This window comes from Mycobacterium sp. E1386, from assembly GCF_001672745.1.
Classification (GTDB): Bacteria; Actinomycetota; Actinomycetes; order Mycobacteriales; family Mycobacteriaceae; genus Mycobacterium.
Window position 1 is genome coordinate 1 of the sequence record NZ_LZKH01000024.1, and the last position, 57,671, is coordinate 57,671.

The window sequence follows — 57,671 nt, forward strand, 5'->3', positions numbered from 1 at the left end:
CTTTCTGGGGCCGCTCCAGCAGATCGAGTCCGTGATGGCCACCACCTACTGGTCGAAGGTACTCGAGCGGGTGAGCGGGGGGTCGAGGAGCCGGACGCGCAGCTTGCCCGGGCGGACCGGCGGGCTGACCGGTGCGGAATACCAGCCGCGGGCCCCGCTGTGGATCGCCGATGCTGATCGCCTGACCGTCGCGAATGTTCGCCGTCGACGCTCGTGCACCGTCGACGAAGATGCCGTTGTGGCTCAGGTCAATGGCCACCCAGTGGGTACCGGCGAAACGCAATATCACTTCAGGGCGGGGCGGTGGCGGCGGCGCGGCCGGATTCAGGAACCGCTCGAGGGCGATGTCGCTGCCCGGACCGTAACCGACGATCACGTCTCGGCCCGGGGCGAAGTCGAACCTCATCGACCCGACCCACACGGTCAACGGGGAGGCTCTGTACGCGGAAGCCTCGGGCCGCATGGCCGCCACCTTTCCTCACGCCGGTCAGCTCGAATTAGTGTCTACCCGCGGGCCGCCGGCTATCCACCGGGGTCCTGCGATCACAGCGTGTTACGCCGGCCCGCCACCGATGCATTGTCGAGAAGCCGGCGCAATACCTTGACCGCGTCCGTCAGCACCTGGCGCTCCACCGGCTCCAGCAACGCGAGTTGCGGTTCGATCGCGGCGGCGCGGTCGGCGCGAACCGCGTTGAGCGTGCGCTTTCCTTGGGGAGTGATGCGGATCCGGACGGCGCGCGCGTCGCCTGGGTCCACGGTCCGGGTGACCAGGCCGGCGTCCTCGAGCCGGCGGACCTGGGTGGTCATGGTCGGTTGCGAGCAGTGATCGACGCCGGCGAGGTCGCCGATCCGGGCCTCGCCGTGCGCTTCGATCGTGGCAAGCAGCCTGGCCTGCGCCGCGGGCAAGGGCATCTGGATCCGCTGGGTGGCCAGCCGGTTGAGCCGCGCCACCACGGCGAGCAAATCCGCGCCCAGCTGTTGGGCCTCGATGTTTGCGGTCTCGACAACTCTGTCCATGTACCCATAGTTCCATAGCTTTGCTAAGCGAGACGAGTGGCGGCCGGCCGAACCGGGTCGGAAGTTACTCAGTGTGATGAAGCGACTTGGCGCCGCGCCCTGGCACAATCAGTGAAGTGAATGCCCGTCGCCCCGTCCGTTCGCGTCGTCGGGGTGGACCTTTACAACCGGCCGAGTTGGCACAGGCATCGGTCATGGGGGCGCTCTGCGCGGTGATCGCGATCATCGCCGGGGTGATTCCGTTTGCCCAGGGGTTGGCACTGCTGGGCACCGTGCCGATGGGGCTGCTGGCCTACCGTTACCGGCTGCGAGTGCTGCTCGCCGCGACGTTTGCTGCCGGGATGATCGCCTTCCTCATCTCTGGACTGGGCGGTTTCCTGACCGTCGTCAACTGTGCGTATATCGGTGGGTTGACCGGATTCGTCAAACGCAGGGGCCGGGGCACCCCGACGGTGCTCGCCTCGTCCCTTGTTGCCGGAGTCGCCGTCGCGGCCGCCACGGTCGGCATGTTGACGGTGCTGAATCGGCTGCGGCATCTGATCTTTCAGGTGATGACGGCCAACGTCGACGGTGTTGTCGCATTCCTCACCCGGGTGGACCTGCAATGGCTCGGCGCCGACGTGAAGCGGTGCTTCGAATTCGGGCTGCATTACTGGCCGTGGCTGATGCTCGGCTACGTCACCTACGGGGTGATGTTCTCGTCGTTGATCGGTTGGTGGGCGCTTTCGCGCCTGCTGGACCGGATGGGCAACGTTCCGGACGTGCACAAACTCGACGCTCCGGACGAGGCGCCCGACGCCCCGATCGGGCCGGTACCGGTGCGACTGGACAGGGTGCGGTTCCGCTACCCGCACGCGAAGCAAGACGCGCTCCGCGAAATCAGCCTGGAACTCCAAGTCGGCGAACACATTGCCGTCATCGGCGCCAACGGTTCGGGAAAGACGACGTTGACGCTGATTTTGGCGGGTCGGCAACCGACGTCGGGTACCGTGCAGCGCCCGGGCGCGGTGGGGTTGGGCATGTTGGGCGGCACGGCGCTTGTCCTGCAGCACCCGAAGAGCCAGGTCTTGGGAACCCGGGTCGCCGATGACGTGGTCTGGGGGCTGCCGCCGGGCACCGAGGTCGATGTCGACCACTTGCTCCGCGAAGTGGGTCTCGAGGGTTTTGCCGAGCGCGATACCGGCAGCCTGTCCGGCGGGGAACTGCAGCGCCTCGCTCTGGCCGCGGCGCTCGCCCGGGAACCGGCGCTGCTGATCGCTGACGAGTTCACCAGCATGGTCGATCAGCAGGGCCGTAACGTCCTGTTGAACGTGCTGTCAGGCCTTCCCCAACGGCATCGGACGGCGTTGGTGCACATCACGCATTTCGACAATGAGGCCGCGTCGGCGGACCGGACCATCAACCTCAGCGATTCCGCTGACAACGCCGGCACGGTCGAGACGGCCCCGCCCCCGGCCCCGGCCCTCAAGCGGGCCTTCAACAAGCCGGTACTCGAAATCGTCGACGTCCGACACGAATACAACAGCGGCACGCCCTGGCAGAAGACCGCGCTGCGCGGTATCAGCTTCGTAGTCGAACAGGGCGACGGAATTCTGATCCACGGCGGCAACGGGTCGGGTAAGTCGACGCTGGCGTGGATCATGGCCGGGCTGACCGCTCCCACCAGCGGTGCCTGTTTGCTCGACGGTCAACCCATCCGTGAGCACGTCGGCGCGGTGGGGTTGTCGTTTCAGACTTCGAGGCTGCAACTGATGCGCAGCCACGTTGGCCTGGAAATCGCTTCCGTGGCAGGGTTTTCGGAGCGCGACGTGAACCGCGTGGCGGCTGCCCTTGGCGCGGTAGGTCTGGAGCCCGCGATGGGCAATCGCCGCATCGACCAGCTCAGCGGTGGCGAAATGCGACGAGTGGTGCTGGCCGGACTGCTGGCGTGTTCGCCACGCGTGTTGATCCTCGACGAGCCGTTAGCCGGACTGGACATTTCCAGCCAGCGGGGCCTGCTGCGCCTGCTGGCCGACCTGCGACGTCACCGAGGCCTGACAGTGGTGGTCATCTCACACGACTTCGTCGGTTTGGAAGAGGTGTGCCCACGCGTTTTGCATCTGCAGAATGGCGCGCTGGAGTCTATGCCGGCCACCGCCACGGCCGGGGGTGTGGCGTGACGGCAACCTCATCCTCGTCCACGGCATCCGGGCGGAGCAGGCGCGGTTCTCGTCCGGTGGTGCTGCTGGTTCCGGTGCCCGGAAGGTCGGCCATTCACAACTTATGGGCCGGCACCAAACTGCTGGTGGTATTCGGTGTTTCGGTGTTGCTGACCCTCTATCCGGGTTGGGTGACGATCGGGGCGGTGGCAGTGCTCGTGGCGGCGGCGATCTGGATCGCACACATCCCCCGGGGTGCGGTTCCGTCGATTCCGCGGTGGCTGTGGGTCCTCCTGGCATTGGGATTCGTGACCGCGGCGTTGGCCGGCGGCAGTCCAGTGGTCTCGATTCACGGTGTTGGCATCGGCCTCGGTGGAGCGTTGAACTTCCTGCGGATCACCGCGCTATCGATCGTTCTGCTCGGGTTGGGGGCCATGGTGTCCTGGACCACCAACGTCGCCGAAATCGCGCCGGCGCTGGCCATTTTGGGTCGCCCGTTCAGGTGGCTGCGGATTCCGGTCGACGAGTGGGCGGTGGCCTTGGCCCTGGCGCTACGCGCCTTCCCGCTGTTGATCGAGGAATTTCAGGTGCTCTACGCAGCTCGTCGATTGCGGCCCAACCACATGCCCCAGGGTCGCAAGGCTCGGGTCCGCCAAACGACGGGCAACTCGATCGACCTGGTGGCCGCCGCCATCGTGGTGACCCTGCGGCGCGCCGATGAGATGGGCGACGCGATCACCGCTCGGGGCGGCACCGGTCAGCTCTCGGCCGACCCGGCGCGGCCGAGATTGGGTGATTGGGCGACGCTCGCGGTCACCCTCGCGGTCAGCGGTGCCGCGGTGGCGATCGAGACGATATTCCACCTGACTCACTAGTCGTTCGCGTAGCGTGAGCGCGTGGCCGACATCCACCGGACTCGCACGATCGCGGCTCGCATCGGTGACATCTGGGAGACGCTGGCGGACTTCGGGGCGATCAGTTCGTGGGCCGGCAACGTCGACCACTCGTGCATCTTGTCCTCCGGCCCCGGCGGAGCTCCCGTCGGGACCGCCCGGCGGGTGCAGGTCAACCGCGACGCCCTCGTCGAGCGCATCACCGAGTTCGACCCGCCCCGCGCGCTCGGCTACGACATCGAAGGCCTGCCCAGACGCCTGCGCAGGGTGTCCAACCGCTGGACGCTGGCATCCACCGGTGATTCGGCCGCCGCGACGGCGGTGACCCTCACCAGCACCGTCGAAATCGGTCCGCACGCAATGCAAAAGCTGGCCGAACGGGTCCTGTGCCGCGTACTCGCGCGACAGTCCGAGGCGATGCTCGCCGGGCTTGCGAATCGATTGGAGCGTGCTGGTGTCTGATCGCCCCGACGTCATCGTCATCATGACGGACGAGGAACGTGCGGTGCCCCCGTACGAGGCTCCCGACGTGCTCGCGTGGCGCGACCGGACACTCACCGGCCGCAAGTGGTTTGCCGACCACGGGGTCAGCTTCACTCGGCACTACACCGGCTCGCTGGCCTGCGTGCCAAGCCGCCCAACGATTTTCACCGGTCACTATCCTGACTTGCACGGCGTCACCCAGACCGACGGCATCGGAAAGACCGCCGGCGATTCGCGCATGCGCTGGCTGCGTGCGGGCGAGGTCCCCACGCTCGGCAATTGGTTCCGGGCGGCCGGATACGACACCCATTACGACGGCAAGTGGCACATCTCGCACGCCGACCTCACCGACCCGAGGACCGGTGGGCCGCTGGCGACCAACGACGAGAACGGTGTCGTCGACGCCGCCGCGGTGCGGCGCTACCTGGAGGCGGATCGGTTGGGGCCGTTCGGATTCTCGGGGTGGGTCGGCCCGGAGCCGCACGGGGCGGCGCTGGCCGACGCCGGTATCCGCCGCGACCCGCTGATCGCCGCTCGGGTGGTCGCGTGGCTCGCCGACCGCTATGCCCGTCGCCGCGACGGCGACCCGGCCGCGCTGCGCCCGTTCCTCCTGGTCGCCAGCTTCGTCAATCCCCATGACATCGTGCTGTTCCCGACCTGGTCCCGGCGCAGCCCGGTCAAGCCGTCGCCACTCGACCCGCCCGCGGTGCCCGCCGCGCCCACCGCGGACGAAGACCTGTCCACGAAACCGGCGGCGCAGATCGCCTTTCGCGAGGCTTACTACTCCGGCTACGGCCCCGCGCCCGCGATCGAGCGGACCTACGAGCGCAACGCGCAGCGCTACCGCGACCTGTATTACCGGCTGCACGCCGAGGTGGACGGGCCGATCGACCGCGTCAGGCGGGCCGTCACCGAAGGCGGCTCGCGCAATGCTGTTTTGGTGCGCACGGCCGATCACGGCGATCTGCTGGGCGCCCACGGCGGTCTGCACCAGAAATGGTTCAACCTCTACGACGAGGCCACCCGCGTCCCCTTCGTCATCGCGCGCATCGGCGAGCGCTCGACGCGGCCACGGCTTGTCGCCGCACCCACCTCCCACGTCGACCTGGTCCCCACGCTGCTGGCGGCGGCGGGCATCGATGTCGCGGCGTCCTCCGCCACGCTGGCCCAGTCGTTCTCGGAAGTGCATCGGCTGCCCGGCCGGAACCTCATGCCCGTCGTGGACGGCGCCGCGGCCGACGAGACTCGTGCCGTCTACCTGATGACCCGCGACAACATGCTCGAAGGGGATAGCGGCGCGTCGGGATTGGCTCGCCGCCTGAAGCGGACCGTCAATCCGCCTGCGCCGCTGCGCATCCGCGTCCCGGCCCACACCGCCTCCAACTTCGAGGGTCTGGTGGTCCGCGTCGACGACGCGACGGTTCCCGGTGGCGCAGGCCATCTCTGGAAGCTGGTGCGCACCTTCGACGACCCGGGCACCTGGACGGAGCCAGGAGTGCGGCACTTGGCGGCCAATGGGCTCGGGGGAGAGGCTTACCGGACCTCCCCGCTCGACGATCAGTGGGAGCTATACGACCTCACCGTGGACCCGATCGAAGCGATCAACCGTTGGACCGATCCGGATCTGCACAGCGTGCGTCAGCACCTGCGGATGGAGCTCAAGCAGGCCAGGGCCAGTTCCGTCCCGGAGCGAAACCGCCCGTGGCCCTATGCATCTCGCCGGCCGCCGACGGCGGGGCCGTCGAGGCTGAGGCGCCTGATTGCGGCTGCGTTCGATCGCTGAATCACGTGTGCCACATGAGACCCATCCTGTGGGCATTACATGGTCGGCGAATTTGATATCGCGGGCGATAGCACATTCGAAGGTCGCCAGATGGCCGGAAGCGCAACGCCGCTAAGTTCGCATGCGGTCGATGAGGTTCGACAACACCACGATGCTTTCGCTGCGCTCGATGTCCGCGCTCGAGCGGATGCGTTCGAGGGCCGCCTCTAGATGCCGCATGTCGCGGGCCAGTACGTGCAGGATCGCATCCGACGTGCCGGTGACCGTCGCCGCGCTGACCACCTCGGGCATGTCCACCCACGCCGCGCGGAGCCGATCGGGCTCGATCGTGCCGTGGCAGAACACCTGCACGTAGGCCTCTGTCTTCCAGCCGAGCGCGTTGGGGTCGACGACCGTCGTGAAGCCCCTGATCACCCCGTCGTCGACCATCCGGTCGACGCGGCGCTTGACCGCCGGCGCCGAGAGGTTCACCGTCTGGCCGATTTCCGCGAAGGTGGCCCGTGCGTTTCTGGTCAACTCGGCGAGGATGCGCTCGTCCGTCCCATCCAGGCGGTCCATCCGGTACCCCTTAATAAATCGCCGCGACGCGCGGCTTGGTGCAATAAATCAACTATAGACGCGCAAGAAACGTCGTTTGCTTGTTTGAGCTGCCGGAAATACCGTTGATCTATGACGGATTCGTACGTTGCGCCACGCGCGACCGGCAAGCTCGTCCGCACGCCGCGGGCCCGCCGGTACGCGATGACGCCGCCGGAGTTCTTCGCGGTGGAGTACGCGATCAACCCGTGGATGGACATCGCCACCCCCGTCGACGTGGGCGTCGCGATGGCCCAATGGAACTCCCTGCGCGCGGCCTACCTACGGCTGGGGCACCGGGTGGAGGTGATCAAGCCCGTGCCCGGCCTCCCGGACATGGTGTACGCCGCAAACGGCGGATTCATCGCGGGCGACGTCGCGATCGTCGCGAGATTTCGATTCGCCGAGCGGGCGGGCGAATCACGCGCCTACGCCGAATGGATGTCCTCGTTCGGGTACCGGCCGGTGTCCACCCGTCATGTCAACGAGGGGCAGGGCGACTTGCTGATGGTCGGGGAGACGGTGTTGGCGGGCTATGGCTTTCGCACCGACCGGCGTGCACACGCGGAAATCTCCGCGGCGCTGCGGGCGCCGGTCGTCTCACTCGAGTTGGTGGATCCACGCTTTTATCACCTCGACACCGCGCTGGCGGTTCTCGACGACCAGACCATCGCGTTCTACCCGCCGGCGTTCAGCGCGCCCGCGCGGGACCAACTGCAGGCTCTGTTTCCCGGCGCGATCGTGGTCGCAAGCGCCGACGCGTTCGTGCTCGGCCTCAACGTCGTCTCCGATGGCCTGCACGTCGTCCTCCCTGCCGCGGCAACGGGTTTCGCCGCACAGCTGCGTGCGGCCGGTTTCGAGCCGATCGGCGTCGAGCTGTCCGAACTCCTCAAGGGCGGCGGTTCGGTCAAGTGCTGCACATTGGAGGTGTTTCCATGACGATCCTCGACGCCCGGACCTCGACCCGGACCGAATCGGCGATCGGCTTGGTCAAACGCTTTGCGGCACACAACTATTCGCCGTTGCCCGTGGTGGCGGCCAGCGCCGAGGGTGCGTGGATCACCGACGTGGAGGGCCGGCGCTATTTGGACTGCCTGGCCGCCTATTCGGCGGTCAACTTCGGCCATCGCAACCCGGAGATCACCGCGGCGGCCCATGCCCAGCTCGACACCGTTACGTTGGTGAGCCGCGCGTTCCATTCCGACACCCTCGGTCCGTTCTGCGCCGCCCTTGCCCGGCTGTGCGGCAAAGACCTGGTGTTGCCGATGAACTCGGGCGCAGAAGCCGTGGAGAGCGGTCTCAAGGTCGCGCGCAAGTGGGGTGCGGAGGTCAAGGGCGTGCCCGATGGCCGGGCCAATATCATCGTCGCGGACAACAACTTCCACGGCCGCACGATCAGCATCGTCAGCTTCTCCTCGGATCCGGCGGCGCGGGATGGATTCGGACCATTCACCCCGGGTTTCCGCTCCGTGCCCTTCGGGGATGCCGCCGCGCTGGCCCGCGCGATCGACGACGACACCGTCGCGGTCCTGCTCGAGCCGATCCAGGGCGAGGCCGGCATCGTCGTCCCGCCCGACGACTACCTGCCGACCGTGCGCGCCCTGTGCAGCGAGCACCACGTGCTTATGATCGCCGACGAGATTCAGTCTGGCCTGGCGCGCACGGGGCGCACCTTCGCCTGCGACCACTGGGGCGTGGTGCCGGACGTCTACCTGCTCGGCAAGGCGCTGGGCGGCGGTGTGGTTCCCTTGTCGGCGGTGGTTGCCGACGACGAGGTGCTGGGTGTGCTGCATCCCGGCGAACACGGCTCGACCTTCGGTGGTAATCCGTTGGCGGCCGCTATCGGCACCACCGTGGTTTCCATGCTGGGCCGCGGAGAGTTTCAAGCCCGCTCGGCGAAATTGGGCGCACACCTGCACGGGCGCCTGCGAGGCCTGCTTGGCCACGGTGTCGTGGCGGTGCGCGGCCTGGGACTGTGGGCCGGCGTCGACGTCGACCCCGCGCTCGGGACGGGCAAGCAGCTGAGTCTTCGGCTGGCCGATCGTGGTGTGTTGGTGAAGGACACGCACGGGTCGACGTTGCGGTTCGCGCCACCGCTGGTGATCGGCGAGCAGGAGATCGACTGGGCGATTGAGCAGTTCGCTATGGCGTTGCGGGGGGCTGGCCCATAATCAGCTGATCGAGCAAGGAGGGGTAATTGCCACCCACGTCGATCAGCTTGAAAGAGCAGATGCTGCGGCGCCGCCCGGTTGTGGGTACGCCCGTCGCTTACGGGGCCGCGGACCACCTCAAGCGGACCATCGGCACTTTCCAGCTGACCATGTTCGGGGTCGGCTCGACGGTCGGGACGGGCATCTTCTTCGTCATGTCTCAAGCCGTGCCCGAAGCCGGCCCCGGAGTGATTCTGTCGTTCCTCATCGCCGGGCTCGCCGCTGGGCTCGCGGCCATCTGCTACGCCGAATTGGCCTCCGCGGTGCCGGTTTCCGGGTCGTCGTACTCCTACGCGTACACCACCCTGGGTGAGGTCGTCGCGATGGGGGTGGCGGCGTGCCTGCTGCTGGAGTACGGGGTGTCGACCGCCGCGGTCGCGGTGAACTGGAGCGGCTACCTCAACAAGTTGCTCAGCAATGTGTTCGGAATCCAATTTCCGCACGCGGTGTCCGCCGCGCCATGGGATGCGCGTCCCGGCTTCGTGAACCTGCCGGCGATCATCTTGCTCGCTATGTGCGCGCTGCTGCTCATCCGCGGCGCCAGCGAGTCGGCCCGGGTCAACACGATCATGGTGCTGGTCAAGCTGGGCGTGCTGGTCATCTTCGTGATCATCGGCTTCACCGCGTTCGACGCGACCCATCTCCGCGACTTTGCGCCGTTCGGTGCGGCGGGCATCGGCTCGGCCGCGGGCACCATCTTCTTCTCCTATATCGGTCTCGATGCCGTGTCGACCGCCGGCGACGAAGTGAAGAACCCGCAGAAGACCATGCCCCGCGCGTTGATCGCGGCGCTGGTAACGGTCACTAGCGTGTATGTGCTCGTCGCGCTCGCCGCGCTGGGCACTCAGCCGTGGCAGGACTTCGCCGGGCAACAGGAGGCCGGCCTGGCCACCATCCTCGACAAGGTCACGCGCGGCAGCTGGGCAAGCACGATCCTGGCCGCCGGCGCCGTTATCTCGATCTTCTCCGTCACTTTGGTCACCATGTACGGACAGACGCGCATCCTCTTCGCCATGGGCCGCGACGGGTTATTGCCGTCGCGATTCGCGCGCGTGAACACGAGCACCATGACCCCGGTGAGCAACACGGTGATCGTGGCGATCGCCGCCTCGGCGTTGGCCGCCTTCATACCGCTGGAGAAGTTGGCGGACATGGTGTCCATCGGGACGCTCACCGCGTTCGTGGTCGTTTCCGCCGGAGTGATCATCTTGCGGGTGCGTGAACCCGACCTGCCCCGGGGATTCAAGGTCCCCGGTTACCCCGTCACGCCCGTCCTTTCGGTGTTGGCGTGCGGGTACATCCTCGCCAGCCTGCACTGGTACACCTGGATCGCGTTCAGCGGCTGGGTCACGCTCGCGCTAATCTTCTACTTCGTGTGGGGCCGCCATCACAGCGCGCTCAACAGCGAAACGCTCGAGCGAGACGCGCTATGAGCGTCGTCGTCGGCTACCGGGCCGGCAAGGTTGGGCTCTCGGGATTGCATTTGGGCGTGCGTATCGCGCGCACCCGCGGCACCTCGCTCACCGTGGTGACGATCGTGCCCAAGCCCTGGCTGACTCCGTCGCGCGCCCGCGTCGACGCCGAATACGAGATGTGGGCCGACGCGCTGGCCGCGGAGTCGGCGAACGAGGCCGCCCGCTTTTTGGACAAGGTGGCCGACGACATCGAGGTCACCTACGTGCACCGCGCACACGGCTCGGTGTCGGGGGGACTCCTCGAGGTCACCCACGAGATCGACGCCGACGTGCTCGTGCTGGGCTCGTTGCCCAGCGGCGGGCGCGGCCAGGTGCTGATCGGCTCCACCGCCGACTGGCTGCTGCACGCGTCGCACGTGCCGGTGGCCATCAGCCCGCGCAATTACCGTGCGCACCAAGGTAAGTTGACCCGCCTCAGCTGTGCCTACTCGGCCACCCCCGATGCGGTCGACGTGGTGAGACGCTGCTTCGAGTTCGGGCAGCGGTTCGGTGTACCGGTGCGGGTGATCACGTTCGCGGTCCGCGGCAAGACGATGTATCCGCCGGAGGTCGGGCTTGAGGTCGAGGATGAAGTGTTGCAGGCCTGGGCGTCACAAGTGCGCGGCATCCTCGAAGAGCTGAAGACAAACAGGATCGTCAGTGAAGACGTTGCGCTGCAGGTGGTTACCGGCCGCAGTTGGAAAGACGCGCTGGCGAAGGCGAATTGGCAGGAGGGTGAGATCCTGGCATTGGGCACCCGGCCGCGCGGCGACATCCGGCGGGTCTTCCTCGGTTCCCGCAGCGCCAAAATCATCCGGGAAAGCCCCGTGCCGGTGCTGGTGTTGCCGGGCTAGCGCTGCGCAGCCGCGTTGGCGGCCGCTTGCGCCCGTTTCAGGGCTACCGCGACATCGCCGCGGCCCAAGAACATTTCGTCGAAATAGGGCTGCAGGGCGTCGTTGCCGGCCGCGAAGCCTGCCCCGCCGGGGGCCGCGATGCGCGGGCCGTCGAGCACCGCGAAGAAGGGCGTGACGTCGACGCCTCTGGCGGACCAGTAATGGAAGTAAACCGGCTGAGCCGACAGGACCGCCGGGATGGCCGCGCCCTCGCGCCCCAGGAACTCGTTGCCCGCCTTGCTGCCCATCCACGCCAGGACCTGACGGACGGCCTCGGGGTGTTTCGTCGCGGCGTTGCCCGCCGCCGCAATGCCGTTCGTGACGCTCACCCGGCCGACCGGGCCCACCGGCATCATCGCCACTCCCCAGCGGAAGCGGGCATCGCGGGCCACCGGCGCCAGGTTGTAGGTGCCGGACTGGAACAGCGCCATCCTGCCGGCCAGGAACTGGTTGCGGGAGAAGTCACCGTTGTCGTTGGTGTCCGAGGCGGGCGGCGCGACGTGGTCGTCGTTGATCAGGCGGACCAGATAGCGGAAGGCTTGCACGGCGCCGGGATTGTCGAACGCGAACGTGTCGCCGCGCTGGAAGATGCCGCCGGCCGAGCCGATGTAGTTGAGGTAGATACCCTGTGGGTCGTTGGCGGCGTTGTAGCCCCACTGTCGTACTCGGCCGGCATCGAAACCCGCCGTGTTTCCGCGACGCCCGTCGGCGTCCAAAGTGAGCCGGGCGAGCATGGGCCGCAGCGTGTCACCGTCGCCGGGGCTCCACCGCAACCCGTTCAGCTGGGCGGGGTCGACGCCGGCCGCGGCGAGCAGGTCCGCGTTGTAATACAGCGCGATCCCGGCATCGGTCAGCTGCGGCACCCCCCACAGCGCGCCTCCGCGGGTGAACTGGTCGACGACCGCCGAGTCCCACGCCGAGGCGGACCCCGGCTCGAGTGTCGTGCCGATGTTCATCAGCCGGCCGCTGTCGGCGTAGGCGGCCAGATAGGCGTTGGAAAGCCAGAAGATGTCGTCGGCACTCCCGCCGGCGATATCGGTGCGTAGCGTGTCGAAATACGTCGAATACGCAACCACGCTGGTGTGCACCGCGATATCGGGATGCGTGCGATTGAACGCCTCGAACGACTGCCGATAAGCCGTGGCGATTTGTTCGGCCCAGACCCGCACCGTCACGACGATCTTGCCGCCGGGGGGTTGGCCGGAGTAGTCCAGCAGCACCGCGGTCGCACCCAACAGCACCGCGACCAGCGCGAGCGCCCCGGCCATCAGCGTCGAAAAGCGCGGGCGTCTCATGCCGCACGCCGAGATTGCCGCAGTGGTCGTGGATCGCCCGGAATCGCAGCCGTGACGGCAATCTCGGTGTGCGGGCGGCTCACTTGAGCCCCGAGACGACGATCGATGCGACGATGTGGCGCTGGAAAACCACGAACAGTGCGATCAGCGGGACGATCGCGACCGTCGTCGCCGCCATGACCAGCGTCCACTGGGAGTTGAACCGCGACTGCAGATCGGCCGTCGCCACCGTGAGCACCCGCCACTTGTGCCCGCTGGTGATCACCAACGGCCACATGAAGTTATTCCACTGCGAGACCACCGTGATCAGCGTCAAGGCCGCCAGCACCGGCCGGCTGGACGGAATCACCACGTGCACTATCACGTCCAAGGTGTTGGCCCCGTCCAGGTGGGCGGCGTTGACCAAGTCGTTCGGGATGATGCGAAAGTGCTCCCGCAGCAAGAAGATCGCATACGGCGAGCCGAACATGAACGGCAATACCAGCGCCCAGAACGTGTTGCGCAGGCCGAGCTGGGCCATCATCAAATACAGCGGCACTACGGTCACGGTTCCCGGCACCATCAACGTCGCGATGTAGACCCAGAACAGGGCGTCGCGTCCCGGAAAACGCAAGCGGGCGAACGCGTAGGCGGCCAGCACCGAAAAGGTCAACTGGCCCACCAGGATCACCGCGGTCATCAAGGCCGTCACCGCCGCCGCGCGGCCGAATCCGGCTCCACCGAGGTCGGCGTAGTTGGACAAGGTGAACGGCCGCGGCAGTTGTAGCGGCGTACCGGTGGCGAACTGATGTGCCGAGGTGAACGAGGTCAACAGACCAAGTAGAAAGGGGACCAACGTGATCAGCGCACCGAGGATGAGTCCGCCGTAAATTGCGAGCCGGCTAAGTGAGGTCATAGCTGATCCGCCGCCGGAAGTAGAGGTGCTGCACCATGGTGACGCCGATCAGGATGACGAACAGCACCACCGCCATCACCGACGCGCGCCCGATGGCAGCCGCGCCGAAAGCCTCGGCGTAGATGCGGTGAGCCACCAGGTCGGTGCTGCCCCCCGGTCCGCCGCCGGTCAGCGCATAGACCATATCGAAAACCTGTGCCGTGCTGACGATCCCGGTCACCAGGACGAAGAATGTCGTTGGCCGCAGCATGGGCAGGGTGATGCGCCAGAACCGTTGCCATGCGGTGGCGCCATCGGTGCTCGCGGCGGCGTGAACGTCGTCGGGGATCGCCAGCAGGCCCGCCAGGAACGACAGCGAGACGTAGCCGACGTTGGTCCACACGACGACTGCCGAGACGAGCGGCAGGGCGAAGCTGGGGTCCGACAGCCATTCGATGCTGTGTCCCAGCACGGTGCTCACGGCCCCGTCCGTGGGGGCCAGAATCCAGCGCCACAACACGGCGATCGCGAGCGGCGCGCAGATCCACGGCAGCACGTAGAGGGTGCGGAACAGCCCGGTGCCGGGAAGCTGACGCGCCAGCATGGAAGCGGCCAGCAGGCCCAGCACCGTCTGCGCCGGCACCACGATCGCCACGAAGAGGGCCGTGACGATCAGCGAGTTGGCGAAGTTGCGATCCGTCAGCACCGACCGCCAGTTGGCAACGCCCACATAGTGCAGCGGGCCCAGCAGGTCCCAGCGGTAGAGGCTGAGCCAAATCACCACGAGGATGGGCAGCAGCAAGAAGGCCACGACCCCGAACAAGCTCGGCGCCAGCAGGGCATAGCCCAGCGCGGTGGAGCGAGGCTGTGTCCTCAGGGCGCCGCTGGCCATGGAGGTAATTAAAGCGGGCGGGGCCGGGGTTTGGGGCGAACGGCCGTTACGGTGGATCCGTGACACCGAACCGGGGGATCGATGCCGACTTCCTGAATCTGCCGCGCCACCAGTTGGCCGAGGCCGCGCTTTCGTCGGCCAGCGCGGCCGGTGCAAGCTACGCCGACCTGCGGGTTCACCGCATCGTGACCGAGATCATCCAGCTGCGGGACGGCGAGCTGGAGACGGCGGTCGTTGATCGCGAGGTCGGTTTGGCGGTGCGGGTGATCGTCGATGGCACGTGGGGATTCGCCTCGCACGCGGAACTGGCGCCCTCGGTTGCCGCCGAGACGGCGCGTCGAGCCGTGCAAGTGGCCACCACCCTGGCGACGTTGAACAGCGAGCGCGTCGAGTTGGCGCCCGAGCCGGTCTACGCCGACGCCACCTGGGTGTCCGACTACCGGATCGACCCGTTCAGCGTGCCGGCGGCCGACAAGATCGGCGTGCTGGAGGAATACTCCGGCCGGCTGCTCAGTGCCGACGGCGTCGACCACGTGTCGGCCGTGCTCACCGCCGTCAAGGAGCAGACCTCCTACGCCGATACCTTCGGATCGTCGATCACCCAGCAGCGGGTGCGGGTGCAGCCGTCGCTGGAGGCGGTCACCGTCGACGCCGCGGCGGGCAGCTTCGACTCGATGCGCACGCTGGCCCCGCCGATGGGGCGCGGCTGGGAAGTGCTGGCCGGCGACGAGGTGTGGAACTGGACGGACGAGCTGGCGCAGTTGCCGTCGCTGCTCGCCGCAAAGGTCAAGGCGCCCAGCGTGGCGGCGGGGCGCAAAGACCTGGTGATCGACCCCACCAACCTGTGGCTGACCATTCACGAATCCATTGGGCACGCAACCGAATACGACCGGGCCATCGGCTACGAAGCCGCCTACGCGGGAACCTCTTTCGCCACCCCTGACAAACTCGGCACCATGCGGTACGGCTCCCCGGTGATGAACGTAACCGCCGACCGCACCGTCGACCACGGCCTGGCCACCATCGGTTACGACGACGAGGGCGTGGCCGCGCAAAGCTGGGATCTGGTGCGCGACGGGGTGTTTGTCGGCTATCAGCTCGACCGGGTGTTCGCTCCTCGTCTGGGGCAGCCGCGGTCCAACGGGTGCTCGTACGCCGACTCGCCGCATCACGTGCCGATTCAGCGGATGGCCAACGTGTCGCTGCAGCCGGCGCGCGAGGACGTCAGCACCGCCGACCTGATCAGCCGTGTCGAGGACGGCATCTACATCATCGGCGACAAGTCGTGGTCAATCGACATGCAGCGCTACAACTTTCAGTTCACCGGTCAGCGATTCTTTCGCATCCGCGACGGTCGGCTGGACGGTCAATTGCGAGACGTCGCCTACCAGGCCACCACCACCGATTTCTGGAACTCCATGGAAGCCGTGGGCGGCCCGTCGACTTGGCGGTTGGGGGGCGCGTTCAACTGTGGCAAGGCGCAGCCCGGCCAGATCGCCCCGGTCAGCCACGGCTGCCCGTCGGCCTTGTTCCGCGGCGTCAACGTGCTCAACACCCGAACCGAGGGCGGCCGATGATCACCCCGCAGCATGTCGTCAACCTCGTTTTGGAGGAGGCCGCCAAACTCGGCGGCGCGAGCGAGACCATGGTGCTCGTCACCGACAAGGTCGGGGCGACGCTGCGCTGGGCGGGCAATTCGATGACGACCAACGGTGTTTCGGTGAACCGCAGCATCACGGTGATCTCCGTCATCCGCGAAGGGTCCAGCGCGCGGATCGGCACGATGGTCTCCGCCGAGGTGGACCCGCGGGTGATCCCCGAGTTGGTGGCGGCGTCCCAGGAGGCGGCCCGCTCGGCGCCCGAGGCCGGTGACGCCGCGCCGCTGTTGACCGATACCGGGGTGCCCGTCGATTGGGACGCGCCGGCGCCCGGCACCGGACCGTTGGTGTTCGCCGAGGTCGCCGACTCCTTGAGCCGCGGCTTCCGCGGCACCGACCGGCTGTATGGCTTTGCGCACCATAGCGTTTCGACGACTTTCCTGGCATCGTCGACCGGAGTGCGCCGGCGCTACACCCAGCCCGCCGGGGCGGTGGAGATCAACGGCAAGCGCGGCGACGCGAGCGCGTGGGCTGGTATTGGGACGCCCGACTTCGTCGACGTGCCAATGGATTCGCTGCTCGAAGAGCTGTCGATGCGGCTCGGCTGGGCCGAGCGCCGCGTGGAACTGCCTGCGGGACGCTACGAGACGATCATGCCGCCCTCCACGGTGGCCGACATGATGCTTTACCTCGCCTGGTCGATGGCCGGCCGGGGTGCCAGGGAGGGCCGCACCGCGTTCTCGGCGCCCGGCGGCGGGACGCGGGTGGGGGAGCGGCTCACCGAATTGCCGCTGACCCTGTTCTCCGATCCGATGGCGCCGGGCCTGGCATGCACGCCGTTCGTCGCGGTGAGCAGCTCGTCGGAGACGGCGTCGGTGTTCGACAACGGCATGGAGATCGGTCAAGTGGACTGGATCCGCAACGGGGTGATCAATGCGCTGGCCTACCCGCGTGCGACGGCGACCAAATTCGATGCCGACGTCGCGGTGGCCGCCGACAACCTGGTGATGACCGGTGGGTCGGCCGAGCTTGCCGACATGATCGCGGCCACCGAACGCGGCCTGCTGCTGACCACACTGTGGTACATCCGCGAGGTGGACCCCACCACGCTGCTGCTCACGGGATTGACCCGCGACGGCGTCTACCTCATCGAAGATGGCGAGGTGACCGCCGCCGTCAACAACTTCCGGTTCAACGAGAGTCCGCTGGACCTGCTGCGGCGGGTCACCGAGGCCGGGGCGAGCGAGAAGACCCTGCCCCGGGAGTGGGCGGACTGGGCCACCCGCGCGGCCATGCCGTCGCTGCGGATACCGGACTTCTACATGTCTTCGGTGAGCCAGGCGCAATAGGCGATTGCCGCTGGGCCGGTCGCGTTCTAGCGTGTGACGAATGGCGGCTCCGGTTTCGGTCCAAGAAGATCAGCTCACACGGTTGGTGGCACTGTCTCCGGGATCGCCGCCGGACGCGCGCATCGCAGCCCTGGTTCGGCGGACGTGCGCCCAGACGCTGTCGCTCCCGCCACTGCCGAGTCGTATCGAGGTCGGCACGCCCGAGTCGGAGGCCGAAGTCGCCACCATCGAGTTCGCCGAGCAGTTCAGCGCCGACGTTTCCGCGATCACCGACGGGCATCGGTCCCGGCTGATTAAACACCTGGGCGACAAGGCGTTTGGCGTAGTGGTCCTGATGTATATCGCCGACTTCGTTCCCCGGGTACGGGCCGGGCTCGAAGCGCTCGGCGTCGGCTCGGAGTATTTGGGCTGGGTCGACGGCGCCATCGAATGGGATCGCACCACCGAGCCGTCGGGAGCGGTGTTCAACGATTTCTTGCCTTCGGTGGCCCGGATGCGGGCGCTGGACCCCGTCACCTCCGAGCTGGTCCGACTGCGCGGGGCGGCTCAGCACAACTGCCGGTTGTGCAAGTCGCTGCGGGAGGGCACCGCGCTGGATGCCGGCGGTTCGGAAGCGCTCTACGACGAGATCGACCGCTTCGAGTCGTCGGATCTGCTCGACGACCGCGCGAAAGCGGCCCTGCGCTACGCCGATGCGTTAATTTGGACCCCTGCGCACCTCGCCGCCGACGATGCCGCCGAGGTGCGCTCCCGGTTCTCCGATGCCGAGGCCGTGGAGCTCACCTTTGACATCATGCGGAATGCAAGCAACAAAGTCGCCGTCGCGTTAGGCGCTGACGCCCCTCGGGTCGAGCACGGTACCGAGCGATATCTGCTCGGAGCCGACGGCAAGACCGTCTTCAACTGATCCTTTCCGCGGCCGGCGTGGCGTCGGGTGCGGGGCGATTAGCCGCTGGTCAAGAGGCTTTCGACCCTGGATGTGATGCCTCAGCCGAAGTGGATCGGACGACGGCCCGATGCCCGGGGCGAAGTAGCAAATGTTAACCATCCGTACACGGTCACGCAAACTAAAGTTCGCCGCTCGGGCCGCGGGTACTGGCTAAATTTATGTCCCGACACCAAAACTCATATGTGAACTCATATGTGCCGGTGATCTGAGATGGCAGCGGCGCCTGAGTTGACGACCATACACCGCGTGACTGTTAGCCGTTGCCCGGATCGCTGTCGGTTAGCAGTTACCACACAAGGCTTGGCTTGCGTCGGAGAGCAAATCGCTCCCACGCAGAGGGAGGACCGGAGATGACAACCACCCGTTCGCGTTCGCGCATGCGCGGGTCATCGGTTTGGGTTGCCGGCGTCGCGCTGGGTGCCTCGATGCTCGGTGGCGCGGTGCTCTCGGCACCGCAAGCTTCGGCGTCCTGCAACTTGAGTCCCAAGGACGACCAGTACATTCAGCTGCTCGCGCAGAACAAGATGGTCCACAACGCCGACTTCAGCGATTGCACTGAGGCCGCCGAGGGACGGTGGTTCGCCGACCAGGTCCGGAACCACCCGAATCCGTTCGGAGAGGCCCAGGAGCTGGTCAACATGATCACCAACACCACGTCGATGAGCCAGGCGCAGGCCGAGTGGGAGGTCGAGTCGGCGATCTACGTCTACGCGCCGGACGTGATCCCCAAGATCAAGGATCAGGCCGCTCACGCTGACTGGCCGACGGCGTAACGACGCGGCTCTGCCAGCTAACTCACGCAAGGCGCCGGCGCGGCTGGGCGCCGGCGAGTGCCCGATCGCCAGTTTACGGCGGCCGTTCGTCGCGTGAGTGCCAACCGCCTTTCGTTATATGCATTGTCGTGCAAGCTTTTTGGCTAACCGCTGTTCATTCAATGTTCGACGAGCCGGTCGTTTGACCTGCTCGTCGACGGTGGTACCCGAGCGTTAGCGCGAAGGGCACAGTAGCAAATTTCCATAATGAGGGGGTCTGGAGAAGTGACGATTTCACGATCGCGCGCGCAGTTGGCGGCGGGGGCCGCCGTTGTGGTGGGGGCCGCGATGTTCGGTGGTGCCGTGCTGACAGCGCCGCACGCCTCGGCGTCGTGCAACATGAGCCCCGCCGACGATCAGTACATCAAGCTGCTGGCGCAGAACAAGATGGTTCACAACGCCGATTTCAACGACTGCAGCGAGGCCGCCGAGGGGCGCTGGTTCGCCTCTCAGGTCCGGTCCAACCCGAATCCGTTCGGAGAGGGTCAGGAGCTGATCAACATGATCACCAGAACCACGCCGATGAGCCAAGCCCAGGCCGAGTGGGAAGTTGAATCTGCGGTCTATGTCTACGCACCGGACATGATTCCCAAGATGAAGGATGAGGCCGCGCGACAGGTCCCCGGGCAACCGGCGCCCATGTGATGCCCTGAAAGCCCGCCGTCGCCTTTCTGGGTGGCGGGCTTCGAGCATCCCGCTTGGCGGACGAAGACCGGAATTGGGCTACCGTTTCCTACGGAACATCGCTAGGGGCGGTAGCTCAGTTGGTTAGAGCCGCGGACTCATAATCCGTTGGTCGCGGGTTCGAGCCCCGCCCGCCCTACTCGTTTTCGCTGGTAGGGCTCATATTGGTCGGCGATGGCAGCGCCGGACCCCCACCCGCCCCGGCCTCACCCCGGCCGCTGGGCGGGCAACCCGCTCGGTGACACGGCTCCGCGACAAGCCGGGGATTCGTCGGTGGTCGGTCATAAGCTGGAGCCATGCCAGCTCTCGATCCCCGCGACCGCCTCCAGCGGTTTGTTCTGCGCGCCCGCAAGGTGATTGCGCATTCGCTCGTGCGTGAACATCCCGGACTTCTAAGGGCAGCGGCGCAGGGCAACATCACGTTGCAGGTCCAGTGGAATCGAAAGACGGGCGAGGGGAAGCACCGCTTGCAGATGACGCTGCCGCCGGAAGAGCAATTTGAGTCGTTCGCCGCGAGGATCAGGCCGTTCACCACCGGCAAGGAGCCCGTGTATTGGTCGGCGGTTCTGGATGCGCTCGAAAAGCTGTTGAGCAAGGAGACCCTGGAGGAGCTTGTTGATATCGAAGGTCTCCGCACCTATTGGCGGGAAAGGGTTGAAGGCTCAACGGTCGCCCATGCCTACTACGCGATGACCGAGAACGGCACCATCACAGACGTCAAGTTGGCCGACATGTGGCTGAATTCTGATGCGCTTCACACACAGCTAATTCAGTCGGCCATCGGTAAGGACATGAGCTTGACCGAGCGATACAAGGCTGCAGCAGGCGTCTACACGCGCATTGGCGTGTGCGTGGAGGACACCTTGTGGTTGATTTCGTACTTGGTCGGGGAGGGCCTTCTCGACATCGACAAGTCGGTGTTCAACGACGCCATCTTTGCCGACACCGAAATCGACTTCGAGCTTTTCGGAGCGTATTGCGCTCCAGTGGGTTCGGAGCCGATGCCGACCGATATGGCCGATCTGGCTGATTTGACCAATCCAGCTGCGCTTGACACGAGTAAGTGGACGCCCATCCACCTGGACCCTGAATTGATGGGCATCGTGCAAGGGAGGGCAAAGGCCGCCGAGGACGAAACGCCCAAGGCGTCGTAGCCCTACGGCTAGCGCTCGCGCTTCCGCTTCGGCGCGGCGTTGCTCTTGGCGCGCCGCCCGACCTTGGTATTGCCCTTAGCGCGCGCAGCCCTTCGCGAACTTGGCGCGGGCAGCTGCTTGTTTCTTGGTGGCCATCGTCGGTCCTTTCTGTAATGGGTGCCGAGGCGGGGAGTTAACGGCAACCCCGCCAGGGCGCGCAGGAAGGGCGACCACGCCCCCCGGCCGCAGAAACGCCTACCGGGCCATTGTGGCCGAACTGCGCACTCGGCGGGGCGCGACGCCGGGGATGTCGGGCGGTTGCGCCGCTGGACTTCTCGAGCCAGTTGACGCAAGCGCGTTCTACAAGAATTTGCTGCGCCCCGCCTTGGAGGCGGTTGGTCTCCCCGGCAAGCCGACCGGCGACAAAGGACGCCCCAGCGGTGCGCGGGGTAAGACTCCACGACCTTCGCCATACGGCGGCGACCCTGTGGCTTTCGAATGACGTTCACTTCATGCAGGCATCAAAGTGGTTGGGACACAGCACTTTTATGCTCACCTTGGACGTGTACGGCGATTACATCCCCGAGACGGAAGGCGGCATGGTCAACCCGCTGCCCGAACCAACCGCCCCGGCTACGGCACGCAACGTGGTGCGGCTATTCGGCTGATTCTGCCTTCTTTGCGGCCTTCGTCGCAGATGTCTTTTTCGCAGCCTTCTTGGCCGGCGCTTTCTTCGTGGCCTTCGTGGTCTTCTTGGCGGTCGTCTCCACTGGTGCCTCGTCTTCGGCAGCCTTGGTGACTACCTTGAGTGCCGCTAGCTTCTCTTGGCCGAGGGTGGTGAGGCGTAGGTACTTGTTAGTGTCGCTCGGAACGCGTTTCTTAGTCCCAGACTCGATAATGCCCAGCGTTCGGAAGTGGACGAGTACTGTCTCAAAGTCCTTCTTCTGCACCATAAGCCGTAGGGCCGGTGTCTTGCGAGCCAGGGACCGGTCCTGGGCGCTCATCTTCCCCTGAAACAGGCACAGCTCGAACTTGTCCTCAACCTCCTCTTCTGTAGCCTCATCGATCATGGATGGACCCAATGTCGCGAGGACGTCATTCCAAGTGACCGTGCTCCATACCCACTCGTCGGTGTCGTTGTTGTAAGCCTTCGAGTAGATGCGAAGCGGAAATTCAACTGAATCCTCGCCTTGCGCAAGCTTTGTCGGATCTACCCCGATAGCTTGGGTCTTCTCCGCTACCAGTGTCTGAGACTTCTCTCGCGCTTCAGCCAATTGAGCTCGCAGCTTCAGGATTTCACGCTCGGCGTCCTCGCTGAGCACGGTGTCGCCTCGGACCCAGCCGACGGCGGGTTGGGAGTCAACCAAATTGACAAGGCTCATGGCAACCTGCCCTCCCAGTTCAGCCGCACTGGTGAAGTATTTGACTGGCAGCCCCTCGACTTTCTTCCGAAAGGCAGCAAGCATCTTGCGGGCTTCATCGTTCTGGTCTGTCTTACCAGCAGGAATATTCTCGGGCTCTTTGTGCAGGAAGCCGAGAACGGGAGTGCCTGTCTTGATCGCGTAGTCATACTCGCGCTCCGTGTAGCTGATACCAGATGCTTCATCTGTGTCCCCGTAGCGGCCGCCGACAACAACGATGTAGTAGTCACTCTCGTCAATCACGCGCTGAATCAGCCTCCACTGATCCTCGTTCGCGGCTGGGAACATCTCCATGCCAGCTGGGAAGTGGTTCAGATTGAGAACCATTTGGATGACAGTCGCGCGCTCTTCTCTGAGGTCCTTGTAGGTCGAACTCACGAAAACCTGGTAGCGCTTTTTCACGGTGTCATGGTCTCACTAGGTGACGACACATCGGAGTCAGCGCGCCGTCGGAGCGCGAGCTAGCTCCTCACCCCGGCGTCACCCCGGCGAGCGGGGGCATTCTGGGCCGTACCGGAGGCGTACCGTGCCCGTACTGGCAAGGCCCAAAAATCGTATCTAGCAGGTGACCTATGGCCCTGAGCACACCCGTCTGCGCTGGTCGCCGCAACGCTGGCTAAGGACTCATAATCCGTTGGTCGCGGGTTCGAGCCCCGCCCGCCCTACCGAATTTGCGGCTGCTGGGGGTAGTGCCGAGGCGGTTAGCCACAGACCTGGCCTATTTGTCCGTGATTTGGGCTTGCCTCGCACTGGCCGAGTTCGCGTCTGTAGATCTCGCGCATGTAATTGTCGATGCACGCCTGGTGGGCAGCGGGATCGGTGATGTCGACACAGGGATCGCCGACGCGTGCCGGTGCTACGGGAACAGAGATTGGTACGAGTGCTATGACCGCTGCCGCAGACACCCCCAATATTGCTCTCTTCATCAGTCTGCCTTTGTCGTAGCCGTATGCGCAGCGTGGTGAGTTGCGTGTTCGCAGTTAATCGCAGCCGGGTGCCACCGGCTAGTGGCGAAAGTCCCGGAAGCGAGCTGTTGCCGGCCCCGCTGCCCTCCTGCTTCGCGGCTCTCGCGTCCACACCGCAGACGACGCGATAAGGCGCGCAGTGGTTCCAGCGCTCGGGAATGCGTCGGGCGTAGTAATCAGAGCCGAGCCCGCGCTGGCAAGCGCTGTCTCACAGCACGTTTCAGGCGCCGAGGAAGGATCTGACGTTCGATGGCGACGAGGGGGCCGGTGCTTCGTCGCGACTGCACCGGTGATGGGTGACTCCCACACTCAGGGCGAACGGAGCGCGTCATCCGATCCGGGCCCGCCCGACGTCACATTCGCGGGCGGGGCCCGGCCGAAGATGGGGACTCAGCCCTGGTGCACGACGTTCTGGTTGCCGGTGTTGTTGACCGCCGGTGTGCCGGAGTGGTACGTGATGTCGTTCGAATTGCCGGACACCATGATGGAGTTGGCCGAGTCGACGGTGACCTTGTGGCCGACCCCGGAAACGTTCAGTACGTCGCAGTTCCCGGTGACGGTGACTACATGGTTGCCGCCGCTGACGTACAACGTGCCGTTGTCGCAGGCCACGGTCTTGTCACCACCCCATCCGTCGACGCTGTTGATAGGGCCCGCCAACGGGGGCGGGGACGGGAGCGGATTGGCCGCGGCGATGGCGTTGGTCGTGGCAGCGCCAAGGAGCGCAAGGCCGACCGACGCAATGATCTTGGTGCTCAAACTGTTTGACATGAGGTCCTCCTCGGAACTCGATAATGACGTGTTTCTTCCAGCGATTTGGATTGAGTTATGCGACAACTCTTTTTCATCCGACCAATGTGCACGACTACGGGAGTAGGGTCTTAGGGCCCATGTCCTGCGGGACTTCCGTCGCGTTATGACCGAGAAAGCGCCACTCCACCCGGGCCTCGGACACGGACCACGCATTGAGGAGTGTTCCGTCCATCATTTGGGATCGTCTTCCGTTCGGTAATTACACCTTGCGGATTTGCCTCCCGGGTGTCGAGGGCGACGTGCTCGAAGCTATGCGTGCAGTATCGATCCTCGGTTACAGCCCTGTCAGCAAACTCAATTGATCCTCACCTCATATTCTCTCGGGTAAAGTCCTCGCCGGATCGGGGCGAATCCCTCTTGTTCGAGACGCCCAAGTCGCCTGCGAACTAGCCGCACATCCGAGTTTGCAAGGCGGGGCAGCATGGTTGGCAGATTGTTCATAACGGCCCTCACCAGGTTCCGCTATCATGGCAGCTCAAATGCTTTTCGACGCGACCTGGGGCCTGATGGGATGCTGTCGAGAGGCTGCCGCCCCGACAGTTGCCATCCAGTGCGAACCGAGGGCCGAGAGGGAGATGGCACGCGTCCAGTCTCGCCAGTTGCCGGACCGACCAAAAATTTCGAGATGCGACCATTTCATGGATTCCCCGCCGATAGCAAACTCCTACGGTGCTATTGGTCCGGTCCCATTCCTGGATTCCGGGATAACTACACGCTGATGATTCCGATTGGCTATCTGGCATGCGGTACGGCCGCGGACGGCCCCAAGCTGCTGGTCTCGGACAACGACGAGCGTCTTCTCGTCCTTGCCTTGGGGGTAGGCCTTGAAGACTTAATGGATTGGCCCGAGATGGAGCGCAGAGATTGACGCAAGCCACAAATGCATAGGTTCGCGAGAGCGAGTCGGCACCCTCGTTCATTTCGCCATAACGGACCTGTGTCCGGACGTCCTCAATTCGACGGAAATCTATCGGTCCTGCGATGAGGACACGCGAACCCCCGCTTCTGCCGCCAGACCCTGCCGGTGCCGAGCCACGCAGGCGGCGCAAGTCATAGATTGGGTTGAATGAGCCGACGCCATGAGGATGAAGCGCCCAACGACGCCGCCGACGACTCTCAGTCCAAGCCCAAGCGGGACCCTGAGCCGGTGGTGCCCGAGGAGGGCGAGGGCCCGTTTCCTCCCGTGGCCGGCGAACCCCGGCCACCCATCGGCAATTGACCGTGTCCGAAAGTAGTTCCCATCGTCGTTTCCAGGCAAGGGCTCGGGAGCAGTCGCGTCGCACGAGGTCGGCCCCACGTGTGGGAATTCGGGACCGGGGTATCCCCCCGGGCGTATGACTACAGCCAGGACACAACCGGATCAGCACGAAATCGACGACGTCCGGGGGATCGTTGACGCCATCTCCTCGGCCTTCGCGGCCAAGATCGTCGGGCAGCACGACTTGCGCGAGTCGCTACTCATCGGCCTGTTGGCGGGCGGTCACATCCTGTTGGAAAGCGTGCCGGGCCTGGCCAAGACCACCGCAGCCAAGGTGCTCGCCGAGTCGATTCACGGCCGCTTTCAACGCATCCAATGCACGCCCGACCTGCTGCCCAGCGACATCATCGGCACACAGATTTATGACTCGGCAACCAACTCCTTCGTCACCCAACTAGGTCCGGTGCACGCCAACATCGTGCTGCTCGACGAGATCAACCGGTCCAGCGCGAAGACGCAGAGCGCCATGCTCGAGGCGATGGAGGAGCGTCAGACCACGATCGCCGGGCAGGTGCACCCGCTCGCGGACCCGTTTCTGGTCGTCGCCACCCAGAACCCCGTCGACCAGGAAGGCACTTATCCGCTCTCCGAGGCGCAGACCGACCGCTTCCTGCTCAAGGAGATCGTGCGCTACCCCTCCCCGCAGGAGGAGGTGGAAGTGATGTCGCGGATCGACGCCGGCATCTACGACAAGGGACGGCCCGCGTCGCCGGTGGCCACTCTCGATGACGTGCTCCGCGTCCAGGACGTGGTCCGCCACGTCCACATGGACCGCGCGCTGATGCTCTATGCCAGCCAGCTGGTCGACGTGACCCGTCATCCCGCGCGGGCGCTGCCCAAGCAGCTCGCGCGTCTGGTCGAATACGGCGCCAGCCCCCGCGCCACGATCGCGTTCTGCAAGGCGGCCCGGGCGCAGGCCGTGCTGTCCGGGCGTGCGCACGTATTGCCCGAGGACATCGCGAAGCTCGCGCACCGGGTGCTGCGGCACCGGCTCATCCTTGGATTCGAAGCGGCCAGCGCCGATATCACCCCCGAGGTCGTCATCGACGCCGCGCTGCGGGCCGTCCGCGTCCCCTGAGGTCGTCTTGGGTAAGCACCTCAACCGTGCCAAGGCGCACTTCGGCACCGACACCCGCGGCATGCTCGAAGGCGGCCGCTATGCGTTATTGCATACGCGCAGCATGGAATTCGACGACCTGCGCCCGTACGTGCCCGGCGACGACGTCCGGGACATCGACTGGAAGGCCTCTGCGCGATCGGGCAGCGTGCTCATCAAGCGGTTCGTCTCCGAGAAGCACCACAAGATTCTGCTCGTCGCCGATGCGGGTCGCAACATGTCCGCGCTCGCCCCGAGTGGGGAGGTCAAACGCGACGTAGCCGCGCACATCATGGGCGCGGTGGGGTTGATCGGTCTCCGGCGCTCGGATCAGATCGGCATGGTCTACGGCGACCGTCGCGGCAGTGTGAACATTGCGCAGCGGCGGGGCGAGGCACACATCGAGGGACTACTGCACCGCTGGTACCAGCACACTACGACCAACCCCGGCCACAGTGACGTCACAACCCAACTTGACTACGTGGCGACGCATTACCGGCACACCATGCTGATCATCGTGGTATCCGATGAGCCTGAGGTCGACGACAGACTCGGCGCGGTGCTCGCCAGACTGGGCGGACGCCACGACATGATGTGGGCGATGGTGTCGGACATGCCGGCGGTGGGTCCCGACAACGCCGACGGATACGACGTCGCCACCGGTCGTTTCGTCCTCAATGGAGCCGACCTCGGCCCGCGGGTCGTCACTGCTTATCGCCGTGCCGAGCAGTCCCGTCGGAACCGCCTCGACGCGTTCCTCACCGGTCACGCGATTCCCCACGCGACCATCGCGGGCAGCGATCACATCCGGCGCGAACTCGTTCGCCTGACCGAGGTGGCCGCCCGTGCCGGATGATCTGCTGCGCCATGTATTCGGTCCGCAGCCCTACTCGTCGTGGTGGCTGTGGCTCGGCCTGCTGTTGATGCTTGCCATAATCACCTGGTATGCGGCGCTTTTCGTGTGGACGCTCCCATCGCACCAACTGCGGCGCATCCCCGTTCTGCGGCGAGCGCACGCCTGGCTGATCCGTAACCGCTTCGCCCGCCGCGTGCAGGACATCGCCGACGAGCACGATGCCGGAAGGATTTCGGCACCCGCGGCGTGTTCGGCGATCAGCCGAACAGTGCGCAGCTTTCTCCATCAAGCGACAGGTGCCCTGGCGCAGTATTTACACGTCGGGGCGCTGGCCGATGCGAACCTGGCGGCTGTCGCGCCGCTGCTGACGCGGCTCGGTGACGGGCAGTTCAATGCTGAGGCGCGCGTCAACGTCGCCGACGTGAGTGCCCGTGCGCGGGAGTTGATCCGCTCGTGGACCTGAAGTGGTGGCCGGTAGGGGCCATTGGACTGGCCTGCTTCGCCGCGGTGGTGGCGTTGGCGATATGGCTGCCCATGACGGCCGCCCGTCGGCGACTTCGCCCGCTGGCCAACGTCGCACGGCTGACCCGATTGCCCGAGTACGCGAAGGTGGCCCGGCTGCGATCACTGTCAACGATTGTCACTTTGGTGGTGCTGACGGCCATGTTCGGCGCCGCCTCGTGGGCGGCGGCCCGCCCGGCCGTGCCCAGCAACGATTTCGACGCCGCTCACCCCGAGGACATCATGCTGTGTGTCGGGCAGTCGGTGACCGATCCGGCGACGGCTGAACTGCTCGACTACTTCACGCGCCAAGCCGGCACGTCTCCGCCGCGCCAGCGCATCGGCTTGACCTCGGTCAACCGCCGTCTGGTGCCGCTGACGCGCGATCATCAGTACGCCGCGGCGCGATTCGGCGAGTACACCGGCGCACATGCGGCGCAGCCCGCGTCGTTCGCCCCCGCGGTGCCCTATACGGACTATGCGACGAGCGTGAACGACGTTCTGGCGCTCTGTATGTCGGGATTCCCTCCCGTCGAGGAGGGCGGCACGCATCGGCGGTCAGTGATCTATCTCGGCCCCTCGGATCTCCGTGCCGCCGGGGACTCGCGTGCCGGACTGTTCACCGACGCCGGTGTGCGGGACGTGGTCCAGCGCGCGGGAACACAACTCAATGTCATCGACACGGCCCCCTCGTCCGCCCGCTCATCGCTGGTCGCCCTCGTCGAGCGGACCGGCGGTCGGTACCTCGCACCTGGACGCGGATCGGTGATCAAGGCAGTCAACGAAATTCGTGCACATGCCCCACCCGCACGCCTGGCCGACGGCACCGTCGTGGCCGCGGACGTCCGGGATGAGCCGGCGGTACCGCTGGTAATCGCGTTGTTGTCGGCGGCCGTGCTGTCGGTGGCCCTATTGGTGTTACGCCGATGACGTTCGATCCCTTGCTGCCCTGGGCGATCTTCGCGGTCGTCGCCGGCGCGCTACTCCTGGCGCGACTGGTGGCGCTGCGCCAGGTGCTCCTGTCGGCGGGGCGCCGGCGTGGCCGCGCGGCGCTGCGGTGGACCGGCGTGACGTTCGCGGTGCTGCTGCTTATCGCCGCCACCACCCGCCCCGGGCTTCGCAGCGACGCTAATCGCCGCGAAGCAACGCGAGCGCCCGGCGCTAACCTCAACGTGTTCCTCGTCGTCGATCGGTCGGCCGACTCGGGCGTCCACGACTACGGCGCCGGTGAACCACGGATCGCAGGGATGCGCGACGACATCGGCGCGGTGATCAAGGAGTATCCGGAGGCACGGTACGCGCTCGTCGGCTTCGCGTCGCGCGCCTCGCTGGACTGGCCGCTGTCCGAGGACGTCTGGAGCCTGCGCCCGACCGTCGCCGCACTCGGCTCCGAAAACGCGCGTCCCGACCTGAACGGTGCCTCGGCGGACAACGTGCTGCGGTACCAGTTGATCCAGGCGGCGCAGCAGTATCCGGGATCGCGAAATGTGGTGCTCTACTTCGGCTCCGGTGCGCCCGGATCGCGTGTACCCCAGGGCGACTTCAGCCTCGCGCAGAGCGCGGTGACCGGCGGAGCGGTGCTGGGCTACGGCCGTACCGACGCGATCAATGAGGTCGAATTGCGAAGAATCGCAGCACAACTCGACGTGCCATACGTACATCGGGACCCGGGGCAGTCGTTTCGGCCGGACTTGCCCCGCGCGCCGGATTTCCGGGTGGAGGTCGGTGGACGGACCGAGCTGTACTGGCTGCCTGCGCTGCTCGCCGCGGGGCTGCTGCTCGCCGAGATCTACCTATCGGTTCGCGAATTCCGGCGTGGCCGTATCGCCCGGCGGGATCTGACATCGTGACCTCGAAACCGGCACGGCTGCGGCTGCGACGGCGGCTGCTGATCTACTCGGCCCCGGCCGCCGCCATAGCGCTGCTGATTGCCGTCAAGCTGTTCTCCGTTGTGGTGGCCGGCAATTCGGCGACCCACGCCTTCGCGAACGGCGACGGGAACACCGTGCGAGCCGATGCGGCGATCCTCGGAGTGGTCAACGTGGTGGAACCTGCGAAGGCGCCGTTCGCTGCGGGCACCGCCGCCGTGCTTGACGGCCGGCTCGACGATGCCGACACTAACTTCTCCGAAGCGCTTGCTCGCACGGACACCCACGGCTCCTGCCCGGTGCGTGTCAACCTCGAACTGGTGCGCGAGACCGAGGGCGACCGTTCCGCGACGGCGGGGGATCGGGCGCGCGCCGAGGAACGCTATGCGAGCGCGCTGTCGGTCATAGACCAGGCACCGCAAGGCTGCTTTGTCGGCAATAGCGATCCGGATCCCCAACGGCGGACCATCCGGGACGACGCCGCGAACCGGTTGGCGGCCAAACGAACTGCGCTCAATGCTCCGCCGCCGGCAACCCCCCCACCGCCACCGCTCCCACCGCCAGCGGCACCACCCCCACCGCCGCCGCTGCCCACCGTCGCACCCGACGGCCGGGAGATCCCACCACGGCGGCTTGATCCCGCGGGAGGCGATCCGCTCGACAAGTTGCAGCAGATCCTGCAGGACGCCGCCGGTGCGGCGCCGATGGGGGAGTAACCGTAAAGCTCTGTCAGGCTCTTGACATGAACGAACCGTGTCCGTGCGGCAGTGCCAAACGCTATCTCGCCTGTTGCGGGCCATTCCATCACGGCGAGTCGCAGGCCCGGTCGGCCGAGGAATTGATGCGGTCGCGGTATTCGGCATTCGCCTACGGAGACGCCGCCTACCTCTACCGCACATGGCACCCGCGCACGCGTCCGGCCGACGTGACGATTGACCCGGGCACCACCTGGATTGGCCTGAACGTGATCGACACCGTCGCGGGTGGCCCGGACGACGATCACGGGGAGGTGGAATTCACGGCCCGGTTCGAGTCCGCGGGCCGCGCGGGCAGCCTGCACGAACGCAGTCGCTTCGAGCGCCGCGCCGGCCGATGGTTCTACCTCGACGCCGTGGCGCAGAGCGAGTGACGGGACTCGAACCCGTGTATACGGCTTTGCAGGCCGCTGCCTAGCCGCTCAGCCACACCCGCACGAAACGCCACCATGCCAGCGCGAGCCCCTACGGCCCAGTGTTTTCCTCGGCCCGATCATTTCTGCGAGCTGCAGGTGTCCGCCTTTCCGCGAATGACGGCTAAATTACCCGTATGCGGGTAGTTCGCCTGGTCGGTGTGATCCTGACGATGCTCATGGCGGGGCTGCTGTCTGCAAGTCCCGCCGGCGCGCAACCGCCGTCCAAGCTCACGGATCACATCACTGACAGCAACGGGGTATTGACGGATTCCGGCCGGGCAGCGGTCAGCTCGGCAATCGACCGGCTTTACCGCGATCGGCACATCCAACTGTGGGTGGTTTACGTCGACAACTTCTCCAGGTTCAAGCCCGACAACTGGGCCGACCGGACCCGCAGCGAGACTCGGATGGGCGACCATGACGCGCTGCTGGCCGTAGCAACGAACACCAAGCTGTACGCGTTCACGGTGCCGCCGCAGGTGCAGGGGCTCACACCGGCCGAGTTGATCGGTCTGCGATCCAAACAAATTGAGCCGGCGCTGGCCGCTAAAGACTGGAGCGGTGCGGCGGTCGCCGCGGCCGACGGGTTGAACAAGTCGGCAAGCTCGCCCAAGCCCGGGACGCCGATCTGGGTGCCGATTGCGATCGGCGTCATTGTCTTCGCGGTGATCGTCGTGGTGGCTTTCCTGCTCTACCGCGCGCGCCACCGCCGTCGGGTCGAGCCGACCGATGGCTACATCGACGGGCGTGGCCCTTCGTCGGGGCAGGCGATTTCCACCGCGGACGGCAGGGTGCGCCAGATCTCCGATTACGTCGCCAGGCATCGCGAGAGCGTCGGCGCCGAGGCTCAATCCAGGTTCGAAGACGCGAAGCGGCATTTGGCGGCGGCGCACGGCAAGCAGGCAACAAACGACTCGGAAGCCATCGCCCACGCCAACCGGGCATCGACGCTGGCAGCTCAGGCCCAATCGTTGGCTAACGCTGACGTGCTAGCAGCGCACCGCACGGGGCGAGGTCGGGGTAGCGGAACTGCGCGGCGATCGGTGTAGCGACTGCCGCTTCAGAAGCATCCGCTTACGTGAATTCGCCGGCCGGCTCCGACACAGACGTTCACCGGTGGCGGCGGGGGCGGAAAGTCCTGCGGCAGTGGCGCATACGCGCCCGGCGGCGGGACGTTGGCGTTGATCGTATCGGCGACGTTGGTGCACCCGCTCACTGAGACGCGGTTGCCGACGCTTGCGCAGACGTCCGCGTTAGCCACACCGGAAGGCTGTACGACGGCATACAGCTCAGGAATTGCCGTGAGCGCCAATACCGCTATGCCCCCCGCGGTCCATGACCGCACCCACGAGTTCATCCGGATCTCCTTAACTCTGACCGGTGGCAAGTTCGGGTGTTCCTGTCCCGATCGCTCAAGGGGTTGCGCCGCCCTGTCCGAGCAGCGGCGTCCACTGGCAACGCTGCCTGACGTCAACCATCGGCTGGCGGATGTTCTCCAGATCGGCCTGCTCCTCCGGATTGGCGCCGAAATACTGCTGCACGTCGTCGCGGATCTGATCTTTGGGCCGATCCTGAAGGTCGGTGTAGAACCCGTTCAGGTCCGGATGGGTGAACAGGTAGCTCGAGAGCGCCGCCGCGACACCCGCCGCGACGCCGGCTACGTCCGCTGCCGTGCAGTTGGGGGGCCGGGGCGGGGGGTCAGCGGCAGCGGTTGCCGCGGTGGCACATAGAAGCGTGCCGGTGACCGCGCCAGTACCGACGGCCCCGACTAGTAGCCGACGCGGGATCAGATGCGCGAAGAACATAGCTGGCTCCTTTATGCGGCTATTACCGGCGGTTGGCATGGTATTCACTCTGGACACCGGCGGGGGTTCGTTACTCGGGCCGAAAGTCACTATTGCAACGGCCAACCGTCACAACGCGATGGTGATGCTGATCGTCCCGAACTTCGTTGCGGTGCGAGAAAATCAGCTGTCGTCTTCGGCGCCCAACACCGAGTGGTTGACGCGACCGCCCTCGAAGTGAAATTCATGCGCGGGATGACGCAGAGGCTCGATAGTGCCGTCCACGTGCAGGATGACTCCGCCACCGGACGGGATCCCGAGCCCGCTGACCGCCCCCTCGAGTACATGAATCATGCGCGACAACCGCCCCCAGCCGCCCCGCTCGTCATGCGCGTCGATCACCATCGGGACGAGGTTGAACACAGCGAGTAGTTCGAGCGAGGCGGAATCGGGCGTCTCGACGATCCCATAGCGTCCGAGCTGGACCGCTCCCGCCGAAACACCCACCAGGACCGCCCCTTGGGCGTGCCTGCGCAAGATCACGTCCTTCATGCCGGTGTGCTCGAACGTGTCCCAGCCGAGCCGTACATCGCCGCCGGCGAGGACGATCAACCAGGCACGCTCGAGGAAAGCGCGATCGGCGGGGCCGAACGACGAATCGATCATCCGACGGTCGGTGACCCCGAGCGCGTCCATTGCCGCCTCGAAGATCCCGTAGTACTCGGGACGATCCCCGTTGGAGGCACCGATATAGGCCGCGCTAAGCGGTGTGTCGCGCGCCAACCCATCGAGGGCTTCCTCGAGGAGCAGGCGGTCTCGGCGCTTCCAGAACAGCAGCTGGCTGTCCGCAAACAGATAAAGCGGTTGTTGTGCCACCGTCTCAGTCACCGGTGCTTTCGACGAGCTCATCGAACCTTGCGAGCGCGGCGTCGAGATCCGTTTCGTCGAAGATTTCGCAGCGGCTGATCATTGGACCATCGACGGTCTGGACTTCGATCCCGCGCCACTCGGCGTCGAAGCCGTCCCGCGAAACGCCGTGCGCCACATGGGAGCAAACCACTCCGAGGTCGGTCAACCGATGCACGGCCTCGACGCGGAAGGTGACGTGCTTGGTCAGTTGCCACAGGGAAAGCAGGGATGCGTTCAGACCTCCTTCCTCGATGATGCCCGGTCGTCGGTGATCGATGTTCACCCAATCCGGCGTGGTCGGGAAGAGCTCGCGCCGGTTCATCGCGGCATACGAACTTGCGACAACCGACCAGGCGTGCGCGTGGGCCGCAGCCTCACCGGCGACATAGCGAGCGTCGAGCTCATCAAAAGCGGCATCGGTGTCGTCGACGTCGAAGAAGATATGGGCCGCAATCCGCTTGTCGGTGTCGATCTCGACGACTCCCAGCAGCTCGATGGCGAATTCCCCGCGCTCTGAATCGGGGTTGAAGGAGCGGATGAGAATCAGCGCGAGGCGTTCCCCGCGCGTCGCGATCACCGTCAGCGCTACCTGGGCAAGACCCTCGGCCAGGGCTTGCATGTTTGCCATCACGGCCTCGCGGCCGTCCCAGAAACCGACATTCACCACCCGACGGCGATCGTCGACGACGCTGTCGTCGGCCAGGATTTCGGCGACCGCCGCCCAATCGCGAGTCGCCGAGCGCGCAAAAAGTCGGTCTTCGGCTCGGCTTGCTGCGTTCTCCAGCCGCCGTGTCGGGCGGCCCAGCTCCTCGAACCTGGCAAGCGCGGCGTCCAGGTCGTCCTCTTCGAAGACTTCGTATCGGCTGAGCCGGTCACCTTCGAAGGTGCAAATAGTGATCGTCTGCCACTCGGCGTCGAATCCCTCTTGTGAAGTCCCTTTCACCACTTGGGTGACGACGGCTCCAAGTTCGGTTAGCCGGTGCACAGTCTCTACGTAGACGTGCACCTGCGGGAGAAGGTCCCACACGGCACGAACGGAGGTGGCCAGATCGGCGCCCTCGATTGTCACGCTTCGTCGATGGTCGATGTAAACCACGTCCGGCATCATCGCGAGAGGCTCGCGCCGATTGAACTGAGCGTGGCCTTGCACAACCAGCGACCATGCGCGCGCGTGGGTGGCCGCTTCGCCGGCGATGTACCGGGTTTCGAGTTCGGCAACGGCGGGTTCGAAGTCGTCGGTGTCGAAGATGGAGTGAACAATCATCCGATTGTCGCTGTCGATCTCCACGACGCCGATCATGTCCGCGCTGATCTCCCCGGGCTCACATCCCTGGGCGGAGGACCAAATACGAGTGAGGGCAAGGCGTTGCCCGCGAATCGCGAGGACCGTCGAGACAAGACGTTCGAATCCGACCTCGGCGACCGCCCGCAGGTTGGCGATATTCGTAGCGCGCCCGCGTAGTACACCGGAGTTGACGACCCGCCGGTTGTCATGCGACACAACGTTCTCGGCGAGTACCTCGGCCATCGCTGTCCAGTCTCGCCTCGTGAGGCAGGTCCAAAACCGTTCACTCACTTGGCTTGCCGCATTGACGGGGCGGTGTGGCCGCGCTTGCAATTCCTCAAAGCGGGCAAGGGCGCCATCAATGTCCGCTTCGTCGAAGATCTCGGAGCGATTGATCAGATCACCGTCGACCGTCGAGATGCCGATCTCTCGCCATTCGGCCTGGAAGCCGTCGCTCGACGTCCCTTCGACAACCCGGGTGACGACCGCGCCGAGCTCCGTCAACCGATGCACGGTTTCGATGTAGGCGCTGAGCCCTGGAGCGAGCAGGTCCCACCACGCTCTGAGATATGCGTCCAGATTGCCCGGTGCGAACGCTATTCCTCTTCGGTGGTCGACGTTGGCCCAGTCCGGCGTCGTCGGCGGTAGCTCGTGACGATTAACCGCGGCATAGGCCTGCGTGATGATCGACCACGTGCGGGCATATTCGGCCGCTTCTCCGGCGAGGTACCGGGCTTCTAGTCCTTCAAAGGCGGCATCAAAGTCGGTGGCGTCGAATAAGACGTGGGCCGCAATTCGCCCGTCTGTGTCGATCTCGGTGATCCCCAGCATCTCGATGACGAATTCGCCGCGTTGCAAGTGGGGTTCGAAGGAGCGGATAAGGATGAGGGCGAGGCGGTCACCGCGGGTCGCAATTGCCGTCAGCGTTACCTGGGCAAGGCCCTCGGCTAAGGCTTGCATGTTCGCCATCACGGCATCGCGACCGTCCCAGATCCCGACGTTCACCGCCCGACGGCGATCGTCGACGAGGCTGTTGCCGGCCAGGATTTCGCCGACCGCCGCCCAATCGCTGGCCGCCGAGTGCGCGAAGAATCGGTCTTCCGCGCGGGTCGCTGCATTCTCCAGCCGCCGTGTCTGACGGCTGAGCTCCTCGAATCTGGCAAGCGCGGTGTCCAAGTCACTCTCGTCGAAGATCTCGCAGCGATTGACTCGGTCGCCTTCGACGGTCAGAAGCTGGATCTGTCGCCACTCGGCATCGAAGCCGTCAGACGAGGTCCCATGTTGGGTATGGGTAATGACCGCCCCGTGCTTGCTGAGGTGATGGACCGCCGCGATGCGGATCTTGAGGTTTGGGGTTAGATCCCAGATGGCGCGGATGGACTGGATCATGGTGTTGGGCGCGAAGGGTGTGCCTCGCCGGTGGTCGATGGCGGCCCAGTCTGTCGCGGGGAGCTCGTTGCTGTTGAAGGCGGCATAAGTTTCTGCAATGACCGACCAGGTGTGCGCGTAGGGGGCCGCTTCGCCGGCCAGGTAGCGGGCGTCGAGTTCGCCGAATGCGGCGTCGACGTCCTCCGAGTCGAAAATGACGGCTGCAATTACCTGTTCGCCGTCGTGCACAACGACTTGAAGAACGTCGAGTTGGATTGCGGGGTGATCACGGCCCGACGCTTGAACGTGGGTGAGAACGAGGCGGTCGCCTCGGGTCGCGATGACTTCCGAGTCCATGGTCGCCAATAACCCAACATCAGCGGACACCCGTAGATCTTCGACCGCGGCATCGCGACCTTGTCGAACCCCCGCATTCACCACTCGGCGGCGATCGTCGTTCGAATAATCCTCGGCAAACAGCTGGGCCATGGCGTCCCAGTCGCGGGCAGCAAAGTACGCCAGGAAGCGTTGGTTCACTGGGTTTTCCAGCCTCGGCCGGTGTGGGTTGAGCTCCGTGAATCGGGCGAGCGCGGCTTCCAGGTCTGCCTCGTCGAATACCTCGCAAACATTGAGCATGCTGCCATCAACCGTCAAAATGACGACTTCGCGCCACTCGGCTTCAAACCCTTCTGGGGAGGTCGCAGCCGCAGCGTGGGCGATGACTGCGCCGTATTGACTGAGACGATGCACTGCTGCGATGCGGATCGTCAGATTAGGCGTCTGATCCAACGCGCTGCGGAGGAATGCGATAAGTTCACCAGGTGCCATCGCTGCTCCTCGGCGATGGTCGATGTCTACGAAGTCGGTTGTCGTCGAGGGAAGTTCGCCCCTGTTGATCGCGGCGTAACTCTCTACGATGGCAGACCAGGCGTTTGAATGGGAAGCCGCTTCGCTTGCGAGGTATCGTGTTTCGAGCTCTTGGAAGGCCGCGTCGAGGTCGTCCAGATCGAATACAGCGGCCCCCGTTATCAAGCCGTCGGCGTCGATCTCGACGACGTGCAGCATCTCGGTCTGGAAAGCGGCAGGTGACGCTTCACGCGTCGAGTAGCGAGCACGCGTGAGGACGAGGCGCTCGCCCCGAGTCGCAATGACGACTGAAGCGCCGGTCGTGAAACCGACGCCGGCGCCGGCCCGAAAATCATCTATCGCGGCATCGCGACCTCGTCGGATGCCGGCGTTCACCGTGCGTCGGCGATCATCGGTCTCGTAGCCGTCAACCATCATGTCCGCCATGGCCGCCCAATCACGGGCGACGAAGCACGCCACAAAACGCTGTACCGCTCGGCTTGCCGCGTTCGCCAAACTTCGTGCCGGACGGCTGAGTCGCTCGAATCTCGCTAGGGCGGCATCAATGTCCGCTTCGTCGAAGACCTCGGAGCGGCTGACAAGTTCACCGTCGACCATGACGAGACTGATCCCTCGCCACTCAGCGTCGAAGCCCTCGTGCGACGTGCCATGCGCGACGTGGGTGTAGACGGCTCCCAGGTCGCTCAGCCGATGCACCACCTCTGGGTAGGTTCGAATTCTCTGGTCGAGATCCCATCCGGCGCGGACGTATTCAATCAGCTCGCCGGGAGTGTGAGCCGTACCCCGACGGTGGTCGACGCTGGCGAAATCCGGTGTAGTCGCGGGTAGTTCGTGCCGGTTCAGTGCGGCATAGCCATCCATGATGACTGACCACGCCCGCGAGTGGGTAGCCGCTTCGCCTTTGAGGTAACGGGAGTCGAGTTCTTCGAACGCGGCGCCGACGTCGTCGGTATCGAAGAAGACTACTGAGGTAATCAACCCGTCGGGATTGAGTTCGAGCACGCCGACGACGTCGGTGAGAAATGCGTCGAGCCCGTGATCGCGATCGGCGAAGCGCAGGCGCATGAGGGTAAGGCGCGCGCCACGAGTCGCCACCACGGTTGCCACCACGGTCGCGGGCCAGAGACCGGCGACTGTCCTCATGTCGGCGATCTGAGCGTCTCGACCATGTTGGGGACCCGCGCCTATTACACGACGGCGATCGTCGTATACGAGTTTGTCGTCCAGCATCGTCGCCATGGCGTCCCAGTCGCCGGCGGCGAAGAACGCCAGGTACCGCTGTCCGGCTCGGGTTGCGGCGTTTTCCACCAGGTGCGCCGACTGGCTGAGCTGATCAAACCGTGCCTGCGCGGCGTCGAGCTCTGCCTCGTCGAATACCTCAGTTCGGTTGATCAGGTCGCCCTCGACCGTGATGACGCTGATCACTCGCCATTCAGCGTGGAAACCGTCGGGCGAGATTTCACGTGCGACGTGCGTGATCACCACACCGCGATCGTTCAGACGGTGCACCGATTCGATGTAGCAACGTAGATCAGACGAAGAACTCCATGCGGCGCCCATCAAGGCAGCCATCTCACCTGGCGCGATTGACGTCCCTCGCCGGTGGTCGATGTTTACCCAATCCGGTGTTGTCGTGGGCATTTCGCGCCTATTGATCGAGGCAAAGCTTTGCGCGATGACTGACCACGTGCGTGCATGAGCGGCTGCCTCGCCGGCGATGTATCGTGCCTCGAGCTCATCGATGGCGGCGTCGAAGTCGTTGATATCAAAGATGATCCGTGCCAGAGCTTTTGCGTCGGCATTGACTTCGAAGATGTCGAAGACGTCGGTATGGAACGCCTCTGGGCGTTTGTCCCGGCCCCAGGTTTGGGTGCGGCATAGCGTGAGGCGGTCGCCACGGGTGGCGATGATATCCGAGGTCAAGCTCTCGACGCCGATTTCGAACGTTGCCGCCATCTCTTCGAGTACGGCGTTACGGCCCTTTCGCACGCCGGAATTCACTGTACGACGGCGATCGTCGGTGCACACATCGTCGGCCGCCATCGCAGATATCGCATCCCAGTCACGGGTCGCGAAACACGCTTGCACGCGCTTGTGGATTTCGCTTGCGGTGTTCTCGAGCCGCGCTGCCGGCCGGCTGAGCTGATCCAACCTCGTCAGTGCGGCGGCCACGTCCGAGTCGTCGAAAAGCTCGCTGCGGCTGATCCGGTCACCGTCGAACATCACAACGTCGGTCACCCGCCACTCGGCGTCGAATCCGTCTGGCGATGTCCCGATGGCCACGTGGGTAAGCACGGCGCCGATATTGCCTAGCCGGTGCACGGCTTCAATGTAGATGCGAGACTGCGGCGAGAGCTCCCATGTAGCGAGGAGATATGCGCCTAGGTCACCCGCGCCGATTGGTGCGAGTCGTCGGTGGTCGATGCTCGCCCATTCGGGGGTTGTCTTCGGAATTCTCCGCTGGTTCAGCGCCGCGAATGCCTCCATAACGAGCGACCAGGTATGGGCGTAATTGGCTGCCTCACCGGCAAGGTATCGACGATCGAGCTCTCCGAATGCGGCGTCTATGTCGTCGAGATCGAAGACCACGATCGCGGTGATCCGCTCGTCGGCGTCAACTTCGACGATATTCAAGGCAACGCCTTGAATCGTCTCGGGATCGCGGCCGGAGGCGCGTACGCGTACGAGAGCGAGGTGCGCACCGCGGATCGCGACGACATCCAACATCGATATCGTAAAGCCTATGTCTGCGGACACTTTCAGATTTTCGATCACTGCATCTCGACCGCGTCTGCTTCCCTCATTCACCACCCGTCGGTGGTCAGCGCCGGAGAAGCTATCGGCGATGCTGTCGCCCAGCGCATCCCAGTCGCGGGCCGCAAAGTGCGACCAGAAGTGGTCGAATGCCATTGTTGCTGCATTTTCCAGACGCGATGCCGGGCGGCTGAGCTGATCGAACCTTGCGAGCGCGGCGTCGATGTCGGCCTCGTCGAAGAGCTCGCAGCGACTGAGGAGGTCACCTTCGACTGTGAGAAGGAAGATTTCCCGCCATTCGGCCTCGAAGCCCTCCCGCGACCTTCCACGCGTCACATGGGTGACGACCGCCCCGAGGTTGTTCAACCTATGCACATCCTCGACGTACGTACTGCCGTCCCCTGCGAGATCCCAGGTAACACGGACATATGCGATCAGGTCACCAGGCGCGAACCTTGCCCCACGTCGGTGGTCAATGCTCGCGAAGTCCGGCGTCGTCGCGGCGATCTCATGTCGGTCGAGCGCGGCATAGGCTCCCGTGATGACACGCCACGCATGGGCACACGGTGCCGCCTCGCCAGCGCCGTAACATCTTTCGAGCCGTGCGATGGCGGCGCCGAAGTCGTCGACGTCGTACGTGAAGACATTCGCGATCCGGTCGTCGGCGTCGATCTCGACGACGTTGAGGGCGTCGTTCTGAATCGCCTCGGGGTCTTGGCCGGAGGCGCGAACACGCGCCAGGACGAGACGCTCCCCGCGGATCGCCACGACGCTGACCATCGAGATCGTGAAGCCGAGGTCGGCCGCCGCCCGCAAGTCTCTGACTACGTCATCTCGACTGAGCTGCGTCTCAGCGCTCACGACCCGCCGGTGATCGGTGCCGACATAGTCGTCGGCGACGGTGTCCGCCAAGGCGTCCCAGTTGCGGGTCGCGAAATGTGACCAGACATGCTCGAACACCCGCGCCGCCGTGTTTTCCAACCGTCGCCCGGGTGGTTGCTCCGCCTCGAATCGGGAGTCGAGTTCGGTGAGCGCGGCGTCGAGGTCATCGATGTCGAACCACAGGTGCAGCCGGATTCGTCCGTCATCGTCGAGGCCGAACAATTGCAGCGAGTCGTCGCGCGGCGCACCGGGACTGGTATCCGCCATGTGCACTTCCAATCGCGTGAGCGCCAGCCGCTCACCGCGTACGGCGACGGTTGCGTGACCGTGCCATACACCGCCGAGCGCGCGCGTGCTCTTGACGACGTCGTTGACCCATTGGGAAGGCGTGACCACTGTGCGGGGGAATCCGACGACCTTGCGCCGACTCTCGAGGGCGATCTCGGGCGCGAGTCGCCGCTCAGTTTCTTCCCAGGCATCCCGGTCGATCGCGGTGTCCAACTCACGCACCGAGCGGACGCATGCGTTGTCGAGTTCGACGGGCGGTGAAGCTTCTCGCGGCGCTTGAGGAGCCGCGACGACACGATCGCCGACCAGGCCGCGCGCCTTTTCGGCAAGCGCCGCAGCGCCTTTCCGTTCGTACAACTCGGCGGCCCGCTCTGCGGCGGCCTGCGCACCCGCAGCGTCGCCGGCGGCGGCTAAAACCGTTGCCAGCGTCAGGCACGCATCGCCGTGATCCACCAGCGCGTCGGTACGCTCAGCCAGGCCGACGGCTTCCTCGGCGACCCGCCGCGCCCCGTCGTGATCACCGCGCCGCGACAGCAGCCGCGCCCGCAGCGTACGCCAGGCGATCGAGGCCTTCAGCGCGTGGCCGGCGAGACTCTCACTCTCGGTGCACAATTCGTCGGCCTCGGCGTCTCGGTCGAGTGCGAGATACGCGCGGCCCAGCAGCGCCGCGGTTTCGGCGGTATCGGCGTCCAGCCCCATGCGACGAAAGCCGTTGTAGGCCTTGCGCAAGTGCGGCTCGGCCGCCGCGGGCTCGTCGACCACCAGCTCCACGATCCCGGCGAACTGCTCGACCTCCATCAGGGAATGGCGCAGTCCGAGCTCGGTGGCCGTGCGCCGGGCCGAGTCGATCATCCGTCGCGCCGCCGCCCCCCGTCCACGGAAGGCCTCCAACACCGCTTGGCACCGCGTCGATGTCGCCTCGACCGCCGGTGATTCCGTGGTGATTCGGAGCAGCCGCACCACGTCCAGGCATCGCCCGCCCGCGCGCGGAACGGGATTCGGGCCCCACAGCGCCGCAAGCGGTGCGTTCGCCAGAACCGCATTCACCCGGCGGTGTTCACGGGCACGCCGCGCCGCTGAAAGAGCGTCGTCCAGAGCGATCTCGCCGTCGCCGATTCTTCCCAGCCGGGCGAGGCATCCGGCGCGCACGGTGTGCGCCATGGCTTCTCCTGCGGCGTCGCCCAATTTGGCCAACTCATCGGCGGCCGAGCCGACCGCGGCCGCCACGTCGTCCAGTCGCTCCGGGTGGATCAGCATCGAGAGCTGGCCATCGAAGCAGGTGGCCCACGCCGCCAGTTGCCTCGAATCAGCGCTCGCGCTTTGCAATTGGGCGACCGCACTTACCGCCGAAGCCACGTCACCGGCGGCCAACAGGGCCTCGCAACGCGCTATCAACAACTCGGCCGTCTGGGCGTCGCGGTCGGGCAGCTCCTCGTCGATCTCCTCGAGTGCGTGCAGGGCGCGGTCGTAGAGGTCCGCCGCTCCTTCGTAGGCGAGCCGTGCCATCGCCTGGTCCGCGGCACGCCGGCAGTATTCGACCGCCTTCGCCGCGTTGCCCGCCCACGCACATTCGAAATAGTGGTACGCCAGTTCGGCCAGCAGCTCGTCGTCGGCGCCCGGCTCGCTTTCCAACGTTGCGGCGATGCGCTGGTGCAGCCGCATCCGCCGCACCGACGGCAACTCGGCCAGCAGCGACTGCCGGACAATCGCGTGGTTGAACCGGTAGCGACCGCCGGGCTCTTCGATGACGATGCCGGCCTTGCACGCCTCGTCGAACGCGTCGACCAGGTCGTCGTCCAACACGCGTTCCACCAGATCCAAGGCGAACCGGCTGCCGACCACGGCGGCCGCGGCAAGCGCCTTGTTCGCCTCCGCCGGAAGCCGCGAAAGGCGGCGACTCACCGCCTCGCGCACCCCCTGGGGCAGGGTGCTCTGGTCCCAGCGTCCGCCGCTTTCATCCACGTGGCGCAGGGCCTCGATGAGGAAGAACGGATTGCCACCCGTGACCGACGCCAGTGCCCGGGCGAGCTCTTCGTCGTTGTAGCCCGCCTCGGCGACGTAAGCGGTCACGTCGTCCTCGTCGAGACCGCTCAGGCTGAGCCGGCTGGCCGTGCCGTCGCGGTGGAGGTCGGCCAGCATCGCCGCCAGGGGATGGGAGCGGTCAAGGTCGGTGCTGCGGTAGGTGCCGATGATCTGCATGCGGCCGTGTTCGCCGAAACGCAGGAGATGTCGTAACAGCAGCAGCGTGGGCTTGGCCGCCCAGTGCAGGTCGTCGAGGATCAGGACGACCGGCGCGCTCGCCGAGGCCATGGCCAACAGCGCGACGACGGCGTCGAAAAGTGCGTACCGTTCGGTGTCCGGGTCGGCGCGCGTGGGCGCCGCCAGGTCGGGCAGCAGATCGGCCAGCCCGGGCACCAGTGTGAGGAGCGCTTCCACGCCCCGCAGCCCACGAAGCCCACCCGCACCCAGGCACGGCACCAGCGCACGCAGCGCTTCCGCGAACGGCTGGTACGGCGCACCGAGGTCCTCGTCGCATCTGCCGTAAATAACCAGTGCGCCTTGGTCATACGCTTGTCGCGACCATTCGCCGGCCAGACGCGTCTTACCGACACCTGGTTCGCCCGCGATCAGCAGTGCATTGGTGCCACCGGCGAGCGCGGCCTGCCACGCCGACGACAGCCGCTCGAGCTCGTGCCCGCGCCCCACGAACGGCCCGGTGCCCGCGAGAACGGGAGGCAGGCTCGGGCGTTCCAGGGGCACCTCGGTCGAATCCGGGGGATGGTCGAGCAGGGTGGTCTGCAATCGGAGTTCGAAAACGTGTTCCGGGCGCGCCAGATTGCGCAGCTGGCGCGTCCCCAGATCGGCGAGCGCGACGTCATCGGGCAGTGAGTCGATGACGAGCTCCGCCGTCGCACCCGAGCAGAGGATCTGGCCACCGCTAGCCAGCGACCGGAGGCGGGCGGCGCGGTTGACGGCGCGGCCGAAGTAGTCGCCATCGCGAAATTCGACCTCCCCGGTGTGCAAAGCCACGCGAATACGCATGGGCTCGCGCAACGCCCAGGGCTCGTGAACGATCGCATCTTGAAGCTCGATGGCCGCCGCGGCGGCCGCTGACGGTCGCTCGAACACCGAGAATGTGGCGTCGCCCTCGCCGCGGGTCTTGATCAGCCGGCCCCCACGGGACGTCACGACCTGCTCGACGAGTTCGTCGTGCCGTGCCAGCGCCACCGCCATGGCCCCGGCGTCTGCCTCCCATGCGGCCGTCGACCCCTCGATGTCGGTCAGCAGGAACGTCACCGCCCGAGTCACTGACGGGAGTTGTTGTGCAGCAGGCGTTTCCAGCGCGGAGTCCTGCGCGACGATCGCGGCCTCCAGCCGGCGAAGGTCTGGTCCCGGGTCGACCCCCAATTCGTCGGCGAGCAGCGCGCGCGCACGCTGGTACGCGCCGAGTGCCTCGCCCTGCCTGCCGGCGCGGTACAGCGCGAGCATCAGCTGGCCCCAACGCCGTTCGCGCAGTGGCGCATCGGCCACCGCGGCCTCGAGTTCGCCGATGATCTCCGCGGCCCGGCCGGTCGCGAGCAGCGCGTCGGCCCGATCCTCCACCAGTGCGGCGTGGCCCTCGATCCACCGCGTTTTCTCGGAGGTGCCGCGTCGGCTATCGGGCAGCTCGGGGATTCCGCGCCACAGGGCGAGCGCCTCCTCGAAGCGGGCCACCGCCTGGCTGGTGTCGCCGGCCGCCGCGGCGTCGCGTCCCAGTCGGGCGGCCGATTTGTACCGCGCGGCGTCAACCTGGGTCTCGGCCAGCGTCCAACCCGTGCCCGTCGTCAGGACGAAACCGTCGCCCAGGGTGCGGCGTAATGAGGAGATGTGGGTTTGTAGGGCCTTGGCTGCGGTGCGCGGCGGATCCTCGCCCCAGAGAAGCTCGACGAACGTGTCGGCCGCCACGACCGAACCGCCGTGCAGCCCAAGCATTGAAAGGATCGCGCGGGGTTTGGCGCCCGGGATAGCGACGGGCGCCCCGCCTAACCGGACCTGGAGAGGTCCCAAAACCCCCAGTTCCACCGATGGAAGCGTACTCACATCAGCCATCGTCAGTGGGGAGATTCAATGCACGGTCAAGATCGAGTAAAGCCCTCGCGTCCAGGCCCCAAGTCACCGCCACTGGAATGCTCACGAGCGTGAGCAGTTAGGTTTGTATCCATGGTCAACGAAGGGGGTGGATCGGCGTTCACCTGGCAGGGCCGGCGTGAGCTGGTGAGCCAGATTCATGAGCAGCTCGACGAGCTGGTCGAAGCCCGCGACCAGATGGAACAACTGGTGCGGGTCATCAGCGAAATCGGCTCTGACCTGGACCTGGACGTGACGTTGAACCGGATCGTCAAGGGGGCGATGGAGCTGACGGGCTGCCGTTACGCCGCCCTGGGTATCCGTGCTGCCGACGGCGCCCTGGCCACCTACGTCCGCGCGGGCATCGATGACGGCACGGCGCGGCGGCTCGGCGATCTGCCGGTGGGTGAGGGTCTGCGCCTCGAAGATGTAAGTGCGCATCCGCAGGCCGCCAAGCTGCAAGCCCACGATCCGCCATTGCGGGCGCTACTCGGACTGCCGATCACCGTGCGGGGCGCGGACTTTGGGAGCCTTTACCTCGCCGACGACCGCGCGGGCCGAGTGTTCTCCGATTCCCAGGCGGCCGCCGTGCGGGCGTTGGCGACGGCCGCGGCGGCAGCCATCGACAACGCGCGCCTGTTCGAGCGAGAACGCGAAACGGCCAGATGGACGAAGGCCAGCCGCGAGATCACCACCGCGCTCCTGTCCGGCGACCCCCAGACGGGGCCGTTGCAACTCATCGTGAACCGGGCGCTGGAGTTGGCCGGGGCCGAACAGGCGATCTTGCTGGTTCCCAAGGAGTCCGACCTGCCTGCCGACGACGTCGACACCCTGGTGGTGGCCGCGACGGCGGGCCGGTACTCCTCGGAGGTGATCGGTCGCCAGGTGCCGATGGACGGCTCCACTACGGGCGGTGTCGCGCGGCGCGGCCTACCGCTGATCACCGAATCCTTCCAATATCCGATCGAGGGATTCACCGACGTCGGTGAACGCTCGGCGATCGTCATGCCACTGATCGCGGACGGGGCGGTGCTGGGCGTCATCGCCGTGGCCCGCGACCCTCAGCAGTCGCCGTTCGGCAACGATTACCTCGAGCTCGTCAGCGACTTTGCCCGGCACGCGGCTATCGCCCTGGCGTTGGCGGCGGGTCGTGAACACGCGCTCAACCAGGAACTCGCCCAGGCTGACACCGTCGACGCCGCGGTGAACGCCGCCGCCGAGGAATTGCGCCGACTGTGGCGGGCCCGCCGCGTGCTGGCTGTCACCTTTCCGACGCTCGGTTCCACCGCGGGAACCGCTTTTGGCGCGCCGCAAGTCGTGTCGGTCGGCGAGCCAGCGCAGTGGGGCGACCTGCCATCCCACACCCAACAGATGCTCGGCGCGCTGCGCGACGGTGACTTGCTCACCGCGAGCACGGGGGAGGCCGGGACGGCCGGCATCGCGCTGCAGCACCCCGAGGGCGTGCTCGTCGTCTGGATCGATCTGGCCGAGCGGCGCGCGTTCACCCTCGAGGACCAGACCTTGCTCACGGTGCTGGCCGGCCGGCTCGGCCAGGGGCTGCAGCGGGTCCATCAGGTCGACCAGCAGCGGGAAACCGCCCTGGCGCTGCAACACGCGATCCTCGGCCCTGCCGATCTCCCGCACGGGTTCACGGTCCGCTATCAGGCCGCCAGCCGGCCCCTTCAGGTGGGCGGTGACTGGTACGACATCGTCGACCTGGACGACGGGCGCATCGCTATGGTCGTCGGCGACTGTGTGGGGCATGGCCTCGCCGCCGCCACCGTCATGGGTCAGGTGCGCAGCGCCTGCCGCGCGTTGCTGTTCGAAAACCCCAGCCCCGGCGCCGCTCTCTCCGGAATGGATCGCTTCGCCGCGCGGCTGCCAGGCGCCCAGTGCACCACCGCCGTCTGCGCGGTGCTCAACCCCGAGACCGGCGAGCTGATTTATTCCAGCGCCGGCCACCCGCCGCCCGTCCTGGTCCACGCGGACGGCACCACCCAGATCCTCGATGACGGTCACACCATCGCGCTGGGGGTACGAGCCGACTGGTCCCGCCCCGAGGCCAGGGTGACCATTCCGGCCCGCGCGACCCTGCTCCTCTACACAGACGGGCTGGTCGAACGCCGGCGCACCGCATTGGGGCAGGGGATCTCCCGCGCAGCGGGCCTGGTGCAGGACGGCCGTGCGTCCACTCTCGATGAATTGGCGAACGACATCATGCTCGGCCTGGCCCCCGACGGCGGCTACCAGGATGATGTTGTCCTTCTGCTCTATCGCCACCCCGCGCCGCTGGAGCTGACGTTCCCCGCCGACGTCAGCCACCTCGCCCCGGCCCGAACCGCGTTGCGCACCTGGTTGACGCGGACCCGGCTGGACCCGGAACAGGCGATGAACGTGCTCGTCGCCGCCGGGGAGGCCGTCGCCAACGCCATCGAGCACGGTCACCGCGACAAACCGGAAGGCACGATCAAGCTGGGCGCGACCGCACTGGTCGACCAGGTGCAGTTGACCATTACCGACACCGGCTCGTGGAAGGTTCCGCAACCGGCAAGTTATCCCCACCGGGGCCGGGGTATTGCTCTCATGCGAGGGCTCATGCAAGACGTCACCATCAGCCCCGACGCCGCCGGAACAACGGTTCACCTATCCGCGAGGATCACATGATGCCCACGTCGCTCACCCTCGACACCGCGCGCCGCGATGACGGGGAGCTGATGCTGGTCGCGGCGGGGGAGATAGATTTGAGCAACATCGACGCGTTCGTCCAGGCCCTTACCAGCGCGAGCGGAGAGTCCTCCGGCGGCGGTCCGCTCACTGTGGATCTCAGTGGCGTCGAGTACCTCGACAGCGCCGCCATCAGCGCTCTGTTCGCCCACGCCAACCACATCCACCTGATCGCACACCCGATCCTGATGCCGATCCTCACCATTAGCGGCCTCACCGAACTGGTTGCCGTCGACCCCGCGTCGCCGGCATCGGAAAACTGACCAAACGTCGGGGCCGTCAGGCGTTTTCGGCGATCCAAGTACTGGTGAAGCGCTGTAACGCGGGAATGCTCTTGGCCAGGTCCGCTTCCATCGACTTCTCGAATTTGCGGCCCACCAGCGGGATTTTGACCGCCACTTCCACGGCGAAGCGCAACCGGGCGCCGTCGCCCGCGGGCCCCATCCACGCTTCCGCACGGCCCGATCCAATACCGCCGGAGCTCACAACGCTGATTTGACCGCGGACTTCGCCGTCGACGACTGGTCGCCATGTCTCGCTGTGGACGATCTTCAGCTCGCCGGGGACGGCTTTGGCAATGAGCGTGGGCATCACCTGGCGAGCAACGTGCTGGGTGGCGCGAACTGTCACGGTGCCATCGGCGTCAACGACCAGGGAATCCAGCGTCGTGGGAGCGTTGCTGGCTTTCAGGCGGGCCAGCCAGTAGTCCTCGCGGCCGAACGTCGTATGGATCTGCTCAACGCTGGCGGGCGATTCGATCGAGATGTCGAAGGAACGCGACATGGCAACGATTCTTCCAAATCCTCATGTTTCGAACGTACGTGCGATGGTTATCCCTTGTCGCGGAGGTGAAGGACATGACAGACAACCGACAGTCGCCAGGCGAGAATCCCGAAAAGGAGACGTCCGAGTGGGTGACCGGCGACGAGCCGATGACCGGCCCGCAGCGCAGCTACGTGCACACCTTGGCCCAGGAAGCAGGACGCGACGTTCCCGACGATTTGACCAAGGCGCAAGCATCGGAGCTCATCGACGAACTGCAGCAACAAACCGGGCGGGGGAACTGACTAGCCGGCGGGTCGGCTGCCGACGGACGGGGTCGGGGGGCCGGTCGCCTTGCGTCGGAGGTCGCCGAACCTGACGCTAACACGCTGAAAGCCCTTGACCCGCTCGGCTTTTGCCTTCTTGGTGTAGGTCTTGCGGTCCGCCGGTGTAAGTTCCGCGTCATCGGTGAAGGGCGTGAGCAAGGCGCGCGGGTAAAGCCCTTCCACCAGAACGACATTGATCTCGGCGCAGATGACCAGCGTCGACGAGATCAGGAAAAGGAAGGCCAGCAATCCCAGCACCAATGCGAAGACACTGTTGGTGGCGCTGGCGGTCTTCACCGTGTGGCGAATATATCCTGCACCGCCCCATTGCAATATCTGCCAGATCACTGCTGCCGCAAGCGCTCCGGGCAGGACTTGGCGATAGCTGAGGTTTCGCGCGGTGGTCACGCGAAACGCCACCAGGCAGATCAGTGCGTTGATCATCACGGCGACCAGTGCGACGCCGATCTTTCCGAATACGCCCAGCGCCCCGGTGGCTTGGCCGGCGGCGGACAGGACGGTGGCGGCCAGGGCCGCCGAGCCAAGGACCAACAACAGCATCAAGCTGCGCAGGCGCGAGCGAATCGGGTCAGGACGCTTGTTCCTCGGGACGGCCCATACCGAGTCCATCGCGTTCTGCACCGCCTGGCCGACGCCCAGGCCGCCGTAGAGCGCGCCAAGTACGCCGACGACCACGGCGACGGTTCCCCCGCTGAGCCCGGCAGGCTCATGCAGCTGACTGCCGATGACGGGGAATTGGCTCAAGGTGCTGTGCAGCACCTGTTGCTGCAGGTCGGGGCGTCCGGCCAGGATGACGCCCAGGCCGGTCGTCAACAGCAGCAACAGCGGGAACAGCGACACGAACCCGTAGTAGGTGATCAGGGCGGACAGGTAACCGCCTTGATCGTCGAGATACTTGTAAATGACGCCGATCACCACACCCGCCGCGCGGTTTCGGCGTTGCAGCCTGTCCAGCCAGCCGACCATCTCGTGCTCACTTCGTTGCTACGGAAGCGGATACCCCCCCCGATGGGATGTCCCAGGTGATACCCCGATTTCGCTGCGACCAATCGTGGGTCGCTCGGTGGCCCCATACCCATGCCAGGATGGGGTGATGGTCGATGATGCGATGCAGTCGGAGCGCGAATTCAACGAGCGCAATATCGAGGAATTCCGCCGCAACGGGGGCAAGGTAGGTGGACAGTTCGAGGGCTTCCCGTTGCTGCTGTTGACCTCGACCGGTGCGCGCAGCGGTGCGCAGCGAGTGAACCCCATCGCCTATTTTGACGTCGACGGCAAGATTTATATCGTCGGATCCGCCGCGGGCCGGGACAGCAACCCGGCATGGGTGCACAACATTCGCGCCAACCCTCGGGTGACTGTGGAAATCGGCTCGCAGGCGCCCAAGCCGGCGACTGTGCGCGAATTACCCCGCGGCGAGCGCGATTCCGTCTATCGGATCGTCGTCGAGCGGGCTCCCGGGTTTCGCGAGTATCAAGAGCGCACCGACCGGGTCATTCCGGTCTTCGAACTGGTTCCCGAATAACAACACCGCCAACGGGTTGCGAGTCGCAAAATGAATGTTGGGCCGGGAGGAGACCGAGATGACACTCAAGCAGCTGGTACGGGTCTGGGCGTTCGGCGCGTTCGCTCTCGCATTGGCGATGTTGTCGGCGGTCACGACGCCGGCGATCGGCCGGGCCGACCCCAATTGCGCTGACGGGTTTGTGTGGAGCGTGGACTTGCATCAATGCGTGCCCTTTGTCCCCGCCGTGAACGGGCCGGGTGGGCCCGGTGGCCCCGGTGGCCCGGGCGGTCCCGGTGGCCCGGGCGGTCCCGGTGGGCCGGGCGGTCCCGGCGGCCCGGGCGGTCCCGGTCCGCGGTAGGGCTTGCTAGCCAGACGTCTTAATCCGCGGCGACCTGCCGCGAAATGCTCGGGAACTTATCGCCCCTCGCGGTCGTTATAGTGGCTAAGTATCGCTTCGCTCCGAGGGGACCAACGCATGCCACGCACAGACAACGACACTTGGGATTTGGCCACCAGCGTGGGCGCGACGGCCACGATGGTGGCCGCGGCCCGAGCGATCGCGACCAAGGCCGACAATCCGCTGATCGAGGACCGGTTCGCCGAACCGCTGGTTCGCGCCGTGGGCGTGGACTTCTTCACGCGATGGGTCGACGGCGACCTTGTTGCGGCCGACGTCGACGACCACGAATCCGGTTGGAAACTCGAGCACATGCCCCTGGCGATGGCCGCCCGGACACGCTTCTTCGACACCTTCTTTCACAACGCGGCCCAAGCCGGGATTTGTCAGGCGGTGATTCTGGCGTCCGGCCTCGACGCGCGCCTACCGGCTGTCGTGGCCCGCCGAGATGACGGTGTTCGAAATCGACCAGCCGGAGGTTATCGAGTTCAAGACCACCACCCTGGCGAAGCTGGGCGCCGCCCCGCAGGCGGACCTGCGCACGGTCGCCATTGATTTGCGACGTGACTGGCCGAAGGCGTTGGTGGACGCCGGCTTTGACAAGAGCCGCGCGACCGCATGGATCGCGGAAGGCCTCTTCGGGTACCTGCCGCCGGAGGCCCAGGACCGCTTGCTGGACAACATTTCCGCGCTGAGTGCCAATGGCAGCAGGCTGGCTGTCGAAGCCATCCCGCAGCGGCCCCAGCAGGACATCGAAGAAGCGCGGGAGATGATGCGCAGGGCCACCGCCAAATGGCGCGACCACGGCTTCGAGCTGGATTGGGAGGAGCTGGGTTTCGAGGGCGAGCGCAACGACGTCGCCGCCTACCTGAAGGACCTGGGGTGGGAAACGGTCGGTACCCAGATGAGTGAGCTGTTGGCCGACAGTGGGCTGGCGGCGATTCCCCAGACGAACGACTCGGTGTCCGTCGCCGACACCGTCTACTACAGCTCGGTGTTGAGCGAATGACGGCACCGAGTCGACGAGGACTCAACGACGCGGTAACGCGGCTCTGGAGTTTTTTGGCTCCGGCGTACGATCTGCCGTTCCTGCAGCAGTGGGTTTACCGTCCGCCGCATGATGAGGTGATTGCGCAGTTGCGCGCCCACCATGCCCGCAAGATCGCCGATATCGCCTGCGGCACGGGCATTCTCAGTGATCGGATCGCCCGCGAGCTGGAGCCGGACGAGATCTACGGTGTAGACATGTCCGACGGTATGCTCGCCCAGGCCCGCGCCAGAACCGACCGAGTGCAGTGGTTGCGCGGCCCGGCTGAGCAGCTGCCCTTCGACGATGGCGCGCTCGACGCCGTGGTGACCACGTCGGCGTTCCACTTCTTTGACCAGCCGGCGGCGCTGCGCGAATTCCACCGCGTGCTGGCGTCTGGCGGGTTGGTGGCCGTCGCGGCCCTGAGTACGCGGCAGCCGCGGCTGCAGGCATCGTCGGCGAATAGGTGGAAACCGCAACACAATGCGTCGCCGGCGGAAATGAAGTCGTTGTTCGAAGGCGCCGGTTTCGTCATCAGCGATCAGCACCGCATCCCGCGGCCTGCCTGGACCCGGATCATCTCCGATCTGATTACCGTCGGCACCAAGCGCTGAGCGGCCGTCAGGCGGCTAGCTTGCTCACCACGCGCGGAGCCGGTCGCGAGAAATGTTCGTAGTCACCGCAGTACACGACGCGCGAGGGTCGATAGCCGGGGACCGGCCGGTTGACGACGCATTGCCGAACGAAACGCTCCTGCGCGCGCGCAACCGTCCGTTCGATGAAGTCGGTGGCAATCCAACTGGCGCCGAATACCGCCGCCGAGATACCGAACTGAAGCGGTGAGCCGGCCGCAAGAGCGACCAATGCGCAGATTCCCGACGCCACGGCCACGACCAGCGTGGCGGCGTACAAGAGGGTCACGCGCGGATCTGTCGCCTGCCGCGAGATAGCGGGCTTGAAGTCAGGCGTGGTCATCGCGCCTCCTCTTCAGTCGATTACACAGGCCACGCAGCTGCGGAAACGCAACCGTGACCTCGATGTTTCGCTATCGAGACCCGTCAAACGAGGGCCATACGGCACCTATGGCATGGCGGACGGCCCCCGCCGAAAGGCCAAAAGTCCCGTCGGCTCGGGTCCCGAGACGATCCGTGCCGGCGGAGCTACCGACTGACAGCACAACGCCCGCCTCGCCAAGTGGCGAAGCGGGCGTTGTTACTACCGCTGTTTACAGCGGAATCCAGACCCCGAAGAACCAGAAGCCCCACTGATTGAACCCGGGGTCCCACACAGGAGTCTCCTGGTAGCCCCAGTAGTTGATCGGGCCGTATCCCCACTGCCCTCCGGGCGGGGGGAGCGGCCGGTCCCACGCGGGCCGCGGCGGCTCGCCGGGACCCCAGGGCGCCGGCCCATCGCCCCACGGGGCACCGCGGAAGTAGCCGCGCTGGGCGTCTCCGTGCCAGGGCCCGCCGGGATGATCGGGCCCACCGGGGCCGCCGGGGCCACCGGGATGATCCGGTCCACCGGGCCCACCGGGCCCACCGGGGCCGCCGGGGCCACCGGGGTCACCGGGGCCACCGGGTCCACCCGGAGGTCCGCCCGGGTGACCGGGGCCGCCTGGCCCACCCGGAGGTCCGCCTGGGCCCCCGGGTCCGCCCGGGTCACCGGGCGCGTTCGGCGGATGGATACCTCCGGGAGCCGGGCCACCATGATTGCCGGCCGGACCGGGTTGTGGCGCTCCCGGAGCGGCGTTGGCGACACCCGCACCCACACCGAACGCCGCGGCGCTCAGGGCGCCGGCGACGGTTATCCCCCCAAGTATTTGCTTGAATTTCATAGTCCTTCACCTGTCTAACTGCCAGTGAATCCTCGGAATCCCCCTTACACAGTTCGACCATAAATAGGTTCCCTATGCATCGGCTGTGCGTGGCCCAAGCAAAACTTCTGGGGCACCCCGACGTGCGCGTTGACGTAGCGAAAGGTGGACGGCACCCACGGGGAAACCGCGAAACATAAACCACGGCGGCCCGCAACGGCGTGTCGTCGCCGACGTTTATGTGTCGTGGATCGACGTGCGCCTGATACGGCGACCCGACGAGGCCGAGACGAGGCAGGGAGACCGCCCAGCCGCTTTGGAAAGGCTATGTTTCCTAGTCGAGCGGATCTTTGATGTATATCGTTGCGGCCGTGCCGAGTCCGTCGCATCCGCATCCGTCCGAACCGCATTCGGGTTCGGTGTCATCGAAATTGAATTGGCTGCGCGCAGGAGTCCTGGGCGCCAACGATGGAATCGTCTCGACTGCGGGCATCGTGGTGGGAGTCGCTGCCGCGACGGTGGAACGAGCTCCGGTATTGACCGCGGGCACCGCCGGACTTGTTGCCGGGGCCGTGTCGATGGCCCTGGGCGAGTACGTGTCGGTCAGCACCCAGCGCGACACCGAGAAGGCGCTGTTGCACAAGGAGCGCCAGGAACTGCGCGACGATCCGGCCGCCGAGCTGGACGAGCTTGCCGCCCTGTATGAGGCCAAGGGCCTGAACGCCGCCACCGCGCGCACCGTGGCCGAGGAACTTACCGACCACAATCCGCTCCTTGCCCACGCCGAAGTCGAACTCGGTATCAATCCTGAGGAGCTGACCAACCCGTGGCAGGCGGCGTCATCCTCGGCGCTGTCGTTCGCAGTCGGTGCCCTCCTGCCGTTGGTCGCGATCCTGGCGCCGCCCGCGATGTGGAGAATCCCGGTCACCGTGGCCGCGGTACTCGCCGCGCTGGTGCTCACGGGGGCGGTATCGGCCGGTTTGGGCGGGGCGCCCAAAGGCCGGGCCGTCCTCCGCAATGTCATCGGAGGCGGTCTCGCATTATCGATCACCTACGCAATCGGCCACTTGGTCGGTGCGGCGATCGCCTAAGGGCGCCAACACGCTTGCTCGGCTAGGGAATTGGCCTGCGGCCAGGTCGGCCGCGGGGGACTGGAACCCAAACAGTAATATCAACTGTTGCCATCCTCACACGGGGGATCCCAACTCTGGGCGGAGCGTCGCGCATTGACCGAAACGAATTTCGTGCCGGATGACGTTGATTCAGCGGAGCAGACGCCGTACTTCGTGCGCGATGAAACCCGTTTCGTACCAAATCCGATCGCGCGCGGTGGGTGGGGTCCCTCGCTCAGCGGGCACGTGGTCGGCGGACTGCTGGGCTGGGCCGTCGAACGCGCGGTCGACGACCCGCAACTGCAACCCGCCCGTCTGACCGTCGACCTACCCGCGCCGGCCGCGCTGGAACCCATCGAGGTGCGGACCACCGTGCACCACGATCGTCGGCGGCTGCGCCTCGTCGAGGCGGTCCTTTCCCAGCGAGGTGTCCCCGTCGCCCGCGGGAGCGCGCTGTTTCTGCGGCGCGGTCCTCAGCCCGAAGGCCACGTGTGGTCCCCGAACCTGCAGATGCCGCCGCTGCCAATCGAGGACGGCGCTCAGCCGTCGCTGTTCATGCGCACCTACGGCTGGGGCGCGGAACTGCAAAACCCCGACCCCGAATGGGCCGACACTTCCGGCCCGAAGTACACCTGGCTGTATGAGACACGCTGCCTCATCGACGGCGAACCCCTCAGTGCCTTCACCCGTGCGGCGATGGCGGCCGATATCACTGCCTCCCTTGCCAATTGGGGCACGAACGGTCTGCAATTCATCAACGCCGACTACACGCTTACGTTGAGCCGGCTGCCCGAAGGGCCCCACATCGGCATGGCCTCGCTGACGCATTACAGCCACGAGGGCGTGGCCACCGGGTCGGCCGTGCTCGTCGACCGCAAGGGGCCCATTGGCAGTGGCGTTTCGGTCGCGATAGCCCACTCGGGATTCCGCCCGATTCAGGTCAATCCGACGAACGAATGAGCACCGCAAGCGACGCCACTTACTGGGCCTTGATCGCCGACGCGGCACAGGCCCCGCCGCGGCCACTGCTCGCCGACGACAAGGGGCGCAGCCTGACCACCCGTGAGTTCCATGATGCCGCGTGCGCGACCGCCGCGGCGTTCACCGAACGTGGGATACGCGCGGGAACCGTCGTGTCCTGGCAACTGCCGACCACGCTCGAGACCCTGGTCGTCATGGCGGCACTGGCCCGGATCGGTGCGGTGCAAAATCCCATCATCCCGATACTGCGAGAGCACGAGGTCAGCTTCATCACTGAGCAGCTGTCCTCGGAATACCTTGTCGTGCCTGATATTTGGCGAGGATTCGATCACGGCGCGCTGGCGCGGAGTCTGGCCGCGACGCGAGGTTTCGAAGTCATCACCGTTGATTTGGCGACGCCGCCGGACGACGGCAAGCTTCGACTGCCCCGTGCGGCCACCGATGCGCTCGGGCCGCCGCCGGTTGCCGCCCACGACGCGCGCTGGGTCTATTACTCGTCGGGAACCACCGCGGCGCCCAAAGGGATCCGCCATACCGACGCATCGGTGATCGCCGGCGCAACCGGACTGGTCAGCGCGATCGGCATCACCAGCAGCGACGTCGATCCCATCGCCTTTCCCGTAGCGCACATCGGCGGGGCGGTGATGCTGGCCGCCGCGCTGCGAACCGGCATGCGGCTGGCGCTGTTTGAGGTATTCGACCCGGCGACCACACCGTTTTCCATCGCGGCGCACAACCCGACTTTTCTCGGCACGGCAACCCCGTTCTTCGTCGGTTTCCTCGATGCCCAACGAGCCCATGGTGATCAGCCGCTGTTCCCCTTCCTTCGCGGCTGCCTGGCCGGCGGCGCGCCCATCACGGCCGAGCTGGGCCGCCAAATTCGCGAGGCCTTCGGCCTGCCCGGCATCGCCAATGCCTGGGGGCTCACCGAATTCCCCGTCGCGGCCTCACCCTCGCTCACCGACGCATCCGAGTCGCTCGACCACACCGTCGGCAGGCCAACAGCGGGCGTCAGCGTCCGGGTGGTCGGTGGCGACGAGGCCGAACTGCCCGCCGGGCAGGAAGGTGAGCTGCGGCTCAAGGGACCCCAGTGCTTTCTCGGGTACGCGGACGCGACGCTCGACGCCGACGCGTTCGACGAGGACGGCTGGCTCCGCACCGGCGATCTCGGGCTGGTCGACCTGGACGGCAACGTCCGCGTGACCGGCCGCATCAAGGATGCGATCATCCGCAACGCGGAGAACGTGTCGGCCCTCGAAGTCGAGAATGTGCTGGCCACCCATCCCGCGGTCACCGATGTCGCCGTCATCGGGATCCCCGACCCGCGCACCGGTGAGCGCGTATGCGCGGTGGTGGTGCCGGCTTCGGCCGAGGACCTGTCGCTGGAATCACTGGTGCGGCATTGTCATTCGCGCGGGCTGAGCCGCTACAAACATCCCGAGCGCCTGGTCGTCGTTGATGCGCTGCCGCGCAATCAGTTCGGCAAGGTGATCAAAAAGCAGCTCCGAGAAGCGTTTGGATCAAACGACTACAGGCCCTTGGGCGCATCCCGGACGGACTGAACCGCCGATGCGTCGCCGTCGAACTCGACTCGCGCGGAGCGCCCGACCGCGAACAGCAGTAGCTCCTCTGGCGCACCGGTCACGGTGACCGCCGGACCGCGTCCCGCGGTGAGCAGTGTCTTGCCCTCGGGGGTGCGCAACGCGACCCGGCCCGGCACCTTGGCGAGCGTGACCCGGGCCATCAGCGGCAGGGTGCGTCGCAGCCTGGCGGCC

At 66.0% G+C, this 57,671-nt stretch carries 48 protein-coding genes, 2 tRNA genes and 2 pseudogenes (1 of these 52 running past the window's edge); 34 read left to right on the forward strand and 18 right to left on the reverse strand.

The features are described from left to right. Nucleotides 1-406, reverse strand: a pseudogene (locus tag A5709_RS02530) (hypothetical protein); the annotation flags it as partial. Between the two features lie 137 nt (nucleotides 407-543). Continuing rightward, nucleotides 544-1,017, reverse strand: a complete 474-nt coding sequence (locus A5709_RS02535; RefSeq protein WP_068011889.1) for a MarR family winged helix-turn-helix transcriptional regulator — start codon at nucleotides 1,015-1,017, stop codon at nucleotides 544-546. Nucleotides 1,018-1,211: 194 nt separating this feature from the next. Between A5709_RS02535 and A5709_RS02540 the strand changes: the two genes are divergently transcribed. Genes A5709_RS02540 through A5709_RS02555 form a run of 4 tightly spaced genes read left to right on the forward strand, consistent with a single transcriptional unit; the run spans nucleotide 1,212 to nucleotide 6,314 of the window. Further along, the gene (locus tag A5709_RS02540) at nucleotides 1,212-3,176 is read left to right on the forward strand and encodes an ABC transporter ATP-binding protein (protein WP_156767945.1); all 1,965 of its coding nucleotides are present in this window, start codon (nucleotides 1,212-1,214) and stop codon (nucleotides 3,174-3,176) included. Then, nucleotides 3,173-4,030, forward strand: coding sequence for a CbiQ family ECF transporter T component (locus A5709_RS02545; protein WP_067950566.1), 858 nt, complete (start codon nucleotides 3,173-3,175; stop codon nucleotides 4,028-4,030). The genes A5709_RS02540 and A5709_RS02545 overlap by 4 nt, the downstream gene beginning before the upstream one ends. A 21-nt stretch (nucleotides 4,031-4,051) precedes the next feature. Then, nucleotides 4,052-4,510 carry an SRPBCC family protein gene (locus A5709_RS02550; protein ID WP_067950568.1) on the forward strand — a complete coding sequence of 153 codons (459 nt, stop codon included), beginning with the start codon at nucleotides 4,052-4,054 and terminating at the stop codon, nucleotides 4,508-4,510. Next, complete coding sequence (locus A5709_RS02555; protein ID WP_068117829.1) at nucleotides 4,503-6,314, forward strand: sulfatase-like hydrolase/transferase; 1,812 nt, start codon at nucleotides 4,503-4,505, stop codon at nucleotides 6,312-6,314. The genes A5709_RS02550 and A5709_RS02555 overlap by 8 nt, the downstream gene beginning before the upstream one ends. A gap of 111 nt (nucleotides 6,315-6,425) precedes the next feature. On the opposite strand, the gene A5709_RS02560 is transcribed toward A5709_RS02555, so the two are convergent. Next, nucleotides 6,426-6,872, reverse strand: coding sequence for an Lrp/AsnC family transcriptional regulator (locus A5709_RS02560; RefSeq protein ID WP_068117743.1), 447 nt, complete (start codon nucleotides 6,870-6,872; stop codon nucleotides 6,426-6,428). Nucleotides 6,873-6,983: 111 nt separating this feature from the next. Between A5709_RS02560 and ddaH the strand changes: the two genes are divergently transcribed. Genes ddaH through A5709_RS02580 form a run of 4 tightly spaced genes read left to right on the forward strand, consistent with a single transcriptional unit; the run spans nucleotide 6,984 to nucleotide 11,408 of the window. Next, entirely contained in the window at nucleotides 6,984-7,829 is an 846-nt protein-coding gene (gene ddaH, locus A5709_RS02565; protein WP_067950571.1) for a dimethylargininase, read from the forward strand. After that, entirely contained in the window at nucleotides 7,826-9,061 is a 1,236-nt protein-coding gene (gene rocD, locus A5709_RS02570; RefSeq protein WP_068117746.1) for an ornithine--oxo-acid transaminase, read from the forward strand. The genes ddaH and rocD overlap by 4 nt, the downstream gene beginning before the upstream one ends. 26 nt (nucleotides 9,062-9,087) lie before the next feature. Further along, nucleotides 9,088-10,533 carry an amino acid permease gene (locus A5709_RS02575; protein WP_156673252.1) on the forward strand — a complete coding sequence of 482 codons (1,446 nt, stop codon included), beginning with the start codon at nucleotides 9,088-9,090 and terminating at the stop codon, nucleotides 10,531-10,533. Further along, a complete protein-coding gene (locus tag A5709_RS02580) occupies nucleotides 10,530-11,408 on the forward strand; it encodes a universal stress protein (RefSeq protein ID WP_068010392.1) in 879 nt (292 codons plus the stop codon). Before A5709_RS02575 ends, A5709_RS02580 begins: the two co-directional genes overlap by 4 nt. Here the strand turns inward: A5709_RS02580 and A5709_RS02585 are convergent. The 3 genes from A5709_RS02585 to A5709_RS02595 all read right to left on the reverse strand — a co-directional run bounded on the left by A5709_RS02585 (nucleotide 11,405) and on the right by A5709_RS02595 (nucleotide 14,493). Continuing rightward, nucleotides 11,405-12,742 carry a sugar ABC transporter substrate-binding protein gene (locus A5709_RS02585; protein ID WP_068117751.1) on the reverse strand — a complete coding sequence of 446 codons (1,338 nt, stop codon included), beginning with the start codon at nucleotides 12,740-12,742 and terminating at the stop codon, nucleotides 11,405-11,407. The genes A5709_RS02580 and A5709_RS02585 overlap by 4 nt on opposite strands. 79 nt (nucleotides 12,743-12,821) lie before the next feature. Then, nucleotides 12,822-13,637 (reverse strand): carbohydrate ABC transporter permease, encoded by an 816-nt coding sequence (locus A5709_RS02590; RefSeq protein ID WP_068010397.1) that lies wholly within the window; start codon nucleotides 13,635-13,637, stop codon nucleotides 12,822-12,824. Continuing rightward, on the reverse strand, nucleotides 13,624-14,493 hold the full coding sequence (locus A5709_RS02595) for a carbohydrate ABC transporter permease (RefSeq protein WP_156767946.1): 870 nt from the start codon (nucleotides 14,491-14,493) through the stop codon (nucleotides 13,624-13,626). Before A5709_RS02595 ends, A5709_RS02590 begins: the two co-directional genes overlap by 14 nt. Nucleotides 14,494-14,567: 74 nt before the next feature. Between A5709_RS02595 and A5709_RS02600 the strand changes: the two genes are divergently transcribed. The 7 genes from A5709_RS02600 to A5709_RS02630 all read left to right on the forward strand — a co-directional run bounded on the left by A5709_RS02600 (nucleotide 14,568) and on the right by A5709_RS02630 (nucleotide 21,054). Beyond that, entirely contained in the window at nucleotides 14,568-16,085 is a 1,518-nt protein-coding gene (locus A5709_RS02600; RefSeq protein ID WP_068117757.1) for a TldD/PmbA family protein, read from the forward strand. Next, complete coding sequence (locus A5709_RS02605) at nucleotides 16,082-17,455, forward strand: TldD/PmbA family protein (RefSeq protein ID WP_068117762.1); 1,374 nt, start codon at nucleotides 16,082-16,084, stop codon at nucleotides 17,453-17,455. The genes A5709_RS02600 and A5709_RS02605 overlap by 4 nt, the downstream gene beginning before the upstream one ends. A 40-nt stretch (nucleotides 17,456-17,495) precedes the next feature. After that, nucleotides 17,496-18,362 carry a carboxymuconolactone decarboxylase family protein gene (locus A5709_RS02610; protein WP_067950586.1) on the forward strand — a complete coding sequence of 289 codons (867 nt, stop codon included), beginning with the start codon at nucleotides 17,496-17,498 and terminating at the stop codon, nucleotides 18,360-18,362. Nucleotides 18,363-18,754: 392 nt separating this feature from the next. Then, nucleotides 18,755-19,177, forward strand: coding sequence for a hypothetical protein (locus A5709_RS02615; RefSeq protein WP_231972042.1), 423 nt, complete (start codon nucleotides 18,755-18,757; stop codon nucleotides 19,175-19,177). A 327-nt stretch (nucleotides 19,178-19,504) separates the two neighbouring features. Continuing rightward, nucleotides 19,505-19,861 (forward strand): hypothetical protein, encoded by a 357-nt coding sequence (locus A5709_RS02620; protein ID WP_231972045.1) that lies wholly within the window; start codon nucleotides 19,505-19,507, stop codon nucleotides 19,859-19,861. 104 nt (nucleotides 19,862-19,965) lie between these two features. After that, nucleotides 19,966-20,039 (forward strand) — tRNA-Ile (locus tag A5709_RS02625). Nucleotides 20,040-20,196: 157 nt separating this feature from the next. Beyond that, nucleotides 20,197-21,054: a hypothetical protein gene (locus A5709_RS02630; RefSeq protein ID WP_156767944.1), complete on the forward strand. Its 858-nt coding sequence runs from the start codon at nucleotides 20,197-20,199 to the stop codon at nucleotides 21,052-21,054. Between the two features lie 635 nt (nucleotides 21,055-21,689). Here the strand turns inward: A5709_RS02630 and A5709_RS02635 are convergent. Both A5709_RS02635 and A5709_RS02640 read right to left on the reverse strand, forming a co-directional pair. Further along, nucleotides 21,690-22,856 carry a DUF4062 domain-containing protein gene (locus tag A5709_RS02635; protein ID WP_068117769.1) on the reverse strand — a complete coding sequence of 389 codons (1,167 nt, stop codon included), beginning with the start codon at nucleotides 22,854-22,856 and terminating at the stop codon, nucleotides 21,690-21,692. 953 nt (nucleotides 22,857-23,809) lie between these two features. After that, on the reverse strand, nucleotides 23,810-24,190 hold the full coding sequence (locus tag A5709_RS02640; protein WP_067950591.1) for a DUF3060 domain-containing protein: 381 nt from the start codon (nucleotides 24,188-24,190) through the stop codon (nucleotides 23,810-23,812). 1,108 nt (nucleotides 24,191-25,298) lie between these two features. Between A5709_RS02640 and A5709_RS27880 the strand changes: the two genes are divergently transcribed. From A5709_RS27880 to A5709_RS02675, 8 genes are all read left to right on the forward strand, one after another. Next, entirely contained in the window at nucleotides 25,299-25,451 is a 153-nt protein-coding gene (locus A5709_RS27880) for a hypothetical protein (protein WP_156745034.1), read from the forward strand. A gap of 115 nt (nucleotides 25,452-25,566) precedes the next feature. Next, a complete protein-coding gene (locus tag A5709_RS02645; protein ID WP_068117774.1) occupies nucleotides 25,567-26,568 on the forward strand; it encodes a MoxR family ATPase in 1,002 nt (333 codons plus the stop codon). A gap of 7 nt (nucleotides 26,569-26,575) precedes the next feature. Continuing rightward, the gene (locus tag A5709_RS02650) at nucleotides 26,576-27,442 is read left to right on the forward strand and encodes a DUF58 domain-containing protein (protein WP_068117777.1); all 867 of its coding nucleotides are present in this window, start codon (nucleotides 26,576-26,578) and stop codon (nucleotides 27,440-27,442) included. Beyond that, nucleotides 27,432-27,905, forward strand: a complete 474-nt coding sequence (locus tag A5709_RS02655; protein ID WP_068117782.1) for a hypothetical protein — start codon at nucleotides 27,432-27,434, stop codon at nucleotides 27,903-27,905. Before A5709_RS02650 ends, A5709_RS02655 begins: the two co-directional genes overlap by 11 nt. Beyond that, nucleotides 27,896-28,873, forward strand: coding sequence for a hypothetical protein (locus A5709_RS02660; protein WP_068117784.1), 978 nt, complete (start codon nucleotides 27,896-27,898; stop codon nucleotides 28,871-28,873). Before A5709_RS02655 ends, A5709_RS02660 begins: the two co-directional genes overlap by 10 nt. Continuing rightward, nucleotides 28,870-29,793: a hypothetical protein gene (locus A5709_RS02665; protein ID WP_068010413.1), complete on the forward strand. Its 924-nt coding sequence runs from the start codon at nucleotides 28,870-28,872 to the stop codon at nucleotides 29,791-29,793. Before A5709_RS02660 ends, A5709_RS02665 begins: the two co-directional genes overlap by 4 nt. Beyond that, entirely contained in the window at nucleotides 29,790-30,527 is a 738-nt protein-coding gene (locus A5709_RS02670; protein WP_068010414.1) for a hypothetical protein, read from the forward strand. The genes A5709_RS02665 and A5709_RS02670 overlap by 4 nt, the downstream gene beginning before the upstream one ends. Nucleotides 30,528-30,553: 26 nt before the next feature. After that, nucleotides 30,554-30,940: a YchJ family protein gene (locus A5709_RS02675; RefSeq protein ID WP_068010416.1), complete on the forward strand. Its 387-nt coding sequence runs from the start codon at nucleotides 30,554-30,556 to the stop codon at nucleotides 30,938-30,940. Here the strand turns inward: A5709_RS02675 and A5709_RS02680 are convergent. Next, nucleotides 30,932-31,002, reverse strand: a tRNA-Cys gene (locus tag A5709_RS02680). The two genes, A5709_RS02675 and A5709_RS02680, sit on opposite strands and share 9 nt — an antisense overlap. Nucleotides 31,003-31,116: 114 nt before the next feature. Here A5709_RS02680 and A5709_RS02685 point away from each other — a divergent pair. Further along, the gene (locus A5709_RS02685; RefSeq protein WP_068117788.1) at nucleotides 31,117-32,031 is read left to right on the forward strand and encodes a YgcG family protein; all 915 of its coding nucleotides are present in this window, start codon (nucleotides 31,117-31,119) and stop codon (nucleotides 32,029-32,031) included. Between the two features lie 11 nt (nucleotides 32,032-32,042). Here the strand turns inward: A5709_RS02685 and A5709_RS27150 are convergent, their stop codons facing one another. From A5709_RS27150 to A5709_RS02700, 4 genes are all read right to left on the reverse strand, one after another. Then, nucleotides 32,043-32,339 (reverse strand): hypothetical protein, encoded by a 297-nt coding sequence (locus A5709_RS27150; RefSeq protein WP_082953340.1) that lies wholly within the window; start codon nucleotides 32,337-32,339, stop codon nucleotides 32,043-32,045. 55 nt (nucleotides 32,340-32,394) lie between these two features. Continuing rightward, complete coding sequence (locus A5709_RS02690; RefSeq protein ID WP_067950608.1) at nucleotides 32,395-32,787, reverse strand: heme-binding protein; 393 nt, start codon at nucleotides 32,785-32,787, stop codon at nucleotides 32,395-32,397. A gap of 162 nt (nucleotides 32,788-32,949) precedes the next feature. Further along, on the reverse strand, nucleotides 32,950-33,675 hold the full coding sequence (locus A5709_RS02695) for a Type 1 glutamine amidotransferase-like domain-containing protein (RefSeq protein WP_068117793.1): 726 nt from the start codon (nucleotides 33,673-33,675) through the stop codon (nucleotides 32,950-32,952). Further along, nucleotides 33,647-45,181, reverse strand: a complete 11,535-nt coding sequence (locus A5709_RS02700; protein WP_068117798.1) for a BTAD domain-containing putative transcriptional regulator — start codon at nucleotides 45,179-45,181, stop codon at nucleotides 33,647-33,649. The genes A5709_RS02695 and A5709_RS02700 overlap by 29 nt, the downstream gene beginning before the upstream one ends. A gap of 138 nt (nucleotides 45,182-45,319) precedes the next feature. On the opposite strand from A5709_RS02700, the gene A5709_RS02705 reads away from it, so the two are divergent. Together A5709_RS02705 and A5709_RS02710 are read left to right on the forward strand one after the other, a co-directional pair. Continuing rightward, a complete protein-coding gene (locus tag A5709_RS02705; protein ID WP_068117802.1) occupies nucleotides 45,320-47,890 on the forward strand; it encodes a SpoIIE family protein phosphatase in 2,571 nt (856 codons plus the stop codon). Continuing rightward, a complete protein-coding gene (locus tag A5709_RS02710) occupies nucleotides 47,890-48,213 on the forward strand; it encodes an STAS domain-containing protein (protein WP_067947999.1) in 324 nt (107 codons plus the stop codon). Before A5709_RS02705 ends, A5709_RS02710 begins: the two co-directional genes overlap by 1 nt. 16 nt (nucleotides 48,214-48,229) lie before the next feature. On the opposite strand, the gene A5709_RS02715 is transcribed toward A5709_RS02710, so the two are convergent. Further along, the gene (locus A5709_RS02715; protein WP_068010637.1) at nucleotides 48,230-48,733 is read right to left on the reverse strand and encodes a DUF2505 domain-containing protein; all 504 of its coding nucleotides are present in this window, start codon (nucleotides 48,731-48,733) and stop codon (nucleotides 48,230-48,232) included. Between the two features lie 74 nt (nucleotides 48,734-48,807). Here A5709_RS02715 and A5709_RS02720 point away from each other — a divergent pair, with 74 nt between their 5' ends. Further along, nucleotides 48,808-49,017, forward strand: a complete 210-nt coding sequence (locus A5709_RS02720; protein ID WP_067947997.1) for a DUF3072 domain-containing protein — start codon at nucleotides 48,808-48,810, stop codon at nucleotides 49,015-49,017. Here A5709_RS02720 and A5709_RS02725 read toward each other — a convergent pair whose 3' ends face one another. Continuing rightward, a complete protein-coding gene (locus tag A5709_RS02725; protein ID WP_068117805.1) occupies nucleotides 49,018-50,025 on the reverse strand; it encodes a YihY/virulence factor BrkB family protein in 1,008 nt (335 codons plus the stop codon). A 127-nt stretch (nucleotides 50,026-50,152) separates the two neighbouring features. Here A5709_RS02725 and A5709_RS02730 point away from each other — a divergent pair, with 127 nt between their 5' ends. From A5709_RS02730 to A5709_RS02745, 4 genes and pseudogenes are all read left to right on the forward strand, one after another. Next, the gene (locus A5709_RS02730) at nucleotides 50,153-50,584 is read left to right on the forward strand and encodes a nitroreductase family deazaflavin-dependent oxidoreductase (RefSeq protein ID WP_068117808.1); all 432 of its coding nucleotides are present in this window, start codon (nucleotides 50,153-50,155) and stop codon (nucleotides 50,582-50,584) included. 58 nt (nucleotides 50,585-50,642) lie between these two features. Further along, on the forward strand, nucleotides 50,643-50,924 hold the full coding sequence (locus A5709_RS28660; protein ID WP_231986854.1) for a hypothetical protein: 282 nt from the start codon (nucleotides 50,643-50,645) through the stop codon (nucleotides 50,922-50,924). A 117-nt stretch (nucleotides 50,925-51,041) separates the two neighbouring features. Beyond that, nucleotides 51,042-51,972 (forward strand): annotated as a pseudogene (locus tag A5709_RS02740) (SAM-dependent methyltransferase). After that, complete coding sequence (locus A5709_RS02745) at nucleotides 51,969-52,604, forward strand: class I SAM-dependent methyltransferase (RefSeq protein WP_068117814.1); 636 nt, start codon at nucleotides 51,969-51,971, stop codon at nucleotides 52,602-52,604. Before A5709_RS02740 ends, A5709_RS02745 begins: the two are co-directional and overlap by 4 nt. 7 nt (nucleotides 52,605-52,611) lie before the next feature. Here A5709_RS02745 and A5709_RS02750 read toward each other — a convergent pair whose 3' ends face one another. Both A5709_RS02750 and A5709_RS28320 read right to left on the reverse strand, forming a co-directional pair. After that, nucleotides 52,612-52,965 carry a hypothetical protein gene (locus A5709_RS02750; RefSeq protein WP_068117817.1) on the reverse strand — a complete coding sequence of 118 codons (354 nt, stop codon included), beginning with the start codon at nucleotides 52,963-52,965 and terminating at the stop codon, nucleotides 52,612-52,614. Between the two features lie 250 nt (nucleotides 52,966-53,215). Further along, complete coding sequence (locus A5709_RS28320) at nucleotides 53,216-53,824, reverse strand: chitin-binding protein (protein WP_197520061.1); 609 nt, start codon at nucleotides 53,822-53,824, stop codon at nucleotides 53,216-53,218. A gap of 332 nt (nucleotides 53,825-54,156) precedes the next feature. Between A5709_RS28320 and A5709_RS02760 the strand changes: the two genes are divergently transcribed. From A5709_RS02760 to A5709_RS02770, 3 genes are all read left to right on the forward strand, one after another. Further along, entirely contained in the window at nucleotides 54,157-54,894 is a 738-nt protein-coding gene (locus tag A5709_RS02760) for a VIT family protein (protein ID WP_067947965.1), read from the forward strand. A 135-nt stretch (nucleotides 54,895-55,029) separates the two neighbouring features. Further along, nucleotides 55,030-55,875 carry an acyl-CoA thioesterase domain-containing protein gene (locus A5709_RS02765; protein ID WP_067947963.1) on the forward strand — a complete coding sequence of 282 codons (846 nt, stop codon included), beginning with the start codon at nucleotides 55,030-55,032 and terminating at the stop codon, nucleotides 55,873-55,875. Next, a complete protein-coding gene (locus tag A5709_RS02770) occupies nucleotides 55,872-57,458 on the forward strand; it encodes a class I adenylate-forming enzyme family protein (RefSeq protein ID WP_068010652.1) in 1,587 nt (528 codons plus the stop codon). The genes A5709_RS02765 and A5709_RS02770 overlap by 4 nt, the downstream gene beginning before the upstream one ends. On the opposite strand, the gene A5709_RS02775 is transcribed toward A5709_RS02770, so the two are convergent. Beyond that, nucleotides 57,425-57,671, reverse strand: the end of a protein-coding gene (locus A5709_RS02775) for a TIGR03085 family metal-binding protein (RefSeq protein WP_068117821.1). It continues 371 nt past the right edge of the window; the window shows 247 of its 618 coding nt (coding positions 372-618); its start codon lies off the right edge, out of view; its stop codon occupies nucleotides 57,425-57,427. The genes A5709_RS02770 and A5709_RS02775 overlap by 34 nt on opposite strands.

What these genes read in the sequence shown, in the direction of transcription:
- A5709_RS02745 (WP_068117814.1), top strand. Translation starts at nt 51,969, where the DNA reads ATGACGGCACCGAGTCGACGAGGACTCAACGACGCGGTAACGCGGCTC.
- A5709_RS02695 (WP_068117793.1), bottom strand. Translation starts at nt 33,675, where the DNA reads ATGAGCTCGTCGAAAGCACCGGTGACTGAGACGGTGGCACAACAACCG.
- ddaH (WP_067950571.1), top strand. Translation starts at nt 6,984, where the DNA reads ATGACGGATTCGTACGTTGCGCCACGCGCGACCGGCAAGCTCGTCCGC.
- A5709_RS02585 (WP_068117751.1), bottom strand. Translation starts at nt 12,742, where the DNA reads ATGAGACGCCCGCGCTTTTCGACGCTGATGGCCGGGGCGCTCGCGCTG.
- A5709_RS02645 (WP_068117774.1), top strand. Translation starts at nt 25,567, where the DNA reads ATGACTACAGCCAGGACACAACCGGATCAGCACGAAATCGACGACGTC.
- A5709_RS02590 (WP_068010397.1), bottom strand. Translation starts at nt 13,637, where the DNA reads ATGACCTCACTTAGCCGGCTCGCAATTTACGGCGGACTCATCCTCGGT.
- A5709_RS27880 (WP_156745034.1), top strand. Translation starts at nt 25,299, where the DNA reads ATGAGCCGACGCCATGAGGATGAAGCGCCCAACGACGCCGCCGACGAC.
- A5709_RS02560 (WP_068117743.1), bottom strand. Translation starts at nt 6,872, where the DNA reads ATGGACCGCCTGGATGGGACGGACGAGCGCATCCTCGCCGAGTTGACC.
- A5709_RS02685 (WP_068117788.1), top strand. Translation starts at nt 31,117, where the DNA reads ATGCGGGTAGTTCGCCTGGTCGGTGTGATCCTGACGATGCTCATGGCG.
- A5709_RS02750 (WP_068117817.1), bottom strand. Translation starts at nt 52,965, where the DNA reads ATGACCACGCCTGACTTCAAGCCCGCTATCTCGCGGCAGGCGACAGAT.
- A5709_RS02620 (WP_231972045.1), top strand. Translation starts at nt 19,505, where the DNA reads ATGTTCGGTGGTGCCGTGCTGACAGCGCCGCACGCCTCGGCGTCGTGC.
- rocD (WP_068117746.1), top strand. Translation starts at nt 7,826, where the DNA reads ATGACGATCCTCGACGCCCGGACCTCGACCCGGACCGAATCGGCGATC.
- A5709_RS02705 (WP_068117802.1), top strand. Translation starts at nt 45,320, where the DNA reads ATGGTCAACGAAGGGGGTGGATCGGCGTTCACCTGGCAGGGCCGGCGT.
- A5709_RS27150 (WP_082953340.1), bottom strand. Translation starts at nt 32,339, where the DNA reads ATGAACTCGTGGGTGCGGTCATGGACCGCGGGGGGCATAGCGGTATTG.
- A5709_RS02615 (WP_231972042.1), top strand. Translation starts at nt 18,755, where the DNA reads ATGACAACCACCCGTTCGCGTTCGCGCATGCGCGGGTCATCGGTTTGG.
- A5709_RS02580 (WP_068010392.1), top strand. Translation starts at nt 10,530, where the DNA reads ATGAGCGTCGTCGTCGGCTACCGGGCCGGCAAGGTTGGGCTCTCGGGA.
- A5709_RS02725 (WP_068117805.1), bottom strand. Translation starts at nt 50,025, where the DNA reads ATGGTCGGCTGGCTGGACAGGCTGCAACGCCGAAACCGCGCGGCGGGT.
- A5709_RS02760 (WP_067947965.1), top strand. Translation starts at nt 54,157, where the DNA reads ATGTATATCGTTGCGGCCGTGCCGAGTCCGTCGCATCCGCATCCGTCC.
- A5709_RS02770 (WP_068010652.1), top strand. Translation starts at nt 55,872, where the DNA reads ATGAGCACCGCAAGCGACGCCACTTACTGGGCCTTGATCGCCGACGCG.
- A5709_RS02715 (WP_068010637.1), bottom strand. Translation starts at nt 48,733, where the DNA reads ATGTCGCGTTCCTTCGACATCTCGATCGAATCGCCCGCCAGCGTTGAG.
- A5709_RS02710 (WP_067947999.1), top strand. Translation starts at nt 47,890, where the DNA reads ATGCCCACGTCGCTCACCCTCGACACCGCGCGCCGCGATGACGGGGAG.
- A5709_RS02535 (WP_068011889.1), bottom strand. Translation starts at nt 1,017, where the DNA reads ATGGACAGAGTTGTCGAGACCGCAAACATCGAGGCCCAACAGCTGGGC.
- A5709_RS02690 (WP_067950608.1), bottom strand. Translation starts at nt 32,787, where the DNA reads ATGTTCTTCGCGCATCTGATCCCGCGTCGGCTACTAGTCGGGGCCGTC.
- A5709_RS02720 (WP_067947997.1), top strand. Translation starts at nt 48,808, where the DNA reads ATGACAGACAACCGACAGTCGCCAGGCGAGAATCCCGAAAAGGAGACG.
- A5709_RS02730 (WP_068117808.1), top strand. Translation starts at nt 50,153, where the DNA reads ATGGTCGATGATGCGATGCAGTCGGAGCGCGAATTCAACGAGCGCAAT.
- A5709_RS02640 (WP_067950591.1), bottom strand. Translation starts at nt 24,190, where the DNA reads ATGTCAAACAGTTTGAGCACCAAGATCATTGCGTCGGTCGGCCTTGCG.
- A5709_RS28320 (WP_197520061.1), bottom strand. Translation starts at nt 53,824, where the DNA reads ATGAAATTCAAGCAAATACTTGGGGGGATAACCGTCGCCGGCGCCCTG.
- A5709_RS02665 (WP_068010413.1), top strand. Translation starts at nt 28,870, where the DNA reads ATGACGTTCGATCCCTTGCTGCCCTGGGCGATCTTCGCGGTCGTCGCC.
- A5709_RS02630 (WP_156767944.1), top strand. Translation starts at nt 20,197, where the DNA reads ATGCCAGCTCTCGATCCCCGCGACCGCCTCCAGCGGTTTGTTCTGCGC.
- A5709_RS02605 (WP_068117762.1), top strand. Translation starts at nt 16,082, where the DNA reads ATGATCACCCCGCAGCATGTCGTCAACCTCGTTTTGGAGGAGGCCGCC.
- A5709_RS02540 (WP_156767945.1), top strand. Translation starts at nt 1,212, where the DNA reads ATGGGGGCGCTCTGCGCGGTGATCGCGATCATCGCCGGGGTGATTCCG.
- A5709_RS02675 (WP_068010416.1), top strand. Translation starts at nt 30,554, where the DNA reads ATGAACGAACCGTGTCCGTGCGGCAGTGCCAAACGCTATCTCGCCTGT.
- A5709_RS28660 (WP_231986854.1), top strand. Translation starts at nt 50,643, where the DNA reads ATGACACTCAAGCAGCTGGTACGGGTCTGGGCGTTCGGCGCGTTCGCT.
- A5709_RS02610 (WP_067950586.1), top strand. Translation starts at nt 17,496, where the DNA reads ATGGCGGCTCCGGTTTCGGTCCAAGAAGATCAGCTCACACGGTTGGTG.